At 66.0% G+C, this 55,813-nt stretch carries 59 protein-coding genes and 2 pseudogenes (2 of these 61 cut by a window edge); 18 read left to right on the plus strand and 43 right to left on the minus strand.

Features of this window, described 5'->3' with window-relative positions; genetic code table 11:
- The 3 genes from MJO58_RS06870 to MJO58_RS06880 all read left to right on the plus strand — a co-directional run.
- A protein-coding gene (locus MJO58_RS06870; RefSeq protein ID WP_239722382.1) for a diguanylate cyclase domain-containing protein crosses the window boundary here: on the plus strand, positions 1–1,694 show its 3' portion. The gene continues 67 nt to the left of window position 1, outside the view; the window shows 1,694 of its 1,761 coding nt (coding positions 68–1,761); its start codon lies off the left edge, out of view; it ends in the stop codon at positions 1,692–1,694.
- Positions 1,695–1,839: 145 nt separating this feature from the next.
- Entirely contained in the window at positions 1,840–3,639 is a 1,800-nt protein-coding gene (locus MJO58_RS06875) for a sensor domain-containing diguanylate cyclase (protein WP_239722383.1), read from the plus strand.
- A 137-nt stretch (positions 3,640–3,776) separates the two neighbouring features.
- Positions 3,777–4,544: an SDR family oxidoreductase gene (locus MJO58_RS06880; RefSeq protein WP_239723180.1), complete on the plus strand. Its 768-nt coding sequence runs from the start codon at positions 3,777–3,779 to the stop codon at positions 4,542–4,544.
- Position 4,545: 1 nt separating this feature from the next.
- On the opposite strand, the gene MJO58_RS06885 is transcribed toward MJO58_RS06880, so the two are convergent.
- From MJO58_RS06885 to MJO58_RS06895, 3 genes are all read right to left on the minus strand, one after another.
- Entirely contained in the window at positions 4,546–5,517 is a 972-nt protein-coding gene (locus tag MJO58_RS06885) for an aldo/keto reductase (RefSeq protein ID WP_239722384.1), read from the minus strand.
- A gap of 38 nt (positions 5,518–5,555) precedes the next feature.
- Positions 5,556–6,425: a sensor domain-containing protein gene (locus tag MJO58_RS06890; protein ID WP_420845323.1), complete on the minus strand. Its 870-nt coding sequence runs from the start codon at positions 6,423–6,425 to the stop codon at positions 5,556–5,558.
- 232 nt (positions 6,426–6,657) lie between these two features.
- On the minus strand, positions 6,658–6,819 hold the full coding sequence (locus tag MJO58_RS06895) for a lipocalin-like domain-containing protein (RefSeq protein WP_239722385.1): 162 nt from the start codon (positions 6,817–6,819) through the stop codon (positions 6,658–6,660).
- Positions 6,820–6,948: 129 nt separating this feature from the next.
- Here MJO58_RS06895 and MJO58_RS06900 point away from each other — a divergent pair, with 129 nt between their 5' ends.
- Positions 6,949–7,509: a hemerythrin domain-containing protein gene (locus tag MJO58_RS06900; protein ID WP_090608548.1), complete on the plus strand. Its 561-nt coding sequence runs from the start codon at positions 6,949–6,951 to the stop codon at positions 7,507–7,509.
- A 127-nt stretch (positions 7,510–7,636) separates the two neighbouring features.
- Entirely contained in the window at positions 7,637–7,888 is a 252-nt protein-coding gene (locus MJO58_RS06905; protein WP_239722386.1) for a hypothetical protein, read from the plus strand.
- 3 nt (positions 7,889–7,891) lie between these two features.
- Here the strand turns inward: MJO58_RS06905 and MJO58_RS06910 are convergent, their stop codons facing one another.
- Positions 7,892–9,685, minus strand: a complete 1,794-nt coding sequence (locus MJO58_RS06910) for a thiamine pyrophosphate-requiring protein (protein WP_239722387.1) — start codon at positions 9,683–9,685, stop codon at positions 7,892–7,894.
- A 501-nt stretch (positions 9,686–10,186) separates the two neighbouring features.
- Here MJO58_RS06910 and mbp1 point away from each other — a divergent pair.
- Positions 10,187–10,423 carry a microaggregate-binding protein 1 gene (gene mbp1, locus MJO58_RS06915; protein ID WP_090600839.1) on the plus strand — a complete coding sequence of 79 codons (237 nt, stop codon included), beginning with the start codon at positions 10,187–10,189 and terminating at the stop codon, positions 10,421–10,423.
- A gap of 308 nt (positions 10,424–10,731) precedes the next feature.
- On the opposite strand, the gene MJO58_RS06920 is transcribed toward mbp1, so the two are convergent.
- From MJO58_RS06920 to MJO58_RS06935, 4 genes are read right to left on the minus strand one after another with little or no spacing between them, the layout of a single operon-like run.
- A complete protein-coding gene (locus MJO58_RS06920) occupies positions 10,732–11,322 on the minus strand; it encodes an SAM-dependent methyltransferase (protein WP_239722388.1) in 591 nt (196 codons plus the stop codon).
- Positions 11,323–11,354: 32 nt separating this feature from the next.
- Positions 11,355–12,125, minus strand: coding sequence for a PIG-L deacetylase family protein (locus tag MJO58_RS06925; protein ID WP_239722389.1), 771 nt, complete (start codon positions 12,123–12,125; stop codon positions 11,355–11,357).
- Between the two features lie 7 nt (positions 12,126–12,132).
- A complete protein-coding gene (locus tag MJO58_RS06930; protein ID WP_090600842.1) occupies positions 12,133–13,074 on the minus strand; it encodes an acyl-CoA dehydrogenase family protein in 942 nt (313 codons plus the stop codon).
- Positions 13,071–13,787 carry a glycosyltransferase family 2 protein gene (locus MJO58_RS06935; protein WP_239722390.1) on the minus strand — a complete coding sequence of 239 codons (717 nt, stop codon included), beginning with the start codon at positions 13,785–13,787 and terminating at the stop codon, positions 13,071–13,073. Before MJO58_RS06935 ends, MJO58_RS06930 begins: the two co-directional genes overlap by 4 nt.
- Positions 13,788–13,859: 72 nt before the next feature.
- Between MJO58_RS06935 and MJO58_RS06940 the strand changes: the two are divergent.
- A pseudogene (locus MJO58_RS06940) lies at positions 13,860–14,052 on the plus strand (hypothetical protein); the annotation flags it as partial.
- 44 nt (positions 14,053–14,096) lie between these two features.
- On the opposite strand, the gene MJO58_RS06945 reads toward MJO58_RS06940, so the two are convergent.
- Positions 14,097–14,354: a DUF7218 family protein gene (locus MJO58_RS06945; RefSeq protein WP_239723182.1), complete on the minus strand. Its 258-nt coding sequence runs from the start codon at positions 14,352–14,354 to the stop codon at positions 14,097–14,099.
- A gap of 164 nt (positions 14,355–14,518) precedes the next feature.
- Here MJO58_RS06945 and MJO58_RS06950 point away from each other — a divergent pair, with 164 nt between their 5' ends.
- Positions 14,519–15,274: an STAS domain-containing protein gene (locus tag MJO58_RS06950; RefSeq protein WP_239722391.1), complete on the plus strand. Its 756-nt coding sequence runs from the start codon at positions 14,519–14,521 to the stop codon at positions 15,272–15,274.
- Between the two features lie 231 nt (positions 15,275–15,505).
- Here the strand turns inward: MJO58_RS06950 and MJO58_RS06955 are convergent, their stop codons facing one another.
- Positions 15,506–15,904 (minus strand): heme-binding protein, encoded by a 399-nt coding sequence (locus MJO58_RS06955; RefSeq protein WP_090600845.1) that lies wholly within the window; start codon positions 15,902–15,904, stop codon positions 15,506–15,508.
- A 365-nt stretch (positions 15,905–16,269) separates the two neighbouring features.
- Here MJO58_RS06955 and MJO58_RS06960 point away from each other — a divergent pair, with 365 nt between their 5' ends.
- Positions 16,270–16,704, plus strand: coding sequence for an SRPBCC family protein (locus tag MJO58_RS06960; protein ID WP_090608552.1), 435 nt, complete (start codon positions 16,270–16,272; stop codon positions 16,702–16,704).
- A 39-nt stretch (positions 16,705–16,743) separates the two neighbouring features.
- On the opposite strand, the gene MJO58_RS06965 is transcribed toward MJO58_RS06960, so the two are convergent.
- The 3 genes from MJO58_RS06965 to MJO58_RS06975 are packed head-to-tail and all read right to left on the minus strand — an operon-like array spanning position 16,744 to position 18,281.
- Positions 16,744–17,103: a hypothetical protein gene (locus MJO58_RS06965; RefSeq protein WP_090600846.1), complete on the minus strand. Its 360-nt coding sequence runs from the start codon at positions 17,101–17,103 to the stop codon at positions 16,744–16,746.
- Positions 17,104–17,128: 25 nt separating this feature from the next.
- Positions 17,129–17,833: a TetR/AcrR family transcriptional regulator gene (locus tag MJO58_RS06970; protein ID WP_239722392.1), complete on the minus strand. Its 705-nt coding sequence runs from the start codon at positions 17,831–17,833 to the stop codon at positions 17,129–17,131.
- Positions 17,817–18,281, minus strand: coding sequence for a hypothetical protein (locus MJO58_RS06975; RefSeq protein ID WP_420845324.1), 465 nt, complete (start codon positions 18,279–18,281; stop codon positions 17,817–17,819). Before MJO58_RS06975 ends, MJO58_RS06970 begins: the two co-directional genes overlap by 17 nt.
- A gap of 102 nt (positions 18,282–18,383) precedes the next feature.
- Between MJO58_RS06975 and MJO58_RS06980 the strand changes: the two genes are divergently transcribed.
- Positions 18,384–19,256 carry a helix-turn-helix transcriptional regulator gene (locus MJO58_RS06980; RefSeq protein WP_239722393.1) on the plus strand — a complete coding sequence of 291 codons (873 nt, stop codon included), beginning with the start codon at positions 18,384–18,386 and terminating at the stop codon, positions 19,254–19,256.
- A gap of 78 nt (positions 19,257–19,334) precedes the next feature.
- Here the strand turns inward: MJO58_RS06980 and MJO58_RS06985 are convergent, their stop codons facing one another.
- Entirely contained in the window at positions 19,335–20,711 is a 1,377-nt protein-coding gene (locus tag MJO58_RS06985) for a flavin monoamine oxidase family protein (protein ID WP_420845325.1), read from the minus strand.
- Between the two features lie 192 nt (positions 20,712–20,903).
- On the opposite strand from MJO58_RS06985, the gene MJO58_RS06990 reads away from it, so the two are divergent.
- Complete coding sequence (locus tag MJO58_RS06990; protein WP_090600850.1) at positions 20,904–21,863, plus strand: alpha/beta fold hydrolase; 960 nt, start codon at positions 20,904–20,906, stop codon at positions 21,861–21,863.
- Here MJO58_RS06990 and MJO58_RS06995 read toward each other — a convergent pair.
- The 3 genes from MJO58_RS06995 to MJO58_RS07005 all read right to left on the minus strand — a co-directional run bounded on the left by MJO58_RS06995 (position 21,858) and on the right by MJO58_RS07005 (position 25,551).
- Complete coding sequence (locus MJO58_RS06995; protein ID WP_090600851.1) at positions 21,858–23,204, minus strand: flavin monoamine oxidase family protein; 1,347 nt, start codon at positions 23,202–23,204, stop codon at positions 21,858–21,860. The two genes, MJO58_RS06990 and MJO58_RS06995, sit on opposite strands and share 6 nt — an antisense overlap.
- A gap of 98 nt (positions 23,205–23,302) precedes the next feature.
- Complete coding sequence (locus MJO58_RS07000) at positions 23,303–24,418, minus strand: Rv3169 family protein (protein ID WP_239722394.1); 1,116 nt, start codon at positions 24,416–24,418, stop codon at positions 23,303–23,305.
- Positions 24,418–25,551 (minus strand): phosphotransferase family protein, encoded by a 1,134-nt coding sequence (locus tag MJO58_RS07005; protein ID WP_239722395.1) that lies wholly within the window; start codon positions 25,549–25,551, stop codon positions 24,418–24,420. Before MJO58_RS07005 ends, MJO58_RS07000 begins: the two co-directional genes overlap by 1 nt.
- Before the next feature lie 57 nt (positions 25,552–25,608).
- On the opposite strand from MJO58_RS07005, the gene MJO58_RS07010 reads away from it, so the two are divergent.
- The 7 genes from MJO58_RS07010 (at position 25,609) to MJO58_RS07040 (ending at position 31,380) form a co-directional block, all read left to right on the plus strand.
- Positions 25,609–26,211 carry a TetR/AcrR family transcriptional regulator gene (locus tag MJO58_RS07010; protein WP_090600854.1) on the plus strand — a complete coding sequence of 201 codons (603 nt, stop codon included), beginning with the start codon at positions 25,609–25,611 and terminating at the stop codon, positions 26,209–26,211.
- Positions 26,208–27,113 (plus strand): SDR family NAD(P)-dependent oxidoreductase, encoded by a 906-nt coding sequence (locus MJO58_RS07015; protein WP_239722396.1) that lies wholly within the window; start codon positions 26,208–26,210, stop codon positions 27,111–27,113. Before MJO58_RS07010 ends, MJO58_RS07015 begins: the two co-directional genes overlap by 4 nt.
- A gap of 147 nt (positions 27,114–27,260) precedes the next feature.
- Positions 27,261–28,193 (plus strand): DUF4129 domain-containing protein, encoded by a 933-nt coding sequence (locus tag MJO58_RS07020; RefSeq protein ID WP_090600856.1) that lies wholly within the window; start codon positions 27,261–27,263, stop codon positions 28,191–28,193.
- Positions 28,190–28,672, plus strand: coding sequence for a hypothetical protein (locus MJO58_RS07025; protein WP_090600857.1), 483 nt, complete (start codon positions 28,190–28,192; stop codon positions 28,670–28,672). Before MJO58_RS07020 ends, MJO58_RS07025 begins: the two co-directional genes overlap by 4 nt.
- A gap of 14 nt (positions 28,673–28,686) precedes the next feature.
- Entirely contained in the window at positions 28,687–29,661 is a 975-nt protein-coding gene (locus MJO58_RS07030) for an AAA family ATPase (RefSeq protein ID WP_090608557.1), read from the plus strand.
- 7 nt (positions 29,662–29,668) lie between these two features.
- A complete protein-coding gene (locus MJO58_RS07035) occupies positions 29,669–30,928 on the plus strand; it encodes a DUF58 domain-containing protein (RefSeq protein ID WP_090600858.1) in 1,260 nt (419 codons plus the stop codon).
- A 2-nt stretch (positions 30,929–30,930) separates the two neighbouring features.
- Positions 30,931–31,380 (plus strand): hypothetical protein, encoded by a 450-nt coding sequence (locus MJO58_RS07040; protein WP_239722397.1) that lies wholly within the window; start codon positions 30,931–30,933, stop codon positions 31,378–31,380.
- Between the two features lie 95 nt (positions 31,381–31,475).
- On the opposite strand, the gene nuoN is transcribed toward MJO58_RS07040, so the two are convergent.
- The 26 genes and pseudogenes from nuoN to MJO58_RS07165 all read right to left on the minus strand — a co-directional run.
- On the minus strand, positions 31,476–33,068 hold the full coding sequence (gene nuoN / locus MJO58_RS07045) for an NADH-quinone oxidoreductase subunit NuoN (RefSeq protein ID WP_090600860.1): 1,593 nt from the start codon (positions 33,066–33,068) through the stop codon (positions 31,476–31,478).
- Positions 33,065–34,648: an NADH-quinone oxidoreductase subunit M gene (locus MJO58_RS07050; RefSeq protein WP_090608559.1), complete on the minus strand. Its 1,584-nt coding sequence runs from the start codon at positions 34,646–34,648 to the stop codon at positions 33,065–33,067. The genes nuoN and MJO58_RS07050 overlap by 4 nt, the downstream gene beginning before the upstream one ends.
- Positions 34,645–36,540 carry an NADH-quinone oxidoreductase subunit L gene (gene nuoL, locus MJO58_RS07055; protein ID WP_239722398.1) on the minus strand — a complete coding sequence of 632 codons (1,896 nt, stop codon included), beginning with the start codon at positions 36,538–36,540 and terminating at the stop codon, positions 34,645–34,647. The genes MJO58_RS07050 and nuoL overlap by 4 nt, the downstream gene beginning before the upstream one ends.
- Positions 36,541–36,552: 12 nt before the next feature.
- Positions 36,553–36,852, minus strand: coding sequence for an NADH-quinone oxidoreductase subunit NuoK (gene nuoK, locus MJO58_RS07060; protein WP_025735676.1), 300 nt, complete (start codon positions 36,850–36,852; stop codon positions 36,553–36,555).
- Entirely contained in the window at positions 36,849–37,628 is a 780-nt protein-coding gene (locus MJO58_RS07065; RefSeq protein WP_434086359.1) for an NADH-quinone oxidoreductase subunit J, read from the minus strand. Before MJO58_RS07065 ends, nuoK begins: the two co-directional genes overlap by 4 nt.
- A 5-nt stretch (positions 37,629–37,633) precedes the next feature.
- Complete coding sequence (gene nuoI, locus MJO58_RS07070) at positions 37,634–38,191, minus strand: NADH-quinone oxidoreductase subunit NuoI (protein WP_090600863.1); 558 nt, start codon at positions 38,189–38,191, stop codon at positions 37,634–37,636.
- Entirely contained in the window at positions 38,184–39,443 is a 1,260-nt protein-coding gene (gene nuoH / locus MJO58_RS07075; protein ID WP_175364605.1) for an NADH-quinone oxidoreductase subunit NuoH, read from the minus strand. Before nuoH ends, nuoI begins: the two co-directional genes overlap by 8 nt.
- 8 nt (positions 39,444–39,451) lie before the next feature.
- On the minus strand, positions 39,452–41,869 hold the full coding sequence (locus tag MJO58_RS07080) for an NADH-quinone oxidoreductase subunit G (RefSeq protein ID WP_239722400.1): 2,418 nt from the start codon (positions 41,867–41,869) through the stop codon (positions 39,452–39,454).
- Complete coding sequence (nuoF, locus tag MJO58_RS07085) at positions 41,869–43,203, minus strand: NADH-quinone oxidoreductase subunit NuoF (RefSeq protein WP_239722401.1); 1,335 nt, start codon at positions 43,201–43,203, stop codon at positions 41,869–41,871. Before nuoF ends, MJO58_RS07080 begins: the two co-directional genes overlap by 1 nt.
- A complete protein-coding gene (gene nuoE, locus MJO58_RS07090) occupies positions 43,200–43,964 on the minus strand; it encodes an NADH-quinone oxidoreductase subunit NuoE (protein WP_239722402.1) in 765 nt (254 codons plus the stop codon). Before nuoE ends, nuoF begins: the two co-directional genes overlap by 4 nt.
- Complete coding sequence (nuoD, locus tag MJO58_RS07095) at positions 43,961–45,286, minus strand: NADH dehydrogenase (quinone) subunit D (protein WP_090600868.1); 1,326 nt, start codon at positions 45,284–45,286, stop codon at positions 43,961–43,963. The genes nuoE and nuoD overlap by 4 nt, the downstream gene beginning before the upstream one ends.
- Positions 45,286–46,014, minus strand: coding sequence for an NADH-quinone oxidoreductase subunit C (locus tag MJO58_RS07100; RefSeq protein ID WP_090600869.1), 729 nt, complete (start codon positions 46,012–46,014; stop codon positions 45,286–45,288). Before MJO58_RS07100 ends, nuoD begins: the two co-directional genes overlap by 1 nt.
- On the minus strand, positions 46,011–46,565 hold the full coding sequence (locus MJO58_RS07105) for a NuoB/complex I 20 kDa subunit family protein (protein ID WP_090600870.1): 555 nt from the start codon (positions 46,563–46,565) through the stop codon (positions 46,011–46,013). Before MJO58_RS07105 ends, MJO58_RS07100 begins: the two co-directional genes overlap by 4 nt.
- 8 nt (positions 46,566–46,573) lie before the next feature.
- Positions 46,574–46,951 carry an NADH-quinone oxidoreductase subunit A gene (locus tag MJO58_RS07110; protein ID WP_090600871.1) on the minus strand — a complete coding sequence of 126 codons (378 nt, stop codon included), beginning with the start codon at positions 46,949–46,951 and terminating at the stop codon, positions 46,574–46,576.
- A 233-nt stretch (positions 46,952–47,184) separates the two neighbouring features.
- Positions 47,185–47,586 (minus strand): Rv3143 family two-component system response regulator, encoded by a 402-nt coding sequence (locus MJO58_RS07115; protein ID WP_090600872.1) that lies wholly within the window; start codon positions 47,584–47,586, stop codon positions 47,185–47,187.
- A gap of 30 nt (positions 47,587–47,616) precedes the next feature.
- Positions 47,617–48,153 carry a YceI family protein gene (locus tag MJO58_RS07120; protein WP_239722403.1) on the minus strand — a complete coding sequence of 179 codons (537 nt, stop codon included), beginning with the start codon at positions 48,151–48,153 and terminating at the stop codon, positions 47,617–47,619.
- A gap of 8 nt (positions 48,154–48,161) precedes the next feature.
- Positions 48,162–48,575 carry a nuclear transport factor 2 family protein gene (locus tag MJO58_RS07125; RefSeq protein WP_239722404.1) on the minus strand — a complete coding sequence of 138 codons (414 nt, stop codon included), beginning with the start codon at positions 48,573–48,575 and terminating at the stop codon, positions 48,162–48,164.
- A gap of 8 nt (positions 48,576–48,583) precedes the next feature.
- Entirely contained in the window at positions 48,584–48,922 is a 339-nt protein-coding gene (locus MJO58_RS07130) for a DUF6285 domain-containing protein (protein ID WP_239722405.1), read from the minus strand.
- On the minus strand, positions 48,919–49,902 hold the full coding sequence (locus tag MJO58_RS07135) for a phosphotransferase family protein (protein WP_090600876.1): 984 nt from the start codon (positions 49,900–49,902) through the stop codon (positions 48,919–48,921). The genes MJO58_RS07130 and MJO58_RS07135 overlap by 4 nt, the downstream gene beginning before the upstream one ends.
- Positions 49,899–51,137, minus strand: a complete 1,239-nt coding sequence (locus tag MJO58_RS07140; RefSeq protein WP_090600877.1) for an acyl-CoA dehydrogenase family protein — start codon at positions 51,135–51,137, stop codon at positions 49,899–49,901. Before MJO58_RS07140 ends, MJO58_RS07135 begins: the two co-directional genes overlap by 4 nt.
- A 20-nt stretch (positions 51,138–51,157) precedes the next feature.
- Entirely contained in the window at positions 51,158–51,787 is a 630-nt protein-coding gene (locus MJO58_RS07145; RefSeq protein WP_239722406.1) for a TetR/AcrR family transcriptional regulator, read from the minus strand.
- Positions 51,787–52,695: a hydroxymethylglutaryl-CoA lyase gene (locus tag MJO58_RS07150; protein ID WP_239722407.1), complete on the minus strand. Its 909-nt coding sequence runs from the start codon at positions 52,693–52,695 to the stop codon at positions 51,787–51,789. Before MJO58_RS07150 ends, MJO58_RS07145 begins: the two co-directional genes overlap by 1 nt.
- Entirely contained in the window at positions 52,692–53,891 is a 1,200-nt protein-coding gene (locus tag MJO58_RS07155) for a CaiB/BaiF CoA transferase family protein (protein WP_090608561.1), read from the minus strand. The genes MJO58_RS07150 and MJO58_RS07155 overlap by 4 nt, the downstream gene beginning before the upstream one ends.
- A pseudogene (locus tag MJO58_RS28905) lies at positions 53,889–53,957 on the minus strand (16S rRNA (guanine(966)-N(2))-methyltransferase RsmD); the annotation flags it as partial. The pseudogene MJO58_RS28905 and the gene MJO58_RS07155, both read right to left, overlap by 3 nt.
- A 5-nt stretch (positions 53,958–53,962) precedes the next feature.
- On the minus strand, positions 53,963–55,171 hold the full coding sequence (locus tag MJO58_RS07160) for an alpha/beta fold hydrolase (protein WP_239722408.1): 1,209 nt from the start codon (positions 55,169–55,171) through the stop codon (positions 53,963–53,965).
- A protein-coding gene (locus MJO58_RS07165) for a homogentisate 1,2-dioxygenase (RefSeq protein WP_090600881.1) crosses the window boundary here: on the minus strand, positions 55,171–55,813 show its 3' portion. Its footprint extends 473 nt past the window's final position; 643 of the gene's 1,116 nt are visible here — the last part of the coding sequence; the start codon falls outside the window, past its right edge; its stop codon occupies positions 55,171–55,173. The genes MJO58_RS07160 and MJO58_RS07165 overlap by 1 nt, the downstream gene beginning before the upstream one ends.

Below are 55,813 nucleotides of genomic sequence, written 5' to 3' on the forward strand. Positions count from 1 at the left end.
CGTTGGTGGTGGTGTTTGCCATCGCCGCGTTGGTCTGGGTGGGCTGGACGACTGGCAGCGACCGGTTGACCCGGATCTATCCGACCTGGCCGCAGATGATGCCGTGGACGGCGGTGTGGCTGGTGTCGCTGGGTGCGGCGATCTTGGCGCAGTCGGGTGCCCCATCGCGGAAGCGGGTGTGGGCCGGGCGTGGCTTGGCCCTGCTGGTGGCTGCCCTTGCCGGCATCACCCTCGTGCAGTACGCGACCGGTGTGCTGCCCGGCCTGGACCGGGTGTGGTTCGCCGACGCGCTACGAACCTCGCAATGGACCAAGCCAGGGCGGCCCAGCCCGCAGACGGCGGTGTCCGCCCTGCTGCTGTCCGGCGCCGTCGTCCTGATCCGTTTCGATCGGCGAACCCGCGTGGCCTGGCCCGCGTGCACCGCGGCCGGTGCGGCGATCCCGTTCGTCACGGTCGGGGCCTACCTGTTCGACGCTTTGGCGCTGGTGGGCTCCTCGCCTTCGACCGGCCAGGCGTTTATGACGGCGCTGGCACTCTTGCTGCTCGCCGCCGCGGCGTTGCTGGCGCGTCCCGACCGGGTTCCGGTCGCCTGGTTGCTTGGCCGGTCCGACCGGTCGTCGCTACTCCGGCTGGCCGCGATCCTCGCCGGTTTTCCGGTTGTCGTGGCGTTGTCGCGGCCGGCGCTCCTGGGGTTGGGGATCGGCGAGCACACGGAGTGGACCTTCTCGATCTTGTTGGGCACCGTCATTGTCGGGGCGGTGACGTTCTTCTTCACCCAGCGTGAGCACGAACTGCTGATAGCAAAGGAGATCCTCAGCAAGCAACGCGCCGACGCTGAGATGCGTTATCAGATCCTCGCGGCCAACGCCGTCGACGTCATCGTCCACTTCCGCGGCGGCGAGGTCGCGTGGATCTCGCCATCCGTGGAAGCCGTGCTGGGCGGACCGCTGCAGCACTGGACCGGTTCAAACTTCAGGCGTTTGATCCACGTGGACGACCGCGCCGCGCTGGCAGCCGCCCTACAAAGGATCGGTAACGGCGAATCGGTCATCCAACGGTTTCGGGTCCGCTCCGCCGACGGCACCTATCACTGGGTGGACGGCCACGCAAAGCCGTATGTCGACGCCGACGGGAACGCCGATGGGCTGATCGCGGCGCTGCGCACCGTCGACGATCAGGTCGAGACGGAGCAACGTCTTGAACGCCTGGCCAGGTTCGACACCCTCACGGGCTTGGTCAACCGGGCCGAAGCCCTCGGTCGACTCAAGTCCGCGGTGGATCAGCCGCGACCACCCGGAACGTACGTCGGGGTCCTGTTCTGCGACGTCGACCGCTTCAAGGAAATCAATGACACGTGGGGTCACGGCATCGGCGACCAGGTCCTGGCAACGCTGGCATCCCGAATCAGCGGAAGCGTCCGCAGCGGGGACACAGTTGGGCGGACGGGGGGTGACGAGATGCTTGTCATCCTGCCCGACATCCACGGCAGTGACGAGCTTGCCGGAATCGCCGAAAAGATCCGTTTCCGCGTCGCCCAACCGATTCGCGTATCTGCCACCACCATTCACGCGACCATGAGCATCGGAGCCACCATCGCCGTCCCGGGTGAGCCCGTTGCCTCCATCACTGCCCGCGCGGACGCGGCCATGTATCGGGCGAAGTCCGGCCGCGCCAACGCCGTGATTTGCAATTAGGCGATCTCGGTCAACATGCGCCGCGCGCGAGCGCTTGTGTCGATCCGACGACATCGGCCGCCTTTGTGTGCACAATGACTATGCTGCACAAGCCTGGGCGTCATTGTGGACAAGCGGCCAGACGCCGGCTGGGTGGAGGGTGCCGATGCACGTATCCGGTACCGACACGCGTCTGGAAACCGCGCTGCCGCGGTTTGCCCGGGGGATCCTGGTATTCGTCATCGCCGTAGCCACCGTTGCGTGGGTGGGCTGGACTACTGGTGTCGAACTGTTGACTCGGCTCTATCCGACGTGGCCGGTGATGACGCCCTGGACCGCGTTGTGCCTCGCCGCGTTGGGGGTCTCGGCATTGCTGCAATCTGGGCAACCGTCGCGCGCGCGGGTGTGGACGGGACGCTGCCTGGCTGTCGCGGTGGTCATTTTCGGCCTCGTCGTGCTTGCGGAGTTCGCGACCGGCAGGTCGTTCGGCTTGGACCAGGCGTTGTTCGGCGATGCTGTGCGGCTGCGGCAATCGTCCTGGCCAGGGCGTCCGAGCCCGCAAACGGCCGTGTCCCTGCTGTTCGTCGCCGCCACGGTTGCGCTGGTCCGCCTGGATCGGGGCGTCCGCCTGCTCTGGCCTGTGTGCATGGCCGCGGGTGCCGCCATACCGCTGGTCACTGTCGCGGCCTATCTGTTCGACGCGCTGGCTCTCGTGGGTGTGTCGACGTCAACCGGTCAAGCGATGGCGACCGCCTCGACCCTGCTTCTCGTGGTCGTTGCGGCATCACTGGCGCGGCCCGACCGGCCGCCGCTCGCCTTGCTGGTCGGCCGGCCCGACTGGCGCTCATTGGTCCGATTGGTGGGCGTCCTGGCCGCTTTCCCGCTCGTCGTCGCGCTATCCAGGGCGGCCTTCGTGGCGGTCGGCCTGCGCGGGGAGCACACGGAGTGGACCCTGTCGATCGTGACGGGGACGGTCGTCGTAGGTGCGGTCACGTTTTACCTGAGCCAGCGTGAGCAGAAAGAACTTATTCAAAAAGAGTTGGTCGGCAAGCTGCGCACGGACGCCGAAAACCGCTACCGGATCCTGGCCGACAACGCCGTGGACATCATCGTTCACCTGCGGGGCCGCGAGGTCGCGTGGGTCTCGCCGTCCGTGGTGGCCGCGCTGGGTGGCCCGCCGCAGCGATGGCTGGGCGCCGGTTTCAGCGGCCGCATCCACGACGACGACGTCGATACCGTCCTGACCGCGCTGCGGCGGATCGCCGACGGCGAATCCGTCGTCCAGCGATTCCGGATCCTTTCCGTCGACTCCGGCTACCGCTGGGTCGACGGCCATGCCAAACCGTACGTCGACGCCGACGGCAACACCGATGGGGCGATCGCGGCGCTGCGCCTCGCCGATGACCAGGTGGAAGCGGAGCGGCGACTTGAGCGGCTGGCCCACTTCGACACCCTCACCGGGCTGGCGAACCGGGCCGAGATCATGGCACGCCTCGAGGCGGCGCTCGCGCAACCGCTGCCGACCGGAACGTTCGTCGGCGTCCTGTTCTGCGACGTCGACCACTTCAAGGACATCAACGACACCTGGGGACACGGCGTCGGCGATATTTTCCTTGCCACCCTGGCGGCGCGGATCGGCGAAAGCGTCCGCCGGCAGGACTCGGTCGGGCGAACCGGCGGCGACGAGATACTCATCGTGGCTCCCGACATCCACGGCATCGACGAGCTCGCCGAGATCGCCGAGAAGATTCGCCGCAATACCGCCGAACCGATCGACGTTGCCGGAAACGCGATTCGAGCGACGCTGAGCATTGGTTCGACGATCGCCCTTCCCGGCGAGCCGGTTTCCTCGGTCATGGGCCGCGCGGACGCGGCGATGTACCAGGAGAAGCCGGGCGACACGCATGCCGTCGCCCGATTTTCCGTGGAACGGTCCTTGCGCCGGGCGCGCCGGGCGTCATCGTAAGTCAATTCTCAAGGCGCGCATGGCTTTTTGCGGCTGGCGTGCGCCGATGGTCCGCCCATCGTCGCCTGCCCCATTCCTGATGGATACGCTGTGCTGCAGCGTGCTCGTTACAGGAGAGGGCAAATATGTCACGGACAGTGGTGGTTGGTGCATCGAGTGGCCTCGGGCGCTGTATCGGAATCGGGCTGGCCCAGCGCGGTGATCGGGTCGCGCTGTTGGCCCGCCGAAAAGAGCGCATCGAGTCGGCGGCCAAGGAAGCCGGACCGGCCGCGGTCGCCGTCGAGTGCGACAGCACCGATGAGGCGTCGTGCCGGTCGGCCATCGGCGAGGTCGCCGAGGCGTTCGGCGGCATTGACAACATCGTCTACACCCCCGCCATTAGTCCGCTGGTCCGCATGGTCGACACCGACGCCGAGACGTGGCGCCGGATCTTCGACACCAACGTGGTCGGGGCGTCGCTGGTGACCGCGGCGGCGATGACCCACCTGACCGCATCGGCGGGCAAGGTGGTCTACCTCTCCTCGGACGCGGGCCCGTACGGTCCGCCGTGGCCTGGGCTCGGCGCCTACGGCGTCAGCAAGGCCGCCCTGGAACGACTCGTCGAGGCGTGGCGATCCGAACACCCCGACGTCGGCTTCACCAACCTGATCGTGGGGGAGTGCGCCGGCGGCGAGGGTGAAGCGGCGACCGGGATGAACGCCGGCTGGGACATGGACCTGACCATGCAGGCCTATCCGCTCTGGGTTTCGCGCGGCTGCATGCCGGGCAAGTTGATGCCCGTCGAGGACCTGATCGACGTGGTCCACACGATCCTTCGCACCAATTCCTCGACGTCGATGCCGCTGGTCGTGGCCCGTGGCGCACCGTCGAGCCCCGCCGCGTTCGCCGAGGCCAATCCGTCCTAGCTCAGCGACCGGTGAGTTTTTCGCGCACCAGATCGGTGATGAAACGAACCGGCGACACCGGCCGGAACGCGAGGGCCGCCTCGGTCAGCGCGTCGCGAGACGCGATGGGCAGCTCGATATCGGCCGCCGCCACGTTGAACTCGAGTTGCTCGACGCTTGATGCGCCGGGAATGGCGACCACGCCGGGATAGCTGATCAGCCAGGCCAGCGCGACCTGGGCCGGCTTGGCGTCGACTTCCTTCGCGACATCGCGCAACAACTGCAGCAATGGCTCGAGGCGCCGCAGGTTTTCGGTACCGAACAATGCGTTGATCGCACGGACGCCGCCGGGACGATTGTCGACGTTGTACTTGCCGCCCAGCAGCCCCTGCTCCAGCGGGCTGTAGGCGATCACGACGCGGTTCTCTCGTTCGGCGAACGGCACCAGCTTCTTAAGCGCCTTGGGGAAGGCGAGCGAGAAGTGGACTTGATTGCTGACGACCGGACGGCCCAGCGCGGCATCGGCTTTAAGCCAGCGCTCCAGCGAATAGTTCGAGACGCCGGCCGCGCCGATGTCACCGCTGTCGATGAGGTCACGCATGCCCGGCATGATCACCGAGTCGGGGACCACCGGGTTGGACTGATGGATCTGGTAAAGCGGGATACGGTCCAGTTGCAGCCGCCGCGCGCTGGCGCGCTCGCGCTGCTTGATCACCGCGGGGAAGGGTGCGACCGGCATGATCTTGCTGGCCACCGCAACCTCGGCACGCTCGTCGCCGAGTGCCTCGCCGAGGATCCGCTCGCTCTTGCCCAGCCCGTAGACCTCGGCGGTATCGAACAGCGTCACGCCCATCGCGCGGGCACGCTGCACGATGTCGTGGGCGGCGCCGGCGGCGTACTCATCCCCGTAACCCCATTCGCGTGAGCCGAACTGCCAGGTGCCCAACCCGATCCGGCTGACCTGCCCCACTCCGTCGACATCGAGATATTTCATGTGCTCACCGTACTGGGCGGGGTGGTCACACGTCGTGGTCAGTCGGGGATCTTGTTGAGGATGTAGTTGACGATGCTCACGGCCGTTTGGCGAGGCCCGCTGGCATCGGTCGTGCCGAGGCTGACGACGTACAGGTCGACCACGACGTTGGCTTTGGCCGCCGCGGCCCGAACAAATCGCACCTTCAGGCCCTTGGGTGCCAGATCCATCGTGGTGATGCCGTTGCCGGCATCGGCGGGCGGGCTGAGCGACAACGTGTACGTTGGCCCGCCGCGGGCGGTCAGTGTCACGGGTGCCCCGCCGCAGTCGCGCCAGCCGTCGACCAGCTTCGTGACTTGCGTTTGCGCGGTCGGCGAATCGCGAAACGCCATGACCGCCTGGATCACCTGGATCGACTTCAACAGGGTTTGCGTATCGGAGAATGCCTCCGCGCGATACCGCAGCATGGTCTTGAGGTCGTAGGCCTCCGGGGCGCCAGGCATGACGCTTCCCCAGCACTGCGGCCGATCGATCGTCGCGTCCGTATCGCTCTTGCTTGGCCGATCCCAAGTTTGGCCGGCCTCCAGGTTCTGGTCGTTGGTAAGGCTTTTCAGGGCATCCAGCTTCGGCAGCATCCTGATGACGTCATCCGGCGCCACCTTGGGTGACGGCGGTGGCTCGGTGGTAGTGCTGGGGGTGGCCGTGATAGCCGGCGCCGCGGTCGGTTGGGGGCGCGAGACGGACAGCGTGGACAACGTGGCCCACCCGAGCAGCGCGACGACGGTCAGCGTGATGAACGCGTACGACAGGGACAACCCAACAAGTGCCCGGTCGCGTCCGAGCTCGCCGGTGCGCCGGATCTGCGCGAGGCCGAGATGTCCGAGAAGTGCTCCGACGGGGGCAAACACGAACGCGAACACCAGCGACAACGTCGCGAAGGTGTTGACGGGCGGGGGCGGGGCCGGCGGCAAGAAGACCGGCGGCCCGACCGGCGGCGGCGCGTACGGGACACGGCCCAGCGGGTCGTAGGTAAGGGACTCCGGGCTAACGGGGCTAAAGGGATTGTGTCCGAACGGATCCTGAGGGTTCGTCGCGGCCTCCTTAGTCTGGGATCCTGCCCAGACTGTAGTACCGGGACCTAGGCCATCGGTAGTTCTGCCGTCAGCTGCGGCGCCACACCAGCTCGGCCTTAACGATCAGGCCGTCGTCGACAACGGAGAATGGGCCGGCATAGCTCATATATCCAGCCGCCGCCGCGGCGAACTCGTCGTCGAGGGCGTTGTGCGGATCGTCGCGATCGAAGGGCGTTCGATCGGCGCGCATCAGTCTCACCATGTGTCGACAACCTGGCCCGACCGGGCAGCACGTTTGGTGGCTGTGTCGCTGGGTAGCCGACTGGGAGCGCGCAACAGCCCGCGCGTGACAACCGGACTAATTCGGGAGGACATCACCATGGCTGACAGTGCCATCGTGTCGCCCACTGACGTGGTCGACTTTCTTTCCAGTCAGCACGAGCAGATCAAGTCGCTCTTCGCCAAAACGCTTGCAGCGAAGGGTGAAACACGTGAGCAGAATTTCGTCGATCTGCGGCGCTTGCTCGCCGTGCACGAAACCGTCGAGGAAGAAATCGTTCATCCTCGCGCCAAGCGAAAGATCGCCAACGGCGCCGCGGTGGTGGGGCAGCGGCTGGAGGAAGAGCACGATGCCAAGATCGTCCTGCAGCAGCTGGAGAAGCTCGACGTCGACAGCGAGGAATTCACCCGGCTGCTGACGGAGCTTCGTGACGCGGTCCTCGACCACGCCGAACACGAAGAGAGGGACGAGTTCGCCCGGCTGGGGGAGGAATTGAGCACCCACGAGCTTGAAACCATGGGCCGCGCCGCCAAGCTTGCGGAAGCGATAGCGCCGACTCGGCCGCACGCCGGAGTCGAGTCACAAATTGCCAATCTGGTCGCCGGCCCGTTCGCGGCGATGCTGGATCGGGCTCGCGACGCCATTATGGGCAAGGGCTGACCGTTCGGCCTGTTTTTCTCGTCGCTGGACACGATCATGACCACAGCAACGGCGAGTGCCCGGTGATACCTGCCCAAGCAGCGTTCACTTCGCTTGTTGGCAGCCGCGGCCGAAAGATGCGAGGGGTATGCACTTTTCGCACGACGGATCCATTCAGGAGCCCATCCGCACCGAGGTCGTCGCATCCCGGCCGTGGCTGCTCGCGTTCGGCCCGGCCGTCGTGGCGACCGTGCATCCGTCGGCTGTTCTCCGGGACTGCAGTGATCACCATGACGTCGCCTACCGGGCGCGTTCGTTGACGACTGCGTTGCGCGCGGGAAGCCGGTATGACCGCCGCAAGCTGACGCGGCGCTCGTCGTTGGGTGGATCGGGGTGGTGAAAGTCAATTGTTCTTGTGCGGTAAGAACTCCTGGAACTTGGTTTTCAGGCCCTCCTTGACGAACCCGATGCGGTCCTCGTCGCCGGCCAGCACTGCGGCGGCGGTCGCCTTGAACTGTTCCCACGTGGCGTGTGGCGGGATCGGCGGCATGTCCGGGTCGGTGTACACGTCGAGCACGGTGGGGCGGTCGGCCGACAGGGCCTGACGCCAGGCGTTCGCGAGTTCTTCGGGATCCTTGATCGCCAACGCGTTGAGTCCGAGCCCGGACGCGAAGGCCGCAAAGTCGACATCGGGAAGTACTTGGGATTCCGCGAATTTCGGAGCTCCGCCCATCGCACGCATTTCCCAGGTGACCTGGTTGAGGTCGTTGTTGTGCAGGACCGCCACGATCAGACGCGGGTCCTCCCACTCCTGCCAGTACCGCTTGATCGTGATCAGCTCGGCCATGCCGTTCATCTGCATTGCGCCGTCGCCGGCGAATGCGATCACAGGCCGTTGCGGGTGCGCGAATTTCGCGCCGATCGCATAGGGGACGCCGGGACCCATCGTCGCCAGGTTCCCGGAAAGTGACCCGCGAATATTTCCGCGGAACTTCAGATTTCGTGCGTACCAGTTGGCGGCCGAACCGGAATCCGCGGTCACGATCGCGTCGTCGGGCAGCTGCGGGGAAAGCTCGGCGAATAGCCTTAGCGGGTTGATCGGGTGGGCGCTGACGTGCGCCTCCTTGTCCATGGTTTCCCACCATCGCGACACGTTCTTTTCGATGCCTTCGCGCCAGGACCGGTCTTCCTTGCGCTTCAGCCGGGGAATCAGGGCCTGCAGTGCGGACTTTGCGTCGGCGACCACATTGACCTCATAGGGATAGCGCATTCCGATTAACCGGCCGTCGACGTCGATCTGGACCGCCCGGCATTGCCCGAACTCCGGCATGAACTGGGTGTAGGGAAAGCTGGACCCCACGGTCAGCAGGGTGTCGCAGTCGCGCATCAACTCGTAGCTGGGCCGTGTCCCGAGCAGGCCGATAGATCCTGTAACCCAGGGCAATTCGTCGGATAGTACGTCCTTGCCCAGGAGTGCCTTGGCCGCGCCGGCGCCGAGCAGCTCGGCGACCTCGGTGAGCTCAGCGCGGGCACCCCGCGCGCCGGTACCCACCAACATGGCAACTTTCGTGCCCGCGTTGAGTATCTCGGCCGCACGCGCGACCGCGGCGTCGTCGGCACAGATGGTCGGCCACTCGACACCAAGGCTGGACGGCACCATTTTGAAGGCGTGGGTAGGCGCCGAATACGGCAGCTCTTGGACATCGGCCGGGATGATCAGTGCGGTCGGGGTGCGCTGAGCTATCGCCACCCGGATGGCGCGGTCCAGCACATTAGGCAATTGTTCTGGGACGGTGACCATTTGGACGTAGTCACTGGCGACGTCTTTGAACAGGCTCAGCAGATCGACCTCTTGCTGGTATGACCCGCCCATGGCGCTTCGGTTGGTTTGTCCGACGATCGCCACCACCGGAACGTGGTCGAGCTTGGCGTCGTAGAGACCATTGAGCAAGTGGATCGCGCCGGGCCCCGAGGTGCCTATGCAGACCCCGACCCGTCCGGTGAACTTGGCGTAGCCGACCGCCTCGAAGGCACTCATCTCCTCGTGACGCGACTGAACGAACTTGGGTTCGTTGTCGGCGCGCCCCCACGCGGCAAGGATTCCGTTGATGCCGTCGCCGGGATAGCCGAAAACATGTTGGACACCCCAGGCGCGCAGTCGCTCCAGCAGGTAGTCACTCACCTCTTGCTTGGACATTCGTTTCCTTCCTAGAGGCAACAGTTCGATACCATCACTGCACCCGCCGCAGCCAACTCCGGCCGTCACCGTGAGCGCGGCGGCGTGGCACGCCGCCGAGAAACGCCCTGGTGTGACAAGCCCGCAGCCGACGGCTTCGACGCCTCACCCGGTCGCAAATGCCGTGGGCGCCGAAGTCGTGAGCGTCGTGGTACCCGCAATGGTTCCGGTTATGCGTAGTTGCAACCTGTGACTGTCGCAAAATCGGTCAGGCGAGGACTCTGGATTCCAGTGACCGGGCGGGAGTCTGACCGAGAGCCGCGCCGTAGCAGCCGTTGACCAGGCGAGACTGCGTGGGATTGCGGGTACCCGTTTTAGGCGGCCGCATCGAGGGAAGCCCTTATATGCGAACGAATTGATCGACGTGGCAGGCGATTTGTCTACGCCGGTCGCAGCTCAGAGTCGACCAATCCGGTTCGCGGTCAGACGATCGCAAGGTCAACAACCAGAGGGAGATCGAGCATGGGTGAGCAGAACAGCGGCGCGGAAGAGGGCATCAAGGGAGCCGTCGAGGGCATAAAGGGGAAGGCCAAAGAGGTCGGCGGATCGCTGATCGGCCGTGACGACGTCGTGGAAGAGGGCAAGGCCCAGCAGGACAAGGCCGATGCACAGCGCGACGCCGCGAAGAAGGAAGCCGAAGCCGAGGCTGCGCGTGGTGGTGCGAAAGCAGCCGAAGAGCGCCAGAAATCGCATCAGTAACTTTCGAGGTGTGCATGGGGCCGGCCCGCTGTTGTGCCGGCCCCTTCTGCTGCCGCAAGGTTTCAAACCCAGACGACAGTTATTCCTGCAGGGACCGCGGACATCCCACCCGCGGTGGGACAGTGAGGTTGCAGATCGTGGACCCCGTTGGCCGCGTATCGCGCATTGTCGCGTTTTTGCGAGTCGGCTACCCCCGCCGCGCGGAGGTATGTGGCTACCGCTGCGGGTCCACCCCGTCGCCCACGGTGCGGCCGTGCTGGATGATGAACGTCGCCACGCGCATAGGGCTTTTGGCTTTCGATTTCCCGCTAGTAGGCTCCGGGGACCTTTTCGCGCGCAGCCACCGAGCGGCCGTCGCCGGTGTCGAAGACCTCGATGATGACGTCGCGGTCCTGGTAACGGCCCAGCGATGTCAGGCCTGGGGTGCGCGCAATGATGTCGTGGGCCGCGTCACCGGTGAGCGGATAGTCGGCCACGGGGTGGCGCCAGTGTGCGGCAACAACATTCGCGCCGGCTTGTAGCCGAGTGCATCCCCGGGCCAACACCGCGGCGAGGGTCTGCGCCTCGAGGTAGTACGCGATTTCGCTGAGCACGAGCAGATCGAAGGGGCCGGACGGCCACGAAACATCGATCGAAGACTGGCTCAGCGTCACCCGATCCCGGCAGCCGGCTTGCCGCAGCCGCATGTCGGCGCTACGCACCGCCGCGTCGACCACATCCACTGCGGTCACGCGATCACAACGCTGCGCCAGCTGCGCGGTCAGGGTGCCGATCGAACAGCCGGGCTCGAACGCATGCCGATAGTGGCGATTGGGCAGCATGGCCAACGTGATTTGGTATTTGCGCTGCTCGTACCATCGCGTCGACAACTGCCATGGGTCGTCGCCGTCGGCATACATCTGGTCGAAATAGGCGTCGGGTAATCGTGCGCTCAGCGGAACGTCACCTCTCCCACTGCCATCAGCCGCGGCAGTACGTAGGTCGGCAGCACCGGCGGTGAGTCGGCGCTCGACTCGAATTGGCTGCGAAAGCATTGCGCGGCAAGGCGTTTGCGCAGAACTGCCCAATCTGCCGCGGGTAATGAATGGGCGCGATCCCAGGGCACCGCAGGATCGCGGGGAGTGGCCCAATGCCACATCCAAATGGGGTACTCCAACAGCACGGCGTCGGTGCGTGCGCAGGCCGTGGCGGCGGCGCGTCCGGCCGCCTCGTGATCGGGATGTCCGTCACCTCTCCAGGTGGCGGCGCACCAGGGTCGCACGTCGGAACGGTCGAGGATCTCGGCGAGCACATCGGTGAGCTTGTCCTCGTAGTCGGTCAGCTGCCCGTCCGGCAAGCCCAACGACACCGGGCTGGGAGCTCTCAAAATGCCTGTTGCTCTGCGCAATTCGTGCTGGCGCGTGGCCGCCATACGGGTCCGGTCCAGTGGCGTCGCCCCGGGCTGGGCCGCACCGCCGTCACTGACGCACACGACCAGGACGTCGACACCCGATGCGGCCAGCTGGGCGATCGTGGCCCCCAGGCCGAGTGTCTCGTCGTCGGGGTGGGGTGCGACGACGACGAGGCCCGGGCAGTCGGTGAGATCCAGCGGCGGCAGGGGATCGTCGTTGAGGGCGGCCAGCCATACCGGCGCCGGTGTCCCGCTGTGGGTTAGCGGCTTGGCCGCAAACCTGGCACAGTTGCTAGTCGATAGCGTTTCCACGTCGCCCTCAGCGCCGCTGGCCCGCAAGCCCCCCGAGCGCGGCCAGATCCCGCTCGGCATGGCTCTGCCGGATGTAGATACTCAAGTCGGCCACCCGCTGGGCATGGCGGCCGTCCTGGCACAGGGGACCGGGTCCCAACGCGCGGCCGGTGCGGGTGATCGCCTCGTCGGCGGCGTGTTCGACGACCGCCCGTACCCGGCGCGCAAGCAGCTCGGCGGTGCCCGACCGGTCAAACGGGTCGGCATCAACCTGAGCTGCCGCGGTGCTCAGCATCGCCTCGCCGGCTGCGACCGCGGCGTCGACCGCGCCCAGGTGCGCCAGTGAATATGCGTCCGCGGATTCGCTTGCAGCGCAGCGATATAACGGCTCGGCAACCCTGCGCGCACCGCCGAGCCAGCACGCGGCCACGCCGATGGCGCCGTGCCAAAATCCGGGCCGGCTGAGATAGTCACCGGGATCGCCGATTGCGACGGCTTGAGCATTGGTGAACTGCACTGGCCGGGTGTCGCTTCCGGCCATCCCGGCGTTCCACCACGTGGACGGCAACGCCTTGACTGCGGGGTCGACGACCGCGACCGCAAAGAGACCACGCTGGCCATCGTCCAGCCGGGCGGTCACCAAGGCATGGGTGCAGAATCCGGCCCCCGAGCACCACACCTTGGTGCCGTTGAGGGTGAACGCCCCCTTGATGTCGGTGGCCGTCACCACCGCATCGGGCGATTCGGCCGCCCATACCCCCCACAACTGACCGAGTTCTGGTGGCTTGCCGCCTAATTCGTCGAGGATGGCGACGGCATCGACGTGGGCCTCGACAATTCTGGCCGCCACGACGTCTTCTTCGGCCAGTAGGGCCAGACGTTGCCAGCGTTCCAACGTACGTCCCGACGCGGGCAGCGGTAGTTCGAGCCGTCCGGTCTCCAGCCAGTGCTTGATCAAACCCGCCGTCACCCGTGATCACCCGCCGCCGTTTTCCCCAATTGTCTTAAGTCGTAGGCGAATCCGCGCGGCGCTCGAGCCCGGGTTCGCGCCGAGGTGACGACCGACAAATCGGCATCGCGATGAATGCGATAGCCGGCAGCCTCGAATCGCTCGACCAGGTCGACGTCCTCCCCAAAGGACAGCGCGCGAAAGCCGCCGACCCGCCAGTACGCGCGGGCACTGAAACCCATGTTGGCGCCGTGAACATGGTCGTGCTGGCCGTTCTGATCAGTCTCGTAGGCTTGCGCATGCCGCCGCGCGACGTCGGGCGAATGCTGGCGCCAGTCGGTGACACGCACGACGCCCAGAACCATGTCCGCGCCGAGTTCGAGCTGATGGATCAGCCACCCCGGGTCGACTCGGCTATCCGCGTCGGTGGTGGCGTACCAGCACTCGTCGTCGTCGCCAGACAGCGAGCGGCCATAGCCGAAACCAGCCGCCCGCGCGGCGCCCACGTTGTGGGCGTCGACGCTCACAAAGTGCACATCGGGCCCGTACTCGCCGGCCAGCTTCGCACTGTCGTCGTTGCTGGCGTCCAGAACCACGACTGTCGAGACCGGAACCGGTACGCACAACGCACTGGTCAGCACCGCACGCAGACACGCCGGGAGGCGCGCCCTTTCGTTGTGAGCGGGGACCACCACGACGACCCGGTCGTAGACGCGCAGCGATGGCACGGACATACCCAAACGATTGCCCAATTCACCAGTGTTTAAACAGATGACAAACGGGTGGGCCGGGTATCACCCAGTCACATGGCATCCCCCGAAGCACCAACATCATCGCACGACGGCTCGGCGCAACTGCGCGAGGCATTGCGTGGTGCCGCATCCGCATTCAAGGAGAACGGGTCCGCGCTTCGCGTTGGCAGGAAGCTATGCCTTATGGGCTTACGGCGCACCCGGACCCAGTCATGACGTTGATCTGGTGGTCGCCGAATGCGATGTGGCGCCGACCGGCCCGGGCTTATCGGCTGAACGCCGTTGGCTACGTCAGTGGTTGCGCAACTTAGCGACCAATTTGTCCTTGGTCAGACCCGAATAACCAGACATACCAAGCTCTTTGGCGCGTTTCTTCAGCTCTGGCACCGTCCAGTCGGTGTATGAGCCGGATTTGCCGCCCTTGCGACCGATCGCTGATTTACCCCGGGCCGCGGCGGCGTTGGAGATCCGCGCCGCCTTTTCCTCTGAGTTGCCCTGCTTTCGCAGGTCGCGGTACATCTTCTCGTTCTTGATCGACGGGTTCGGCACGATGGTCACCCTCCTGTCTCGATGGGACGCCGTTTGCGAGAATTCCCAGCCAGACCGGGGTGAAAACCGGGCCCGCGAAATTCGATCGATTGACCGGTGCGAGAAGCGTCAATCGGAGCATCGCCTGCGCGGTTACCCACCCCGGGGAGGGGTAGTCCAAAGTGATGACTCAGGCCAGCCCGTCCGTGGGCGTGGACGTGGAACGTCGGCAGGATGCCGCGGTCCTGACGGTGACCGGCCTGCTAAACAGCGCGACCTACCGCACGCTTCGTAACGCCGTCATCGATGCTGCGCTGGATCAACCCCGCGCGGTGCTCGTTGATGTCAACGGTCTGTCGGTGCCCTCGGCATCCGCCTGGTCGGTATTTACCAGCGCTCGCTGGCATGTCATGACATGGCCGGACGTGCCGATCCTGCTGGTGTGTCAGCAGACTGCGTATCGGCGATCCATCGCCGCCAACGGTATTGCCCGATACGTCCCGATGTATTGGGACCGCGAGTCGGCGCTGGGTGCCGCCACCGAGCGGGCGTCAGATGATCGACGCCGCGTGCGAACCCGGCTTCCGGCAAGGACGGTCAGTCTCGCCCTCTCCCGCGCCCTGATCGGGCAATGGCTTGCCGATTCGGCTCAGAGCCGTCTGATTGCCGTCGCGGGCACGATCGCCACGATCCTGGTCGGAAACGTGCTCAAACACACCGGCAGTGCGCCGGTACTAATCGTCGAAACCCAGGACGACACGGTGGTCGTGGCGGTCGAGGATGACAGCCACGTGCCCGCGTGTCGACTCGAGAATGAAAGTGGCGGCGAAACCCTGTCGGGCCTGTCCATCGTTTCCGCACTTTGCCGGGCGTGGGGCAGCACACCGCAGTCGTCCGGGAAGACAGTCTGGGCACTGATCGGTCGCGAAAACCAGCTCTAGCATCGGCTCGTCGGCGATGTAACGTCGGTCAGGCCGTCTGGCGAGGGAGGGTGCATGTGATGTGTTGCTGCCCTTGGCTACTCGCCGAATAAGCAGGCGGTGCGCTGCACGCCGCTCTTGGCCGGATAGTCGAATTCGACCGCACCCAGCGCCAACACGCGACCCGTGAGGCGGTTCGACCGCGATGCAAACGACCCGCCACGGCATTGTGGCGGGTCGTTGTGCGCGGAATCAGCCGGCCATGAACTCGTGGTAGGCCGATTCCAAGTTCCCTGGCAGGGCCGACACGTTGCACTGCCGCTCGGTGTCTCCGATCGGCGCCAGGATGCCGCGCAGGTCGTAATACTCCTGCGGGTGAGCGGTGAAGTAGCCGCGCAGGCTGGAGGCGGCCTCCGCCCGTGGCTGTCCGTAGGCGGCGCTCACAACTTGGTTTGCACCCGGGTGCGCGGCGAGATACTGCTCGGCCGCGCCCTGTACCGAGGAAACGGTGGCGTTGATGCCCGCGGGGCTGCAGTCGGGTGCGGCGGTAGCTGACGGCGCGGCGACCAGGCTCAGCGCCATTCCCCCGAGCAGGCAGCCGGCGCTGATGCCGGCGACTCGTCGGCGCGCGGCGATACTGCTGAAATTCATGATCAGTGTTGTCCTTCGAATCGGTCCGAATTGATTCGCGGGGACTCCCGACTCCCCAAAATCCAAGGTAGCTGAGGCTGGCGCGGGCAACGTGTGGATCCTGGGCGTAGCTAACGGCGGGATTGACGACAGTTCTCGACCTGGTCACGCCCTGGCAGTTGGTATCAGCACGTCGTGACCAAATCGTGATCAACTCAAGCGGGTACCAGCAAAATCACCTTATGATTTCTCTAAGGCGTCGATCGGGGTGTCGTGCATCACCGCAAAGATATCGGCCGTTGCCAGCTTTGCGCGATGCCGCACCGGCACGGCCGGCGGTTAGCATGGCGTACGGTCCGTGCCGTAACTGCCAGGCGGGAGTTCTGATGGTCGAGATTCACGTGGAGCGAACGATCGCCGCCCCCCTCGAGCAGGTCTTCGACTGGCTGGCCGATCCCGCCAATTTGGCCGCCGCACCGTTGGCTCTCAAGGGATATTGGGCCAAAGGCACGTCGGGCCCGGGGCCCGGCGCGCTGCGCGAGGTGATCGGCGTCGGTACCTATTTCCGCGAGGAGCTCACGGCCTATGACCGGCCGCGTAGCTACACCTACTTGATCGTCAAGTCGATCCCACCGTTCCAGCACGACGGCGGCACCCTGACGTTCACGGCCGCGGGCGACGAGACACACGTCGACTGGCTGACCAACTACACCCATCCGGCCGCGGCCGGAGGAAAAGTGCTGGAGGCCCTCAGCCGTCGGCTGCTGCGCGGGAGTTTTGTCGCAATCCTGAACGCCTGCGCGAAGGCGCTCGAGAAGTAACGTCGAATTGCTTCGTAGCGCAAGGCTATTGGGCGTATGTCACTGATGCGGCGCGACCGAGTTGGCCAGCAGTGAGCCGATCACGCCCGCGACGATGATCAGGATGAGCGCGGTGGTTGGCCACACCCACATGGCCCGCTTTCGCGCCGCCGCGACAATGACGCCGCCGACGGCGATGACGGCCGCGACGCCGACGCCGCCCCACGTCACCGCGTAGGCCCAATCGAGTGCTGACGTGTCGCATCGGTTGCCTGCGCACGAATCGGTCGCCATCACGAAAAAGAAGGAAAACGTGATGGCCAGTGCTCCTGCGATCGCCGCGACCACGAACATGCTGATCGTGGCGATGGTGTCGGCCGTCGAACGCTGTTTCTGCTGCGGGGGATGGTTAGCCGTCATGTATGAGCTATGCCCAATCCCCGCCTCAGTAATCGCGCGGCAAAGCCGCCACCATCGTCGCGACCTGTGTGCGGTTGAGCACGGTGATGCTGCCGTCGGGTAGGCCGAGAACCCGGTCGACCGCTACCCCGTGCAGCTTGAATCTAGTGGTCAAAACATCGATGGCGTGCTGCCTGCTGGGCTCATCGGTGGCGTCGACGATCTGGATAACGTTGGAGCTCAGGCGCGCGGCCAGGCCTTGAATCATGTCGGCGACACCCTCGGCGTCGAAGGTGTGAAAAATGCCCTCGGCCACTCCGTCGGCGATCAACCGCGTCAGCAGCGGTTGCGTCAGCTCCTCGCTTACCGCGACGATGCGCCCGTACAAATGCGCGTTTTCGGGCCTTAGCAGCGAGACCATCGCCGCCAACTGCTCGGGTGTGCCGGTCTGCATCTTCACGTCAAAACCGGCCCGCAGCAGCGTGTTGAGCCGCTCCAGCGCATTGCCATCGCATCGCGCGGTCGCCTCTTCGATGACCGCGAGCTGCGCGCGGGCGCTGCGCTCGGCCAGCGTCGTGATGAGCGCGTCCTTCGACGGAAACCAGTGGTAGAAAGCACCTTTGGAGACACCGGCGTAGGCGATCAGATCGTTGAGGCTGACATTCTCGTAGCCGCGTGCAACGAACAGCGCCGCCGCGCGATCCAAGATTTCGGCACGGCGTACATCGGGGTGCTTAACTACCCGCGGCATCCGCACGGTCCTGCCCGGTGGGCTTCGCGATCCAACCCACGTAGGTCAGGTACAGGCCGACCAATGCGATCGCGGCGAAGATTGCGCGTACCACCGGAACGGAGTTTTCCTCCAGCGACTTGCCGGCCGAGTCGTACACGTCGGGAATCGCCAGGATGAGTATCCCGCGGATCGCGAGAAACCACCCCAGTAGCGATACCAAAACCGCTGCGGCACTTCGCCAATATTGATGAAAGGCGATGATGACGCTGCCCCACATCAGCAGCAACGCCCCAAGCTCCCACTGCCACATAGGATCTCGGCTGAATTCGTCCAGCAGCACCGGCATCTGCGACGTGGCGCGAAACGCGACGATCGAGGGCACGATCAGAAAGAACGGTCCGAACGCGCGCGCGAACATCCGGGTACGGAACTGTGCTGCATCTGGCTGGCTCATTGCAACCTCCATTGACAGATGGTGAGACAATAACCGACCAGCGGTCGGTATACCAGACTGTTGGTCGGTGATTATCGTATGGATGCTTGCGCGCCGGCGGGGTATCCGGGGTAGATGGACGTTGCCAAGGACATCAGGGACTTCTTGATGTCCCGACGGGCGAGGATCACCCCCGAGGTGGTCGGCCTGCCGCCGGGGCGGCGCCGCCGCGTGCCCGGGCTGCGGCGTGCGGAAGTCGCTCAGCTGGCCGGCGTGAGCATCGACTACTACACGCAGGTAGAGCGCGGGAATGTGGCCGGCGTCTCCGACGATGTGTTGCATGCCGTTGCCCGCGCCCTGCGGCTCGGCGAGGCAGAGGAAACGCACCTGTTCGATCTGGTTCGCGCCGCCACGGGCAGGGGCGGTCGGACCCGACCGGTACGCCCCGCGGGCCGGACCATCCCGGAGGGCGTGCAGGCACTGCTGGACAGCATGGTCACCGCGCCGGCGATCGTGATCAACGGCCACCTCGATCTCGTCGCCGCCAATGCGCTCGGGCGCGCGCTGTACGCACCCGTCTTCGCCCGCACCAAGGCGACACCGAACCTGGCCCGATTCATGTTTCTCGACTCCGCGGCCGACCAGTTCTTTGCCGAGTGGGACCGCGAAGCCGATGACGTTGTTTGGCTGCTACGGGCCGAAGCGGCGCGCGCTCCCGATTCACCGGCCGTCACCGACCTGGTCGGTGAGCTCGGATTGCGCAGCGAGCCGTTCCGCACCAGTTGGGCGGCGCACAACGTCAAGGCACATCGCCACGGCCTCAAGCGATTCCGGCATTCCGAAGTCGGCGAACTTGCGCTGAACTACAACGTGTTCGACATCGACAGCGTCGGTGCGTTGTCGTTGATCGGCTATACCGCCGAACCGGGTTCACATTCTGACGAGGCGTTGCGGCTGCTCGCCAGCTGGACGGCGACCGAGCGCGATTCCAATGCGGCGTCCACCTAGCTACGATCGCCGGCGGCGACGTCGCCGAGTCGGCACCATATCGCTGCCCAAAACGACTGTACGCCTGCGTGTTTCGCCCTAGTTCTTAAGCCGGCGCATCAGTTCGTCGGCGGCGTAGCGCCCGCTGGTCACGGCCCCGATGACGGTGGACGGGTTTTTCGTGTCGACAGCCTCACCCGCCAGGTACAACCGGTCGCTGATCGGCTCCCGCAGGCGGCGGCGGTCGTCGAGCCCGGAGCCGGGCGCGTGGAATGAGTAGCTGCCCCGCGCATACGGATCGGTGCTCCAATTCGAGGTCCGGACTTCCACCGGCGCGACGTCGTCGCCGAACAGCTGGCGAGCGATCGGCAGCGCCCGGGCCGTGACATCGGCCGCCGAGGACGCCTCGACCGCCCGGCCGCGTTCGCCGGCATTGAAGGCCACCACGATCGGTCCGGCGTTGTTGGACAACGTGAACCACTGCGCCCACGCGCCCGGGTCGGTGCCCATGAAGAGGTAAAAGGCGTTGTCCGTCTTCCATGTTCGCCGGTTGAACCGGAAGAAGCTCTTCGACAGCACGCCGAATCCCAGGGCGTTCACGGCGCGGGCATGTCCGTCGGGGAGCGGGGGGTCGAAGCCGATCGCACCGGCTTTGAGCACGCCGAGGGGAACGGTGACGATCGCGGCGGGGCCTTCGAAGGATTGCTGTCCGGCGTGCACGGTGACGGAGTTGTCGCGTCGAGTGATCGCCGTGACCGGCGTGCGCAGGACGATCTGAAGTCCGTCGGCCAGCAGCTTGGGCAGGGCGTCATAGCCGTTCGTGATGACAGCCTGGTCGCCGTCGGCGTAGTCGCCGGTGTCAAATGTGGTGGCGGAGAGCTGGTCTGCGCCGGCCGCGTATTCGTCCTCGATCTCGGTGGCGACAAAGAATGCCAGCTGGGTGCGATCCGAACCCGATAGCTCCGCGCGCTTGGCCGCGGCGTCGACGGCGGCGCCGAGGCTCCCGCCGGTGACCCGGTCGCAGGCCCGTTCGACGAATTGGCGCCAGGAGTCGGCGTCGTAGTCCGCTGCCGGCAGCCGGCGATCGACCGCGAGCTTCGCCCAGCCGTAGTAGTCGGTCGGGATGACCTCGGCGTGCGCCTTGTTGGCCAGTTCCATCATCGGATCGCTGGCGGTGCCGTGGATCCAGGACGCGCCCATCTCGATCGGCACACCCCAGTCGCGGTTGGTATAGACGCGGCCGCCGATGCGGTCGCGTGCTTCGATCAGGCGCACCGGCCATCCGGCGTCGGCGAGGCGGCGCGCGGCGGCCAAGCCGGCCATGCCGGCACCCACGATCAGCACCGACCCGGTGTCCGGTTTGGTCTCGGGCGGCGGGGGTGGTGGTGACACCGAATGTTCACCCGATGCACAGGCAGCCAGCAGCCCGCCAGTGACCGCGCTCATCGTTGCTGTGAGCGCCGCCCGACGGGACATCGGGGACATGACAGTTAGCCTCTCACACCGCAACCGGCTCCGTGCCGGGGTTTGCTCGTTAGCGGCGAATTGTGTGCTGTGAATCGGGCGCGCGGGATTGGGCGAAATTGCATAGTTGGACGCCCGTGCCGTTATAAGATCGTGGCATCCAGAGTGCGGCGACGGGGCCGTGTTCGACGGGGGGAGCTGGCGATGAGTGCTCGGCGAACGACACGTGTAATTGACCCACTGCCCGACGTATTGCCGCCGAGCCGCACGCTCACCGTTCGCGCGGTCGACGGCACCCCGCTGCACGCGCAGGTCTTCGGACCACCGGACGGCTACCCGATCATGCTGACTCACGGCATCACCTGCGCGATCCGGGCGTGGGCCTACCAGATCGCCGAGTTGGCCACCGAATACCGGGTGATCGCGTTCGACCACCGTGGCCACGGCCGAAGCGGGGTTCCGCGCCGCGGCGGATACAGCCTCAAACACCTTGCGTCCGACCTGGATTGCGTGTTGGATGCGACGTTGGCGCCGCATGAGCGTGCCGTCATCGCCGGGCATTCGATGGGTGGGATCACGATCGCCGCATGGTCGGCCCGATACCGTCACAAGGTCCGGCGGCGCGCCGATGCCGTGGCGTTGATCAACACGACTACCGGTGACCTGGTGCGCCAGGTCAAACTGTTCTCGGTGCCGGGGCAGCTGTCGCCGGCGCGCTCGCTCGCCGCGCGCGGCTTGATCAACGTGTTCGGCGGGATCCCGATTCCGAGTCCGGCGCTGCTGGCCACTCGCGGCCTGATCGCGATGCTCGCGGTCGGCAAGGACGCCGATCCGAGCCACGCCACCCTCATCCACGACTTGTTCGCGCAGACACCACCCGCCGGGCGCGGCGGTTGCACGAGGATGCTCGTCGAATCCCTGGGGTCGCGGTACCTCGACCTGACCGGATTGACGGTGCCGACCTTGGTCATCGGCAGCGAAGACGACCGGCTGACGCCGATCGCCGCGTCCCGCGAAATCGCACGCACCGCGCCCAACGTGGTCGGCCTGGTCGAGCTGCCCGGCGGTCACTGCTCGATGTTGGAGCACCCCCGTCTGGTCACCGGCCAGCTGCGGTCACTGGCCGAATCCATCACCCTGCCGGTCGCGCAGATCAGCTCATAGCAGGGCGGTGATCTCGGCGGCCGCTCGCAGACCGGACCGGACCGCGCCGTCGAAAAACCCGGTCCACTCGTCGGCGGTCTCGGTGCCCGCCCAGTGAATCGGTCCGACCGGTTCGCGTAGCCAGGGCCCGAACCGCGTCCAGGAGCCCGGCGGCACCGCCGCGGTCGGGCCGCCCGGAGCGAAATCCTCGGTGCCCCAACGATGATCCACGTAGTCGAGTGGCTTGAGTGCCTCCTCGCCGAACAGCGATGCAAAGCAACGCAAGGTGTCGCGGCGACGTTGGTCGGTGGGCAGTGAATCGAACGCCCGGGCGTCGACAAAGCCAAGCAGGATGCCCGGCCCGTCCGCCTGCGGGCTGACGTCGAAGGTGATGAACACCGGTCCCTTGTCCGAAAGCGCCTGTCCCGAGAATCCGTTGGCTCGCCAGAACGGTGTCGAATAGGCCGCGAAGGCCTTGCTGAGCCGGCCCTGCGGCCATTGCTCGACCAGCTGGTGGTACTCGGCGGGGAGCGGGGGAGCGAACTCGATGCCGGCGCGATGAGCGGGCGGGATCGCGACGACCACGAACCCGGCGTCGGCCGTACCAGCGTCAGAGGTGACCGTCACGCCGGAACCGTGCCGTTCGATGCGGTGCACCGGGGCATTCAGCACGACCCGCGCGCCCAGTTCATCGGCCGCCGCCCGGGCGATTTGCTGGGTGCCCCCCGGGAAATGGTCCTGCTGGGCGCCGTCCTCGGTGTCGAGCATCCGGTCCAGACCGCCCGCGGCCCGGACGTAGCGCGCGGCGTGCAGCATTGACACGTCTTCGAGTTCGCATCCCCAGGTCACCCGGGCCATGATGGCCATCAGGTCGCGCGACGAGGCGGTGGCGCGTGCCGAACGCAGCCACTGTCCGAACGACACCTCATCGAGTTGGCGGGCGCGCCGTGCCTGCCAGGGCGCGTCGACCGGAACGCTGCGCGCGATTCTTTCGAATTGCCAACGCAGCCGGGCGATGTCGAGCAACCCGGTCAGCGAAAGCTTGGGGATGGTGCCGTGGTAGGAGCGTGTCCAGCCGCGCCAGTGGATGACGTTCTTGCCATCGTGATAGGTAGGCGTGGTCGGGATCTGCAGCTCGGCCGCCAGCGCCAGCACGGCGTCCTGGGTGGGTCCGACGAACGCGCCGCCCATATCCGCCGGCAGTCCCGCGACGCTACCGGTGAACGCACGCCCGCCGACGCGGTCGCGCCCCTCGAACACCACCACGTCGTGGCCCTGTCGCGTCAGCTCGCGCGCCGCGGCGAGGCCGGCAAAACCCGCGCCGACCACCACAACATCGACAGTCCACGACGGCATCGTCACACCCCCTAGTCAACCGCATGGTGACACGGAGACGGTAGAGGCCGTCCGCAGCACAGCGACGGCAACCGTACGCCCTAGCGCGCACGACGCGAAAAGGGTTACGGCGCAACCGTTAACCAGTCGGCGAACCCGGACGGGTCGTGGCGGCCCAAGGCGCCGTGCTCGTAGAGGCCCCAGCCCTCGACCGGCGGCCTATCGCCCTCGATGCAGACCGCGCGACCGACGTGGTCGATCACTCCGAAGCCGGCACGCCCGATGATCGCCGGGTCGGTCATGTCGTAGGTCAGGCGTTCGGCGTACTTCTCGCCCTTCCAGGTGCCGTGTATCCAGTCCGAATCGCCGCCGTAGCCGCCGCCGACGTGAATGGGCACCGGCAACTTGGACTCGACGTCGAAGTGGATCGGGGAGCCGTCCGGCGTCGTCGCGTCGATGGTGGCGCCGGTCGGAATGCGGGTGCCCGACGTGTAGTGGATCTTGACGCGTGGCCAGCCCAGCTGTTCGACTCGGCCGTCGCGCCAGATCCGGGTGCAGTCGTTGAGCGAGCGGAACCCGTTGGGCTCCTCCTGGATGATCAGCACGATCGCGAAGTCGTCGAAAGCCATTGGTACGTATAACCACCACATACCCTCGAACGGCGGATCGGCCGGCCGGCCGGCCGGCTCGGCCTCCCCGATCGGGCGGATGCCCCACGACCGGTCGCGGCTACCCAGCCAGGTGTTGGGGTCGACGACGATCTCCTCGCCGTCGATCACGATGTGGCCACTCCAGCTGCCCAGCTGGGCGAACCGCTGCGCGTCCAACGTGACACGGGTGCCGGACCGCAGGACGTGCGGTTGCTCCTGGACCACGTCGAACAGGCCCTTCCAGGTGAGATCGGCTGCGATGCCTTCGGTTTCGTCGAGCACGATCCGCAACTTGTGCAGCGGTTCGATCACCTCGACCCGGTAGCCGTTGACGTGCTGGTTGAGCCGGTCGGAATCGATGGCGTCCGAAACATGCACCGCGGTCTGGGTGTCCCCACGCCGGACGAGCACGAAGGCGTCCTTAACGCCGAGGTTGGGGTAGTAACCGATGCCGCTGATCAAGAAGATGTCGCCGGTGCGGTCATGGGCGTTGAAGTAGGACCGGTCGTAGAAATTGCGGTCCGAGGAGCCGGGCCAAGCGATCGGCTGGGGAATCTGGTGTACCGGGTACTCGTCGAGCGGTCCGAGCATTACTGGTCCTCTCCGATAAGACGTTTCATCAATCCGGCGTGGTAGAACAACGACTCGACGTCGTCGGGCTTTTCGGTCTCGCCGAAGTGCACTCGCCGCGCACCGGTGCGCATGAACACACAGGCCCACATCACGCCGGAATACACGTAGAACCAGCGCAGCTCACCCACTTCGACACCGGCTAGGCGCGCATACGTGGTGCGGACGTCTTCCTCGCGCATCACATCGGGCAGTCCCGGCAACCCGGCAAGTCCGGTAAGTTCCTGAAACACCATGTGCGCGTAGATCATCCACGCGACATCGAGTTCACGCGGACCCAGCGTCACCATCTCCCAGTCCAGCACCGCAACCGGTCGGAAGTCGCGGTACAACACGTTGCCCACCCGGGCGTCACCCCACAGCAGCACGGGTTCGCGCGCGTCCACCTCCGCCGGCCAGTTGTCTTCCAGCCAGGTGAAGGTACGCTCCAGCAGCGGCGATCGGCCGATGTCGGGCACTGCGAAGTCGTACCAGTCCCGTACCCAGTTGTAGTGCCGGCGCAGCGCGGTATCGCCCTTGCCCTCGGACAGGAATCCAAACGTGCTCTCGGCATTGGGGATTGAGTGCAGCTTCGCCAGTACGTCGACGGTGGAGTCCTGAAGTTCGCGTTGCCGCTCGACGGGTGCGTCGGCGAACCAGTTGTTGCCGAACGTGTAGGGCATCACGTCGGGCGGCACTTCACCGGCGACGTAGTCCATCACGAAGAACGGTGTGCCCAGGACCTCGCCGGTGGGCTCGAGCCAGCGCACCGGCGGCACCGGGACCTCGGTGAGTTCGCCGACCTTGCGGATCACGTCGAATTGGTGATCAAGCCGGTAGGAAGGGAATACTTGCACGTCCTCGGCGCTGGGCGCGACCCGCGTCACCAGCTTCTGCTCGGTCGGTTGCCCGCCATCGCGCCAGCGAGCGGTCAAGATGATGGTTTCCGACGACATGCCCGTCGAATCGATCCCACTTTCGACCGTGACCTCGGGGTTCGCGCCGTCGGGCAGCACCGTAGACAGCCATTTCGACATCACTGCCGGTAGCTTCGTGACGTCGCGGCTGGAGCGCTGAAGCCGGTCGACGTTGTCGAGCACAGGTTCATTGGCCACGGGGTGCCTCCATTCTTTGAGACCTTTCGCGGCAATTACGATACGGTAGGTAGCGTTATGAAAGCAGACCCGTCCGACCTTGACAAGGCCCCAGGTGCCGGGCGCCCCAGGGACCCGCGTATCGACTCTGCCATCCTTACGGCGACGGCGGAACTGCTTGTGGAAATCGGCTATTCGAACTTGACGCTGGCCGCGGTCGCCGAGCGGGCCGGCACCACGAAGTCGGCGTTGTATCGCCGGTGGTCGAGCAAGGCGGAGTTGGTGCACGAAGCGGCGTTTCCGACCGCGCCGAGCGCGCTGGAAACGCCGGCCGGTGATTTCACCGCCGACCTGCGGATGATGATCGCGGCGGCGCGGGATGTGTTCACCAGCCCGGTGGTGCGCTCCGCGCTGCCCGGGCTGGTCGCGGACATGTCGGCCGATCCCGAACTCAACGCGCGGGTGATGTCACGCTTCAACGACCTGTTCGCCGCGGTGCAGGTGCGCCTGCGCGAGGCCGTCGATCGAGGTCAAGCGCATCCCGATGTCGATCCGGACCGGTTGATCGAGCTGATTGGGGGAGCGACGATGCTGCGGATGCTGTTGCGCCCGGACGAGAAGCTGGACGAGGCGTGGGTGGATCAGACCACCGCGATCGTGGTGCACGGGGTGACGCGATGACGCAGCGACTTGCCGGGCGAACGGCGATCGTCACCGGTGCCAGCCGTGGTTTGGGCCGGGCGATCGCGCTGGCCCTTGCCGCCGAGGGCGCGGCGGTCGCGGTGGCCGGGCGCACCGAGCAGGTGTGGGATGACCGGCTGCCGGGAACCATCGGCGAGACCGTCGCCGCCATCGAGGCGGCGGGTGGGCGCGCGGAGGCGGTCCGTGCCGATCTAACCGACCGGGACGACGTCGCCCGGCTGGTAGGCGAGGCGCGAGATGTGTTGGGCCCCATCACTGTTCTGATCAACAATGCGGCCTTCACCGCCCCGGGGCGACCGCCGGTGCCCGGTGGACAACCGCGGGCGAAGGCCGCCAAACCGGCCGGCGTCGCCAAGCCCGGCTGGCCGGGGTTCGTCAGCACCCCGTTATCCGCATTTCGCCGCCACTTCGACATCGCGGTGTTTGCGACCTATGAGTTAATGCAGCTGGTGTCCCCGGACATGATCGAGGCGGGGGGTGGTTCGATCATCAACATCACCTCGGTGGCCTCGCGGCTGCCCGGCGACGGACCCTATCCGGACCGCAGCGGCGGTGTGCTGCCGGGTTACGGCGGTTCCAAGGCCGCGCTCGAGCATCTCACCCAGTGCGCGGCGTTTGACCTGGCCGACCACAACATCGCCGTCAACGCGCTGGCACCGTCGAAGCCGATCATGACGCCCGGCCTGTCCTACTACGCCACCAACTTCAACGACACGGCCACTGAAGACGAATTCGCCCGGGCAGCAGCACAATTAGCGCTCGTGGACCCCGCCGCCGTCACCGGTCGCACCATTGGCCACCACGAGGTGCTCGACGGCAGCTTCCGGCCGTTCACTGTGCCCCACTCGCGAGCTGGGGGCACCTCCCGCGAGCGAGCGTAACGCCACGCCGAAAAATCGGGCCTGATTTCAGCCTGAGGTTACGCTCGCGGGCTGCCGGTTATCCCTGGCCACACCGCCGCGTGACATGCAAGTATGAATCAAGTCTGTGCCGCAACGGCATAGCAAAACCGGCGAGTGGTGTGCCAAATGCCCGATAAGCCGACAGGGCGCGTCGTTGCGCTCATCGTGCTGTTGATCGTGGTTGCCGCCGCCCTGCGCGGATATCTGCCGGCTCGCGAACATGCGGCGCGCGCGGAAGGCAGCGCCCGGGCGGCGCTCGTATTCGTCGTTGTCCTGCTCAGTGCGGCACTCGCGCTGCTGGCGGTCGCCGTCATCGCGCGACTGCGGGATCCACGTGCGGTCGCACCGAAGACGGGCGACCTCTCCGGGATGCTCGGTACCGGCGCGGGGCGACCGAGCTGGCGGGTGTTGCTGATCGGACTCGCGGTGATCGTCGCGTGGTTGCTGGTTGCGATGCTGTTGTCCCGGTTATCGTTGCCGCACGGTGCGCCGCCCGCGCAGCACGCACCGGACACCAGCGCGGCGCCGCACACCGCCGCACCTACACCGCAGCCCCGGCCCCCGCAGAGCGACAACGATAACGTGCTGCGAATTCTGCTGGCCGCCACGGTTCCGATGATGCTGCTCCTCGTCGTCGCAACGTTCATCATGTCGCGACGGCGATACCGCGCCACGACGCGGCCTACCGTCGCCGATGACAGCGCCGAATATGTATCGCCGGTGCGGCCTTCGGAATCCCTGGTGCGCGCCGCCGAACTGGGTTTGGCCGAGATAGCCGACCGTGGGCGCGAACCGCGGGAGGCGATCATCGCCTGCTATGTCGTGATGGAACGTGAGCTCGCGAATGTTCCCGGGGCCGCTCCTCAGGATTTCGACACACCGACCGAGGTGTTGGCCCGCGCCGTCGAACTCCGTGCGCTGCATATCGATAACGCCGTTCAGCTGGTCAACCTGTTCGCGGAAGCGCGGTTCAGTCCGCATGTGATGAACGAGGGACATCGCGACGTCGCGGTTGAGGTGCTGGGGCTGGTTCTTGCGGAACTCCGGAGCGCGGTATGAAAAGGCTGATAGCTCTGGGTGTTTGCTTCATCGTCGCGGCGGAGCTGCTGGTGCTGGTCGTGCACGATCGTCCCCTGGTTTTGGTCGCGTCGGGTATCGCACTGGGCTTGGTGTTGCTCAATGTTCGTCGGCTACTGGGACAAGGGATAGAACCCGCGGCCGACCTGGACCACGACGACCTCGGGGATTCGTTGCGCCGCTGGCTCGCCACCACCGAGACGACGATTCGCTGGTCCGAGTCCACCCGTACGGACTGGGACCGGCATCTGCGTCCGATGCTCGCCCGCCGATACGAAATCGCGACCGGGCAACGACTGGCCAAGGACCCGGCGGCTTTTCAGTCGACCGGCCGGATGCTGTTCGGCGCCGAACTGTGGGAATGGGTCAATCCCAACAACATCGCGCGCTCCGCTGACCACGAGCCCGGTCCCGGCCGGGCCGCGTTCGAAGAAATCCTCCGCAGGTTGGAGCAGGTATGACAGGGGGTGCCCCGATGCCGACCGCTTTGCCGGCCAGTATGACCACCGCGCATTGCGAGGCGGTGCTCGACGAAATCGAGCGCGTGGTGGTGGGCAAGCGTTCCGCGCTGACCCTCATCCTCACCGCCGTCCTGGCGCGCGGCCACGTTCTCATCGAAGATCTGCCGGGGCTCGGCAAGACACTGATCGCGAGATCCTTCGCCGCCGCCTTGGGTCTGCGATTCACCCGGGTGCAGTTCACGCCGGACCTGCTGCCCGCAGACCTGCTCGGGTCGACGATTTACGACATGCAGTCGGGCCACTTCGCGTTCCGGGCCGGACCCATTTTCACCAATCTGTTGCTCGCCGACGAGATCAACCGCACCCCACCCAAGACCCAGGCGGCGCTGCTAGAGGCGATGGCCGAAGGTCAGGTCAGTATCGACGGCGAAACCCACAAGCTGCCAATGCCTTTCATCGTCCTGGCCACCGATAACCCGATCGAATACGAGGGCACCTATCCGCTGCCGGAGGCACAGCTGGATCGATTCGCGATGCGGTTGGAACTGCGCTACCTCTCCGAGCGCGACGAGGCCTCGATGCTGCGCCGCCGTCTGGAACGTGGCTCGGCCGAGCCGACGGTCAATCAGGTAGTCGACGCCCAGGACCTCCTAGCGATGCGCGAGTCGGTCGAGCAGGTGACGGTGCACGAGGACGTCCTGCATTACGTGGTGTCGCTGGCCACGGCCACGCGCCGCCATCCGCAGGTCGCCGTCGGCGCGAGCCCGCGTGCCGAACTCGACTTGGTTCAGCTCGCCCGGGCCCGGGCGCTGTTGCTTGGCCGTGACTACGTGATCCCCGAGGACGTCAAGGCGCTCGCGATAGCGGCGGTCGCGCACCGGATCACCCTGCGCCCGGAGATGTGGGTGCGCAAGATTCAGGGCGCCGACGTCGTCGGAGAACTGTTGCGGCGCTTGCCGGTACCTCGCACCAACGAGGGCACCGCGTGAGCTTACCGTGACCGAGGTTGAGTTCCGCTGGCGCGCATCACCATTGACGCGGGTGATCGCGACCTGCGCCGGTGTCGCCCTCGTTGCCGCCGTGATCGGCGCGCATTGGCAGCTCATCGCGTTCGCGGCGCCGCTGCTCGGCGTGCTGTGCTCGATCAGCTGGCAACAGCGAGTCCCGAAGATTCATGTGCACGGGGAACCGGAGTCACAGCGATGCTTCGAAGGGGAGCAGGCGCGGGTGACGCTGACGGCGACCGAGGAAGACGGGGCGCCCAATGCCTGGGCGATCGAGCTCACGGTTCCCGCAGTCCAGGGCCTGCAGCTCGAGGTGCTCGATTCGGATTCTTCGCACGCGAAAACGGTTGCGGCCGTGGCGCAGCGCTGGGGCCGATATACGATCTGCGCCCGGATCGACGGGGTCGCCCGCGGTGGGTTGCTCACCGGGACGGCAACTGTCGATGCCGCCGATGTCATTGTGTTTCCTCTGACGCCGCCGCAGGCGACGCCCATCCCGCGAACTGAGTTGCTCGACCGCCTCGGCGCTCACCTGACCGGGCATATCGGTCCGGGCGTCGAGTACGCCGATATCCGTCCCTACGTTCCGGGTGACCAACTGCGGGCGGTGAATTGGCCGGTGAGCGCGCGTCGCGGTCAGCTGCACGTGACGGAGCGATTGACCGATCGCGCCGCCGACGTGGTAGTGCTGATCGACGGGTATCGGCAGCCCGCGGGCCCGGCTACGGATGCCACCGAACGAGTGGTGCGCGGTGCGGCTCAGGTAGTGCAGGCCGCGCTGCGCTACGGCGATCGCGCCGGAATCGTCGCGCTGGGCGGCAACCGTCCGCGGTGGCTCGGCGCCGACATCGGTCAGCGCCAGTTCTACCGGATCCTCGATACCGTGCTGGGTGCGGGCGATCGGTTCGAAGACACCACCGGCACGCTGGCACCGCGCGCGGCCGTTCCGGCCGGGGCCATCGTCATCGCGTTCTCCACCCTGCTCGACACGGAATTCGCACTGGCGCTGATCGATCTACGCAAGCGCGGTCATGTCGTGATTGCCGTCGACACGCTCGATGTTTCACCCTTCGAAGACGAACAGGACCCGCTGGTGGATCGGCTGTGGGCGTTGCAGCGCTCCGCCATGTATCGCGACATGGCGACCATCGGTGTCGACATCGTCTCCTGGCAGAAAGATCACACCCTGGAGCAGTCGATGGGCGTGATGCCGGATCGCCGCTACCGAGTGCGCGGACGGCTGCGGGGATAGCCATGTCACTAACCGCTCGCTTGGGGATCAATGCTCTTGCGATGGCATTCGGCCTGCTGATGGTCGGCCTGGCCGCGGTTGGCGCCCATGGTCCGGCACTGGGGGCCGGGATGGGCGCGCTGGTAGCGGTGACACTCGGGATCGTCTTTCGACCCGCAGCGGCGGTTGCCGTGCTGCTCTGCGTGACCGCGATCGCGATCTCCGATCCCTCCTATGTGTTCGTGGGACTTTCGGGGCTGTGCGCGGCCGCCTACCTGGTATCCCGATACGCGGCCGCAATGCCGGACGCGGTCGTGATGGCCAGTTGGCCGACATTCGTTGGCGCCGTGGGATTTACCTTTGTCGGCGTGGCGGCGGCGGCGTTCCCGATGCACCTGCCGTGGGTACCGTTGGCGGCGCCGCTGGCGGTGCTGGCGATTTATGTAGTGGCGACACGCCCGTTCTTGGGCTGATCACGCGTTGGGCGTGACAGCATCAACGCGCCCGCAATCATGATCGGGGGAGAAGGCATCCGACCTGTTGGTGGGAGTGCCCGTGAGTCGAGGAGTTACTGCAGCAACTGTGCGGCGTGATCCGCGAGATCGAGCAGCGGTTGCGGGAAGATCCCGAGAACCACGGTGACCGCGGCGCACAGGGCGATCGCGATCTTGCTTAAAATCCCCGGCGCGACGACCTGAGGGGTGTCGTCGGTCGGTTCGGTGAAGAACATCAGCACGATCACCCGGACATAGAAGTAGGCGGCGACCCCGCTGGCGATCACACCGATGATGACCAGTGGCACGGCACCGCCCTGGGCGGCGGCCTGGAACACCGTCAGCTTGCTAATGAATCCACTGGTCAACGGGATACCGGCGAAGGCCAGCAAAAACATCGAAAGCATCACGCCCACAATGGGGGAACGCTGCCCAAGCCCGGCCCAGTGCGACAGCGTGGCATCCTCGACACCGTCGGAGTTGCGAATCAGGCCGACGATCGCGAACGCGCCTACCGTGCTGAAGCTGTAGGCCACCAGGTAGAACAAGGTGGCCGCCAGGCCGGCGTGGTTGTCGGCGATCACACCGGTAAGGATGAAACCGACGTGGGCGACCGACGAATAGGCAAGCATGCGTTTGACATCGGCCTGATTGACGGCGGTCACGGTGCCGACGGCCATGGTCAGGATCGCGATCGCCCACAGCACCGGACGCCACTGCTCGTGCAGCGGCGGCAGCGCCACGTAGACGACTCGCAGCAGCGCACCGAATGCCGCGACCTTGGTGGCCGCCGCCATGAATCCAGTGATCGGCGTGGGCGCGCCCTGGTACACGTCGGGAATCCACGAGTGGAACGGCACCGCGCCCACTTTGAACAACAGACCGACCGACAACAGCGCGACGCCGACCAACGCCATCGAGCTATCACCATGGGCCGCAAGCGCATCCCGGATTCCCGGCAGTAACAGCGTTCCGGTCGCGCCGTAGATCAGTGCCACGCCATAGAGGAAGAATGCCGACGAGAAGGCGCCGAGCAGGAAGTACTTCATCGCTGCTTCCTGCGACAGCAGCCGGCGGTGACGCGCCAGACCGCACATCAGGTACAGCGGCAGCGACAGCACTTCCAGCGCGACGAACATCGTCAGCAGGTCGTTTGCCGCCGGGAACACCATCATGCCGCCGACGGACAGCATCAGCAGTGGGAAAAGCTCGGTCTGCGCGGCTCCGGCCCGTTCGGCCTCACGCTCAGCGTCACTTCCGGGGACCGCGGATGCCTGCGGGGTAAAGGCATCCAATCCGGAAGCAGTGGAAACTCCCGCGGCCACCTTCACTTTGTTGGCGGCTGCGGCGACGTTGGTGCGCTCGGCGATGAAAATGACGGCCAGCAGTGCCACCAACACCACGGTGCCTTGCAGATACAACGTCGGCCGGTCGATGGCCACCGCGCCCAACACCCCGCTGCGACCGGATGCCGGGAGCGAGCGGCTGACCGCGATATCGGCGACGAAGGCCGCGATCAAACCACCAAGGGCCAGCGTCACCTGCGAGACATAACGAATGTTTCTGGGCAGGAACGCTTCAGCGAGTACTCCGACCACCGCGATACCGAAGACGATGAGCATCGGGCACAGCAGGAAGTACTCGATGCTTGGGGTGGGAAGGGTCATTGGTGCGGTCCTTCGGCTCTACCGGGGGTCGCCCCCAAAACCGGACGGGTCACGGTCGGCGCGGGATCATGCTGGCCGATGGTGACCATGGTGTGGTCCACAGCGGGATTGATGATGTCGAGCACCGGCTTGGGATAGACGCCGAGGACGAACAGCAGCGCCATCAATGGTGCGACGACAACCAGCTCGCGCAGCCGCAGGTCGGTGATTCGTTCGTTACCTTCGGCCACCGGCCCGGTCATCACCCGCTGGTAGAGCCACAGCATGTAAATCGCCGCCAGCACCAGTGCCGTCACCCCAAATGTGCCCGCCAGCCAGTACCGGTTGAAAGTGCCCAACAGGACCAGGAATTCGCTGATGAACGGTGCAAGGCCGGGCAGCGACAGGGTGGCCATGGCCGAGACCATAAAGGTACCCGCCAGAATCGGCGCCACCTTCTGTACACCGCCGTAGTCCGCGATCAGCCTGCTGCCGCGCCGGCTGACCAGGAATCCGGCGATCAGGAACACCGCCGCCGTGGACAGGCCGTGATTGAGCATGTACAGCGTCGAACCGCTTTGCCCCTGGGTCGTCATCACGAAGATGCCGGCGATGATGAAGCCGAAGTGCGAGATCGAGGTGTAGGCGATCAGCCGCATCATGTCTTTTTGGCCGATCGCGACGATCGCACCGTAGATTACTCCGACGATGGCAAGCGTCACGATCAGCGGGCGGAAATACGTTGACGCATCAGGGAACAGCTGCAGGCAGTAGCGCAGCATCCCGAAGGTGCCGACCTTGTCCATCACCGCGGTGATCAGGACCGCGGTCGCCGGAGTGGCCTCGACGCACGCGTCGGGCAGCCAGCGGTGGAACGGCCACAGCGGGGCCTTGACGGCGAACGCGAACATGAAGCCCAGGAACAGCGCCTTGAACACAGCGGGGTCCACGCCGGCGAAGCGGCCCGAGGAGATGCCGGCCACGATTTCGCGGAAGTCGAACGTGCCCGAACCGTGCTGGGCGGTGACCACGTACAGACCGATCACCGCGGCGAGCATGATCAGACCGCCGAAAAGGTTGTATAGCAAGAACTTTACCGCGGCCCGCGACCGCCCGGCGCCCTTGCCGAACCCGCCGATCAGGAAGTACATCGGGATCAGCATGGCCTCGAAGAACACGTAGAACAGCAGCACGTCCAGTGCGACCACCGAGATCAGCACCATCGACTCGATGGCCAGCGTCAAGGCGACGTAGGCGTGTACGCCTCGGGTGCCCTCGCCGCCGTCGTTCCAGCCCGCGACCAGCAGCAGCGGAATCAGGATTGCGGTCAGCAGCACGAGGATCACCGCGATGCCGTCCACACCGAGGTTGTAGCCGGCGCCGAAGGCCGGAATCCAGGGATGCTTTTCCAGGAATTGGTAAGGGGCGCCGCCGGTTTTGAAACCGAGTGCGACAACGAGCGCGACTGCCAGTGTCAGGATGCTGACGATTACACCGGTCCACTTGGCGAGCTGCCGCAGGCCGGGAGGCGTCAGGATGATCAGGATGGAACCGGCCAGCGGTACCAGCCACAGCACGCTCAGCCAGGGCACGTTAGTCACCACAGCTGCACCGCCAGGATCGCCGCGACCAGCAGGGTGGCACCGGCCAGCATCTCTAACGCGTAGGAGCGGGCGAAGCCGGTTTGCAGTCCCCGCAAGCGATTCGACGTCCGGCTGACCAGCGCGGCCAGCGCGTTGACCGATCCGTCCACCCCCGCGTTGTCGAACTCGGTGAGCTCTTCGGTCAACTGCGCGCCAGGGCGCATGAATACCTCCTCGTTGAAGGCATCGCCGTACAGATCTCTGCGTGCGGCCGTGGTGAGTGCCGACACCTGAACGGGAGCGACTCGGGGGATTTCTCGCCTGCCGTATTTCTGATAGGCCACCGCGATTCCGACTACGACGACCGACAGCGCCAGTGTGGTGCTGATCCACGCCGGCAGGGTGTGCGTGGCTTCCTCATGCGCACCGACGACCGGTTCCAGCCAGTGCGGCAGGGTGCCTCCGATGGCGAACAGTCCACCGGAGAACACCGAGCCGAACGCGAGCAGGATCATCGGTCCGGTCATCAGGGCAGGCGCCTCGTGCGGGTGACTGCCTGGCGCCCAACGCTTTTCGCCGAAGAAGGTCATCAGCATCACCCGGGTCATGTAGAAAGCGGTGATGCCCGCGCCCAGCAGCGCCGCGGCGCCCAGCGTGTAGCCACGGATGTCGCCGGCGCCCAGCGCCGCCTCGACGATGGCGTCCTTGGAGTAGAAGCCCGCGAACGGCGGCACGCCGATGATGGCCAGGTACCCCAGGCCGAAGGTGATGAAGGTGACGGGCAGGGCGGCGCGCAGCCCGCCGTAGCGGCGCATGTCCTGTTCTTCGTGCATCGCGTGAATGATCGAGCCCGATCCGAGGAACAAGCCGGCCTTGAAGAAGCCGTGCGTGAGTAGGTGCATGATCGCGAACGCGTATCCGGCGGGACCGAGTCCCGCGGCCAGCACCATGTAGCCGATCTGGCTCATCGTCGACGCGGCGAGCGCGCGTTTGATGTCGTCCTTGGCGCAGCCGATGAACGCCCCGAACAGCAGGGTGACGGCGCCGACGAGGACGACACCCAGTTGCGCTCCGGGAGCGAGGTTGTAGAGCGGGTTGGACCGCACGATCAGATACACACCGGCGGTCACCATGGTCGCGGCGTGAATCAACGCGGACACCGGCGTCGGGCCCTCCATCGCGTCACCCAACCAGGCCTGCAGCGGGACCTGTGCCGACTTCGCGCAGGCACCCAGCAGCAACAGCAATCCCATCGCGGTGAGCACGCCCTTGCTGGCGGCCGGGGCGCCGGCGAAAACCCCGGCGTACGAAAGGGTGCCGAACGTGCTGAACATCAAGAACATGCCGACGGCCAGCCCGGCGTCGCCGACCCGGTTCATCACGAAGGCCTTCTTGGCGGCCGTGGCCGCCGATGGCTTGTGGTACCAGAAACCAATCAGCAGGTAGGACGCCAGACCGACGCCTTCCCAGCCGACGTAGAGCACCAGGTAGTTGTCGGCGACGACCAGCAACAGCATCGAGGCCAGGAACAGGTTGAGGTACCCGAAAAACCTTCGGCGGTCCGGGTCTTCGGCCATATAGGCCACCGAGTAGATGTGGATCAGAGATCCCACGCCGGAGATCAGCAGTACGAAACAGATTGACAGCTGGTCGATCTGCAGCCCGAAGTCGACTTGGAATTGGTCGACCGGGATCCAGGTGAACACCGTCTGGTGGATGGCGCGGTGCTCACTGTCGCGGCTGAGCAAGTCCGACAGCAGCGTGGCGCCCACCCCGAACGCCCCCAGCGCGGCGAGCACGCCCAGCCAATGTCCCCACGCGTCGGTGCGTCGGCCGCCGAACAGCAAGATTGCGGCACCCGCCAGCGGTAGTACCACAAGCAACCAGGTGAAGTCTGCGATGTTTGTCACGGCGGCGTTCTTCTACCCCTTGAGTAGGTTCGCGTCGTCGACCGACGCCGATTTGCGGGCACGGAAAATCGTCATGATGATGGCCAGGCCGATGACGACCTCGCACGCGGCCACCACCATCGTGAAGAACGCGATCATCTGCCCGTCCAGATGGCCGTGCATGCGCGCGAAGGTGACGAACGCCAGGTTCACGGCGTTGAGCATCAACTCGACGCACATGAACATCACGATGGCGTTGCGCCGCAATAGCACGCCCGAGGCGCCGATGGTGAAGAGCAGTGCCGAAAGGTAAAGGTAGTTAGCCGGATTCACGATGTACCGCCTTTGATGGCTTGCCGGCGGGGAGTCTCCTTGCCGTCCGCCCCCCGGGTTCGCAGCATCTTCGACACCGAATCGTCCGAGTAGGAGCCATCGGGCAGCAACGCGGCAACGTCCACCGCGTTGTGGCGTGCGTAGACGCCGGGGTTGGGCAGCGGGGTCGGGCGGCCGCCGGACCGGAACCGATCTTCGGAGAGTTCGCGCTGGGTCTTGCGGCGTTCGAAACGCTCGCGGTGCGCGAGCACCATCGCGCCGACCGCGGCGGTGATCAGCAGCGCGCTGGTCAGCTCGAACGCCCACAGGTACCGCGAAAAGATCAGTGCCGCCAGGCCTTCGACGTTGCCGTTGGCATTCGCGGTGGTCAGTCCGACGAAACCCCCAGTGGCCACCTTGCCGATGGCGGCGACCAGCAGGATGCCGAATCCGACTCCGGTGATGACCGCGGCGACGCGCTGTCCGCGCAGCGTTTCCTTCAGTGATTCCGCGGAGTCCACGCCGATCAGCATCAGCACGAACAGGAACAGCATCATCACCGCGCCCGTGTAGACCACGACTTGAACCACACCCAAGAACAGCGCGTCCTGAATCATGTAGAAGATCGCCAGGATGATCATCGTCATCGCGAGGAACATCGCCGAGTACACGGCGTTGACGGCCGTGACCACCCCGATCGCGCCGATCACGGCCAGCGCGCCCAGCAGCCAGAAGGTCACCGCCTCGCCGGTGGAGGTGCGAACGATGACGTCGCTCGCCAGGCTGGTGGCAAGTATCGTGCTCACCTTGCGTCTCCGGCCGCATCTTTGGCGTGGTTCCCCGTCCTTAAGCCATCCGCGGTGACGTTGCCCTGGTAGTAGTCCTTGTCGGTGGCGCCCTCGGTCCGAGGGTGCGGCGGCGCGAGCATGTTCTGCAGCAGCGGCGCCAGCAGCCGGTCCTTTTCGTAGATCAGGTCGGCGCGGTTGTCGTCGGCCATCTCGTAGTCGTTGGTCATCGTCAGCGCGCGCGTCGGGCAGGCCTCGATGCACAGGCCGCAGCCGATGCAGCGCAGATAGTTGATCTGGTAGACCCGGCCGTAACGCTCGCCCGGCGAAAACCTTGCCTCGTCGGTGTTGTCGGCGCCCTCGACGTAGATCGCGTCGGCCGGGCAGGCCCACGCGCACAGCTCGCAGCCGATGCACTTCTCCAGCCCGTCGGGGTACCGGTTGAGTTGGTGACGGCCGTGATAGCGCGGGGCGACGGGGCCGGGCTTCTCCGGATACTCCTCGGTGACAGTCTTTTTGAACATCGCTGCGAATGTCACGCCGAATCCGGCCACGGCGTCGAGGAATTTAGCCATCTGCGTTCTCCTTGCTGGCACCGACTGCCGAGGTCAGAACTTTGCCCGGCAGCGGTGGTGTCGGGAATGCCGGTGGCAGCGCTAACGCGTCGCTGCGCTTGCGCAGCTCTCGCGCCAGCGCACGATTGCCCGGTGTGCTGAATGGCTTGCGCAGCAACAGCACTAGCGCCACCGCGAAGACGAGGCTGCTGACCACCAGAAGGGGAGTCCAATGCGCGTATCCCTCGTTGCGCAGAGTGCGGATGATGCCGGCGATCAGCACCCAGACCAGCGACGCGGGAATGAGCAGTTTCCAGCCCAGCGCCATGAACTGGTCGTAGCGCAGCCGCGGCAGGCTGGCTCGCAACCACATGTAGATGAACAGGAAGACCCACATCTTGGCGGTGAACCAGAGCACCGGCCACCAGCCAGTGTTGGCGCCGTCCCACATGTTCAGCGGCCACGGTGCATGCCAGCCGCCGAAGAACATCAGCGTGGCGAGCGACGAAACCGTCATCATGTTCACGTATTCCGCCAGCATGAACATCGCGAACTTCAGCGACGAATACTCGGTGTGGAAGCCGGCGACGAGTTCACCCTCGGCCTCGGGCAGGTCGAAGGGGGCGCGGTTGGTTTCGCCGACCATCGAGATCAGATAGATGATGAACGACGGCAGCAACAGGAATACGTACCAGACGCCGTCCTGCGCCTTGATGATTCCGGACGTCGACATGGTGCCGGCGAACAGGAAGACTGCCGCGAACGACAGCCCCATCGACACCTCGTAGGAGATGACCTGCGCGGTGGACCGCACCCCGCCCAGCAGCGGGTAAGTCGAGCCGGATGCCCAGCCGCCCAATACGATCCCGTAGACGCCGATCGCCGAAAGACCGAGGATGAACAGCACCGCGGCCGGCATATCGGTCAGCTGCAATGGGGTGCGGTGACCGAAGATCGACACCTCGGGACCGAACGGGATGAACGCGAACGCGGTGAATGCGGGAATCGTCGAGATGACCGGCGCCGCCATGTAGACAAACCAATCGACCCCGCGGGGGGTGATGCTTTCCTTGAGCGCCAGCTTGATTCCGTCGGCCAGGCTCTGCAGGGCGCCCCACGGGCCCGCCCGGTTGGGGCCGGGCCGCAGCTGCATCCAGCCGAGGATCTTGCGCTCGAGCAGGATTGCCACCAGCACGTTCAGCATCAAGAAGACGAAAATGGCTAGCGCCTTGCCGAGCACCAGCCACCAGGTGTCGTGTCCGAAGGCACTCAAGGTGGTCGTCATGAGCCGGCTCCGATGCGCACGATGTTGCCGACGGTCACGCCCAGGTCCCGGTGCACCGCCGAGCCCGGCGAATTCAGTGGCAGCCACACCACCCGGTCGGGCATGTCAGTGATGTTCAGCGGCAAGCTGATTGATCCGCGCGACGTGCTGACCGTGACCACGTCGCCCTCGGCCGCGCCGATCTCGGCCGCGGTGCCGGCCGACAGCCGTACCACGGGTTTGCGTGCGGTGCCCGCCAGATAGGGTTCACCGTCTTGGCCGCGGCCGTTGTCGAGCAGCATCCGCCAGCCGGTGAGCACGGCTTCGCCTTGGCCGGGCTGCGGCGGCTGCGGCGCTTGAACCGTTGCGCCACTTGCGCGATCGCCCTCCCAGTTGCCCAGCGCCGCGACCTGCTCGCGGGCCGCCTGGACGCCGGTCATGCCAAGGTAAACACCCATTTCGTCGGCCAGCGTGTCGAGGATCTGGTGATCGGACTGAGTGGCTCGTTGGGTGCTGCCGTGCAGCGCGGGCTCGAAGGGCCGGAATCGGCCTTCCCAGTTGACGAATGCGCCCGCCTTCTGTGTGGTGGGCGCGACGGGGAACACCACGTCGGCGCGTTCGGTGACCTCACTGTGCCGCAGTTCCAGGCTGACGACGAAGTCGGCGGCGTCCAGCGCGGCCAGTACGGCATCCGGATCGGCGAAGTCGGCGGGCTCGATACCGCCGACCAGCAGCGCGCCCAGGGTTCCGTCCGTTGCGGCGGCCAGTATGCCGTCGGCGTCACGCCCTGCGGCAGAAGGCAATTCGTCGACATTCCACGCCGCGGCCACCTCTGCCCGGGCGGCGTCGTCGGCGACCAGACGACCGCCGGGCAGCAGGCCGGGCAGCGCTCCGGCTTCCAGCGCGCCGCGTTCACCCGCGCGCCGCGGCACCCAGGCCAGTCGGGCTCCGGTGGCATCGGCGAGGCGGGCCGCCGCGGACAACCCGCCCGGCACCGTGGCCAGCCGTTCGCCGACCATGATGACCGCTCCGGGCTTCGACAGCAGCTCGCCGACCTCGCCGGTGGCCAGGTCGTCCAGCGCGGCTGGTTCGGCTCCGGGCACGGTTTGCAGCAGCCGGCCCGACATCTTCGTCAGTGCGCGCGTGGCGAACGGGGCGACCGCATAAATCGGCACGCCGCGCTTGCGGGCGGCCTTGCGCAGCCGCAGGAATACGATCGGCGCCTCGTCCTCGGGCTCGAACCCGACCAGCACGACCACCGGCGCGGATTCCAGATCGGAGAAGCTGACCGTGAGCGGGCGGCCCGCGATGCGTGCCGAGAGGAACTCCGCCTCTTCGGCCGAGGATGGGCGGGCGCGAAAGTCAATGTCGTTGGTGTCCAACACGATTCGCGCGAACTTGGCATAGGCGTAGGAATCTTCCCAGGTACCGCGGCCACCGACCAGCACACCGGTGCGCCCGCGGGCCTTTTCGAACCCCTGCGTTGCGGCCACGATCGCGTGCGCCCACGACGCCGGCTGCAGCGTGCCGTCGGCGTCCCGGACCAGCGGAGTGGTGAGGACGTCGGGCTGGGTGTCGTAGCGGAAAGCCCACCGGCCCTTGTCGCAGTTCCACTCCTCGTTGACCTCGGGGTCGTCACCGGCAAGCCGGCGCAGCACTTTGCCGCGGCGGTGGTCGGTACGCTCGGCGCAGCCGCCGGCGCAGTGCTCGCACACGCTGGGGCTGGAGACGAGATCGAATGGGCGGGCCCGGAAGCGGTAGGCGGTGCCGGTGAGCGCGCCCACCGGGCAGATCTGCACGGTGTTGCCCGAGAAGTAGGAGTCGAAAGGCTCGTTCGCGTAGATGCCGACCTGCTGCAGGGCGCCGCGCTCCTGCATGTCGATGAACGGATCGCCGGCGATCTGCTCGGAGAACCGCGTACAGCGCGCACACAGAATGCACCGCTCGCGGTCAAGCAGCACCTGCGAGGAGATGTTGATCGGCTTGGCGAACGTGCGCTTGACATCTTCGAAACGAGAATCGCTGCGGCCGTTGGACATTGCCTGGTTCTGCAGTGGGCATTCGCCGCCCTTGTCGCACATCGGGCAGTCCAGCGGGTGGTTGATCAGCAGCAGCTCCATCACGCCGTGCTGGGCCTTGTCCGCGGCCTCGGAGGTGAGCTGGGTGCGCACCACCATGTCGTCGGTGCACACGATGGTGCACGACGCCATCGGCTTGCGCTGCCCCTCCACCTCGACCATGCACTGCCGGCACGCGCCGACCGGGTCGAGCAGCGGGTGGTCGCAGAATCTGGGAATCTGGATCCCCATCAACTCGGCCGCTCGGATCACCAGAGTCCCCTTGGGAACTGTGATTTCGGTGCCGTCGATGGTCAGCTTGACCATGTCGGGCGGCGTCGTCTCGCCACCGGTTTCGGTTTTGGCCGCGCTAGTCATCAGGGCTGTGTCCCTTCCCGGCCATTCGGCCCTGCCGTCAGCATGGAGTCTCGTGGGTCGAACGGGCAGCCGGCTCCTTCGACGTGGGCGATGTACTCGTCGCGGAAATGCTTGATCGACGACATCACCGGGCTGGCCGCGCCGTCACCCAACGCGCAGAACGACTTTCCGAGGATCGCGTCGGAGATGTCCAGCAATTTGTCGAGATCCTCGTGGGTGCCCTTGCCTGTTTCCAGCCGTGTGTAGATCTGGTCCAGCCAGAACGTGCCCTCGCGGCACGGCGTGCACTTGCCGCACGACTCGTGCTTGTAGAAGTACGTCCAGCGTTGCACCGCGCGCACCACGCACGTGGTCTCGTCGAAGATCTCCAGCGCCTTGGTACCCAGCATCGAGCCGGCAGCGCCCACGCCCTCGTAATCCAGTGGCACGTCGAGGTGTTCGTCGGTCAACAGCGGTGTCGACGATCCGCCCGGCGTCCAGAACTTCAGGCGGTGCCCGGCGCGGACCCCGCCGGCGTAGTCGAGCAACTCGCGCAGCGTGATGCCCAGCGGCGCCTCGTATTGACCGGGGCGGGTGACGTGCCCGGACAGCGAGTACAGCGTGAAGCCAGGCGATTTCTCGCTGCCCATCGACCGGAACCATTCGACTCCGTTGAGAATGATCGGCGGCACGCTGGCGATGGTCTCGACGTTGTTGATCACCGTGGGGCAGCCGTAAAGCCCGGCCACCGCGGGGAACGGCGGGCGCAGCCGGGGCTGCCCGCGCCGGCCCTCCAGACCCTCCAGCAGCGCGGTTTCCTCGCCGCAGATGTAGGCGCCCGCACCGGCGTGTACCACCAGCTCCAGGTCATAGCCTGAGCCCGCGATGTCGCGGCCTAAAAAGCCCGCAGCGTAAGCCTCGGCGACCGCGTTCTGCAGCCGGCGCAGCACCGGCACCACCTCGCCGCGCACGTAGATGAAGGCGTGGCTGGCCCGGATGGCGTAGGAGGCGATGATGGCGCCTTCCACCAGTAGGTGGGGCGTCGCCAGCATCAGCGGAATGTCTTTGCACGTACCGGGTTCGGACTCGTCGGCGTTGACGACCAGGTAGTGCGGCTTGGCGGCCGGGCCGGAGTCGCCCTGCGGGATGAACGACCATTTGGTGCCGGTCGAGAAGCCCGCGCCGCCGCGGCCGCGCAAGCCCGAGTCCTTGACGGCCCCAATCACCGCGTCGGGCTCCATCTTCAGGGCCTTCTTCAGCGCCTGGTAGCCGTCGTGACGCTGGTAGGTCTCGAGCGTGAACGACTTCGGGTCGTCCCAGTACCGGCTGATCACCGGGGTTAGCGGGGTGGTCATGACTTGCCTCCGGGAGCCGGCGGGGGTTCCATGCCCTTCTCCTTGGCCACCTGCAGCCCGGCCAACGTGGCCGCACCGACACCGCCCTGGCCTTCGTCGGGGCGCTCGTCGGGCAGGCCGGCCAAAATCCGTGAGGTCTCGCGGAACTTGCACAGCGCACCCCGGGTGGGCGCCTTGGGCTTTCCGGCCCGCAGCGAGTCGACGAGCTCGCGCGCCGACTCCGGCGTCTGGTTGTCGTAGAACTCCCAGTTGACCATCACCACCGGGGCGAAGTCGCATGCCGCGTTGCATTCGATGTGCTGCAACGTGACCGAGCCGTCGTCGGTGGTCTCATCGTTGCCGATGCCGAGATGCTCTTTGAGGGAGTCGAATACCGCATCGCCGCCCATCACCGCACACAGCGTGTTGGTGCAGACGCCGACCAGGTAATCGCCGGTGGGGCCGCGTCGGTACATCGTGTAGAAGCTGCCCACCGCCGATACCTCGGCGCCGGTCAATCCGACTTGCTCGCCGCAGAATTCCAGGCCGGCCGGTGTCAGGTAGGAATCCTCCGCCTGGACCAGGTGCAGCAACGGCAACAGCGCGGAGCGCTTGTTGGGGTAGCGGCTGATGATCTCCTTGGCGTCGACCTCCAGCCGAGCCCGCACCTCCGCCGAATACGACTGCGGCGCACCCTCAATCACGAATTGGTTGGGTTCTTCGGGCGGCGGCCCGAGCCGGATGAACACCCGCTCGCCCGAGCCTCCCACGGGTGCGCTCATCGGTCGACTCCGCCCATGACCGGGTCGATGCTGGCGACCGCGGTGATCAGGTCGGCGACCATACCGCCCTCGCACATCGCGGCGACGGACTGCAGATTGGTGAAGGACGGATCCCGGTAATGCACTCGGTACGGCCGGGTTCCGCCGTCGCTGACCATGTGCACGCCGAGTTCTCCGCGTGGCGACTCCACCGCGCTGTAGACCTGGCCGGCCGGCACCCGGATGCCCTCGGTGACCAACTTGAAGTGATGGATCAACGCTTCCATCGAGCCACCCATGATCTTGGCGATGTGCTCGGGCGAGTTACCCATGCCGTCGGGTCCTACCTTCAGATCGGCGGGCCAGGCGATTTTGCGGTCCTCGACCATATGCGGCCCCGGCCTCAGCTTGTCCAGGCACTGCTCGACAATCTTGATCGACTCCCACATCTCCTTGACGCGAATGATGTAGCGCCCGTAAGCGTCACACGTGTCCGCGGTGATCACGTCGAACTCGTAGTCCTGGTACCCGCAGTAGGGTTCACTCTTGCGCAGGTCGTGCGGCAAACCGGTGGCACGCAGGATCGGGCCGGTGATACCCAGCGCCATGCAGCCGGTCAGGTCGAGATAGCCGACGCCCTCGGTGCGCGCTTTCCAGATGGCGTTCTCGTTGAGCAGATCGCCCATCTCGCGCAGCACCTGCTTGAGCCCCTTGAGGCCCTCGACGATGTCGGCTTCGGCGCCCGGCGGCAAGTCCTGCGCCACCCCGCCCGGGCGGATGTAGGCACTGTTCATCCGCAGCCCACTGATCTTTTCGAACAGGGTCAAGACGATTTCGCGTCCGCGGAAGCCAACGAACATCGGCGTCATCGCGCCCAGTTCCATACCGCCGGTGGCCAGTGCGACCAGATGCGAGGAGATCCGGTTCAGCTCCATCATCATTACCCGGATGACGTTGACCCGCTCCGGGATCTCATCGGTGATGCCGAGCAGCTTCTCGACGCCGAGGCAGTAGGCGGTCTCGTTGAAAAACGGTGACAGGTAATCCATCCGGGTGACGAAGGTGACACCCTGCGTCCAGTACCGGTATTCGAGGTTCTTCTCGATTCCGGTGTGCAGGTAACCGATTCCGCAGCGGACCTCGGTGACGGTCTCGCCTTCGATCTCGAGGATCAGCCGCAACACCCCGTGCGTGGACGGGTGTTGGGGTCCCATGTTGACGACGATGCGTTCACCGGGATCCGCGGCACGGGCGGCCTCGACGACCTGCCCCCAGTCCTGTCCACCGGCGACAACGACGGTTTCGGCGCCACCTTCGTGCGTCGAGTCAGTGATTGTGCTCATTAGTTGTACGCTCTCCGCTCGTCGGGCGGGGGTATCTGTGCTCCCTTGTACTCGACGGGAATACCGCCGAGCGGGTAGTCCTTGCGTTGCGGATGGCCGTGCCAGTCGTCGGGCATCTCGATGCGGGTCAGCGACGGATGCCCGTCGAAGATGATGCCGAAGAAGTCATAGGTCTCGCGCTCGTGCCAGTCGTTGGTCGGGTAGATGCCGTACAGCGACGGGATGTGTGGATCACCGTCGGGCGCAGACACTTCCAGCCGGACGCGGCGGTTGTGCGTGATCGATTGCAACGGATAAACGGCGTGCAATTCGCGGCCGGTCTCGTGCGGGTAATGCACGCCGTTGACGCCCAGGCACATCTCGAAGCGCAATTCGGGTTCGTCGCGCAGGCGTTGGGCGACATGGGGCAGTGCCTCCCGGCGCACGTGCAAGGTCAGTTCGTTGCGGTCGACGACGACTTTCTCTATCGCGTCTTCGAATTCGATGTCGCCGGCCTTCAGTGCGTCGGCCAGCCGGTCGACCACGTCGTCGAAATAACCGCCATACGGCCGGGAACTGCTGCCCGGGAGTGTGATCTCCCGCACCAGACGTCCGTAACCGGACGTGTCACCCGACCCCGAAATACCGAACATGCCGCGGCGCACGTTGATCACTTCTTCGTCCGACGAGGGCACCGTGCCGCCCACTTCGCTGGCGGCTACCTTCGGGTCCTGTTCTGGTGAGCTCATCGCAGCAGTCCATGCATCTCGATGGTGGGCCGGGCGCCCAGTGCCGCCTGCTCGGCTTCAGCGATGGCCTGCTCGCGGTTCACGCCCAGCGGCATCTCCTGAATCTTCTCGTGCAGCTTGAGAATTGCGTGCAAGAGCATCTCCGGACGGGGCGGGCAGCCCGGGAGGTAGATGTCCACCGGAACCACATGGTCCACGCCCTGAACAATCGCGTAGTTGTTGAACATCCCGCCGGACGACGCGCAGACGCCCATGGCCAGTACCCATTTGGGTTCTGCCATCTGGTCGTAGATCTGGCGCAGCACCGGGGCCATCTTCTGGCTCACCCGCCCGGCGACGATCATCAGGTCGGCCTGGCGCGGTGTTGCCGAAAACCGCTCCATCCCAAACCGTGCGATATCGAACCGTGGTCCGGCCGTTGCCATCATCTCGATCGCGCAGCACGCCAATCCGAACGTCGCCGGCCACAGCGAGTTCTTGCGGACGTAGCCGGCGATCTTCTCGACAGTCCCGAGCAGGATGCCGGCGGGTAGCTGTTCTTCCAGTCCCATGAGTTACCTCAATCCCATGTCAGGCCGCCGCGGCGCCACACGTAGGCGTAGGCCACGAAGACGGTGAGCATGAACACCACCATCTCGACCAGAGCAAACATTCCCAGTGCGTCGTAGCTGACCGCCCACGGGTACAGGAACACGATTTCGATGTCGAAGACGATGAACAGCATCGCGGTCAGGTAGTACTTCACCGGAAACCGCTGCCCGGGCGTCGCATGCGGCCCACTCACCGACGTTTCGGTCGGCTCGATTCCACATTCGTAGGCCGCCATCTTCGACTTGTTGTAGCGCGACGGGCCGGCCAGGCTCGCGATCACCACCGAGCCCACAGCAAAGGCGGCGGCGATTCCGCCTAGCACCAGGATGGGTATGTAGACGTTCAACTCGCTCCAAGATCCGTCGTGGGCCGCCTATAAAGCGACCAGGCGGCGACCGGGCTGCTGTGACGGACTGGGTCTGTAGCCCGGCACAGTGATCTTCAACATAGCGTTGAGGTGGCTAAGGCACGTGCTCGGGGTGGTGCTAATGCGTGGTTTGTGGTGTGAGATCCGGCACGTTTCGGGCCACGCCAACGACGGCGCCGAAACGGCCACCCGGAAGGAGCAGGTCGTTAGCTCTAGATCGCGGGAGCGCGCAGCAACCCGAGCACGGTGCGACCCAGCACGATCGGGTCGATCGGATGCGGCACCGCGGCCTCGGCGCGCGACCACGTCGCGAGCCACGCATCGTCACGGCGGCCGGTGAGCACCAGGATCGGCGGGCAGGTTTCGAGTTCGTCCTTGAGCTGTTTGGCGATGCCCATGCCGCCGGTCGGTGTCGCTTCGCCATCGAGGATGGCCAGGTCGATGCCGCCCTCGTCCATGGTGCGGATCACCATCGGGCCGGTGGCCACCTCGACGTAGTTCAACTCCGGCAGATCCGGGTGCAGTCGCTTGCCCAGTGCCCGCTTCACTTTGTCGCGGGTGTTGGGGTTGTCGCTGTAGACGAGTATCCGCAGAGCGATGGTGGCGTCGGGCACGGTGCAGATGCTACTGGTGCTGGACCGGCTTTATTGGCCAGACCGCACGAAAACGGCCTGTGCCGCCGCCTTGGCCATCGGCGCGATCATGCCGAACTTGTTCCACCCGATGTCGAACTGGGATCGATCGATCCTGGTTTCGCCGGAGATTTGGATCGAGCCGTCGCCGGCGTCGGTGATGGTGACCGGCAGCGGTACCGGCGCGCTGATCCCCTTGATCGTGAAGCTGGCCCGCAGGTTCGCGGCCTTGCCCTCGGTCGGGTGAACCGCCGTGACGACGACGCTGATCTCGGGAAACCGCTCGACATCGAAGAAATCGGCCGAGCGCAGATGCTCGTCGCGACGGCCGATGCCGGTATGCACCGACGCGGTATGGATGTCGAGGCGGCCGAAGACCGAGCCCTTGCCGGTGAGTTGTCCGGCGCCGGTGAACTCGGTGAAACGGCCCTTGACGTTCAGCAGGCCCCACATGTTTCTGATCTTGAAGGTGACGGCCGACCGGTCGGGAACGATGTTCCACACCCCGGCCAGGTCGGGATCGTTCAGCAGTGTTTCCAGCGTCGTCATCGTCCGTCTCACTTCATCAGCGGCGCAATCTCGGCGGGGTCGAAATACTCGTCGATCCGGTCGATCAGACCATTTGTGCCCACCCTGATCACGATGCAAACGCGCATGGAGATCGATTGGCCGGCATGGCCGGTGGCGTGCAGGACATGCTGCTGGACGAAGCCGCTGATCGATCCGTCGTCGAAGAGCCGGCGATCGAGGATCTCGTAGCGACGCTGCGTGGTCGTACCGATGAACCAGTCGATGACTTTGAGCGCGCGGGTCTTGTCGTCCGTTCTGGAGGGGTCCCGGCTGGCGCCCACCCGCCAGACCGCGATGTCGTCGCTCCACAGCCGGTCGACCGCGGCCTTGTCGCCGTTGACGATCGATGCGAACAGCTGGTCGGCCGTGTCGAGGACGACCTGCGCAGTTGCAGCGCGCATGGTGGCTCCTATTCGCTGTCGTATCCGGGATGGGCAACCGCTAACCGATTGCGCACCAGCGTTCTCAGGGCGGCGAGGACCTCGCCGGCACGGTCGTCGAGTTCGCCGGCCCGGATGGCGGCGGCAAGCTGCTCTTCGTCTCCGAAACCCAAGTCGGCCAGCGCGGCTCGCGATTCCGCTTCACTCTCGTCGAGCAGTTCGCGTTCGACGATGCGCAATGCGTTGGCGGCCACCCGGGAGTGGAAGTTGACCTGTCCGCTGGTCGCCTCCCGGACGTCGGTTTCCAGGAACTCGGCCACCGCGGCGACGAGTTCGGCAGCCAGGGGGCGTCCGTATGCGCCGATCACGACGGGACCTCCTCGAGCAGGTTGAGGATGTCCCATTCCGTCTCGCTGACCCGGCGACCGATCGTCGCCAGCTCGACCGAGCGCGATTGACCGCTCAAATGCCGCTCCGCCTGGAAGCGGCAGATCACGCCCCAGCGCAATGTGGCCAGCACCAGCCACCAGTGCAGTGCTGCCCGGTCGACGGTCGTCCCGCTGGCCTGTTCGTAGTCGCGGACGAAACTCTCGATACTGCCGAGGCCGCCGGCGCCGAGGCTGGCCGGAGCGCCGAACCGCCACGCGCGGATGCAGAACCAGGCCAGGTCTTCATAGGCCTCGCCGAGGTGCACCAGCTCCCAGTCGAGCACGGCGGCCAGGTTGAATCCGTCGACGATCAGGTTTCCCATCCGGTAGTCGCCGTGCACGAGCACCGTCGCCGATTGTTTCGGCCGGTGCGCGCCCAACCAGCGAAACGCCCATTCGAAGGTGGCGGTGGTGTCGTTCATTGCGTCGAGCCGCTCGCGGTATTCGACGAGTTGGTCCTCGTAGGCCAGGCCCGGAATCTGCGGGTCGGCCCGGTGAATGGCGGCCAGCGCCTGCGCGCATTGCCGCAGCAGCTCGGTTCGGCGCGCGTGCCCGTCGGCGGTGTCGAGCCGGCGCGCAATGCGCCGGACGATGGTTTCGCCCTTGATCTCGTCGCAGACGAGAAACGGATTCCCCAGTGCCGCAACCGAATCATCGGCGAGCAAGATGTGGGGAACCGGCGCGCCGGCAGCCGCGGCCGCGGCCTGCGCGCGGGCTTCGAGCTCCATGCCGGCATGCACGTCGTCGGGTGGGCCGGTGCGCAGGATCAGCGCGCGGCGTTGGCTGCCGGTGACCGCGTCGAAAGCCCAGGTGGTGCGGCTGGCACCGCCGGTCAGCGCACGCAGATTCTCGATCGTGGTGCCGGCGCCCAGTACCGGCGCCAGCACCGCTTCCAGTTTGGCGTCCAGGTCCACGGTCATTGCTTGCCAAATTTGAACAGCCGCTGCGCCACTCGGCGAATCTGGATTTCCTCGGCACCCTCGGTGATCCGGTAGCGGCGATGGTGTCGGTAGATGTGCTCGAACTGCTCATGACGGCTGTAGCCGAGCCCGCCGTAGACCTGCATGGCGCGGTCGGCGGCGTCGCAGACCAGGCGGTTGGCGCGATAGTTGGCCATCGACACCTTGTCCGAGACCTCCATGTGGTGGTCGCGGTCCAGGTGCCAGGCGGCGAATTGCACCAGTAGCCGCACCATTTGCGCTTCGGTCTGCAGCTCGGCCAGCGGCCATTGCACGGCTTGATTGACCGACAACGGCTTGCCGAACACGGTGCGCTTGGCGGCATATTCGGCGGCTCGGTCGATGCAATACTGCGCCGCTCCGAGGCTGCTCGCGGCTTGGCGAATCCTGTTCTCGTGCAAGAACGTTTGGGCGACCTCCAGGCCGCGGTCGACCTCGCCGAGCACCGCATCGGCGGGGATGCGGACATCGGTCAGTTCGACTTCGCCGTGGTCGGTGGGCATGTTGAAGGTCCACCAGTAGTAGGGGACGTTGAATCCGGGGGTGTCGGTGGGGACCAGGAACGCCGTGATGCCCCGGGCTTGTCCCGGCTCCCCGGAGGTGCGGGCGAAAACCAGGTCGTGGGTGGCGCGGTGCACACCGGTGTTGAAACGCTTGGAGCCGTTGATCACCCAGCTGTCACCATCGAGTTGGGCGCGGGTCTCCAGCCAGGTCGCGTCGGATCCGTGCTGTGGCTCGGTCAGCCCGAATGCCATGGACCGCTCACCGGTGATCAGCGCCTCGGACCACACCCGGCGCTGCTCGTCGCTGCCGAAGCGTTCCATCATGATCACCTGAGGGAAGTTCCCGACGATCGACGACTCGTTCTGCAGGTCGTTGTGCAGTCCGAGCCCCTTGTGCGCCAGGTGTTCCCGGATCACCGCCATGTCGACGTTGGTGCCGTCGCGGCCGCCAAGCGACGCCGGCAGTCCGTAGCGAAGCCAGCCCGCCTTGTCGGCGCGCCGGCGCATCTCGGCGAGCAACTCCTCCCATTCTTCGGTCGGGATTCCGTCGTTGTCCCAATCGGTGCGGGCATGCTCGCGGCGCTGATCGAAGTACTGGATGTTCTCGCGTTCCAGCGGCTTGATCTCCGCCTCGATGAACGCGTCCATCTCGGCGAGTACGCCCGGAAGATGTTCTGGCAGGGTGAAATCCACAGGTGTCTCCTTTGGAAGGGTCAAGCGCCGTACAGAGTTTTCTTCCACACCGTCGACAGGGTTGCAATGGCGTCCTCGTCGCTGATCTCGATCCCGAGACCGGACTGCCCGACGAAGACGGTGGTGAAGTTTTCGAACAGCAGCGCAATGGCCGCAGCCGTGTGCTGCGGGTTGAGTTCGCTGCCGTAGCCCTGTTCCTGGGCGCGTCGCACCGAAGCGGCCACGATGTCCATGCCGAACCTTCGAAACTCGTTCTGCACAGCCGCGAACCGCTGCTGCGTAGCGGCCAGTTGCGCGACGGCGATCATGATGCCGATGTTCTGCTTGAAGATGTTCCAGTAGCCGGTGACCACCGAGGTGAAGAACGCGTTGTCGTCTGGGGAATCCGGCAGGTGCACGCTCAACCCCGACGGGGCCACCACATCGTGCAGGAACGACTCCGCCAGCGCGGCCAGCAGGTCTTCCTTGTCGGCGAAGTACCGGTAGAACACTGCCGGGGATTTCCCGGCGGCCGACGTGATGTCGGCCAGTGTGGTGCCGTGAAAGCCGCGTTCGGCGAACAGTTTTCGTGCAGCCTGTTCGATGGCCTGTCTGGTCTGGCGGCCTTTGGTGGTCAGCGCCCGCGACGCGTCGGGGGCGGGGGTGGACATCAGTTCCTGATCCGGTCGCCGGCGCGCAGCAGCGCGCTCGGCAAGTCATGGCCCACTGCCGATTTCGCGACATCAGCGGCGGCGATCGCGGCCTGCAGGTCGACGTCGACATCGATACCGCTGTCGGTCAGCAGGTAGACCAGGTCTTCGGTGGCGATGTTGCCGGTGGCGCCAGGGGCGAACGGGCAACCGCCCAGCCCGCCGACCGAGGAGTCCAGCCGAGTGACCCCGGCGGTGACCGCCGCGTATGCGCTGGCCAGACCGGCGCCGCGGGTGTTGTGAAAGTGTGCGCCTAGCGGCAGGTCGCCGATCACCGGACGCAGTTGGGCGATCAGCGAACTCACCCGGCCCGGGGTGGCGGTGCCGATGGTGTCGGCGATCGACAGGCGGTCGGCCCCACGGTCGCGGGCGGCCGCGGCGATCTCCAGCACCCGCTGCGCCGGGGTGGGGCCCTCGAACGGCGAGTCCCATGCGGTGGCGATGACGACCTCGACGGTGACAGGAAAACTTAAGGGGCTGCCGTGCGCGATGGCGACGATCTCGTCGATCTGGTCGGTGGCCTCGACGCTGGTGCGCCCGACGTTGGCCATGCTGAACGTGTCGTCGGCGGCCACCACGTACTCGATCGACCTCAGCCCGGCGGCGACGGCGCGCTTGGCGCCGCCTGCGCTGGCCACCAGGGCGGAGAATTCGATGTCGGGATAGTTGTGCAGCTGCGCGGCAAGCTCGGCGGCATCGGCCATCGACGGCACCTTCGTCGGGGAGACAAACGCCGTCGCCTCCACCTCGCGCACACCGGTGGCGGCCACCGCGGCAAGCAGTTCCAGCTTGGCGGACAACGGGATTGGCCTTTCGATCTGCAGCCCGTCGCGCAGCGCCACCTCACGGATATCTACGTGCAGGTTCACAACACCCCCTCGCCGCGCAGTGCCTCGAGCTCGTCGGCGGTTTTGCCGAGCAGCCCCCCGTAGACGTCGTCGTTGTGTTGTCCCGGGCAGGCCGGCCCCGCATGGCGGACACCGCCCGGCGATTCCGACAGCACCGGAACAACCCCGGGGCCCAACACATTACGTTCGAGGCGTTCGTCGTAGTGCTCGACCAGCATGCCGCGCGCCCGCAGCTGAGGGTCTTCAACCACCTCGGCGACGGTGTTGATGGGGCCCGCGATCACGCCTGCGGCAGAGAGGGTTTCGACGATGTCCACGGGATGCCGTTCGGCGGCCCAGGCGCCGATGATCTTGTCGAGCTCGTCCTGGTTGCGGCCGCGCGCGGTGTGCGTGGCGAACCGGTCGTCGCCGGCCAGCTCCGGGCGACCCATCGCCGCGCACAGCCGGGCGAACACGGTGTCCTGGTTGGCGGCGATCACCACCCACGAATCGTCGGCGCTGCGATAGATGTTGGACGGTGCGATGCCTTCCAGCCGGGTGCCCGACGGTCCGCGCACCACGCCGCCGACGTCGTAGTCGGGGATCGTGGATTCCTGGATGGCCAAGCATGATTCGGTCAGCGCGACATCGACGACCTGTCCCCGCCCGGTCACGCCGCGGCGATACAGTGCGGCCAGCGCGCCCTGGGCGCCGAACATGCCGGCCAGGCTGTCGCCCAGGGAGAGCGCAATCCGGGGTGGCGGTCCGCCGGGAAAGCCGTTGAGGTGCCGCAATCCACTGGCGGCCTCGGCCACCGAGGCGTAGCCGGCCTTGTGCGCGTCGGGCCCGGTCTGCCCGTAGCCGGACACTCGGACCAGGATGATGCCGGCGTTGCGCGCGCTGAGCACGTCGTAGCCCAGGTCCCACTTCTCTAGGGTGCCCGGACGAAAGTTCTCCACCACGATGTCGGACTTCTCGACGAGCTCGAGGAACAGCTCGCGCCCGCGCGGTTTGCGCAGGTCGAGCGTGATCGCTTTCTTGTTGCGCGCGGCCACGGTCCAGAACACGTGGTGCCCCTCAAGTTCGGCCTGACCCCAGTTGCGCAGCGGGTCCGGAGCCCCCGGCGGCTCCACCTTGATGACCTCGGCGCCCATGTCCCCGAGCAAGCGGCCGGCGAACGGACCCGCTATCAAGGTGCCCAGTTCGAGCACCCGGATGCCGTCCAGCGCACCAACTATGCGCCGCTCCTCCTCATCGCTACGTCCCCCGCACGCGGGAGGTGCCCCCACTGCATCGTCGCCGGCGGAAGTCACGAGGCGCTCGCGAAATCGTGCCGAATCAGCCAGTCGGTGACGACGTTGACCGCCTCGCGCAACTTGTCGCGCTGGTCCGGACCGGCGTAATAGTGTGTGGCGCCGGGAATTTCGTGCATCTCCTTGTCGGGATGCCCGATCGCCTCGAACAGCCGCCGGGTGTGGCTGGGTGTGCAGGCGTCGTCGGCCAGGTTGCCGATCACCAGCGCGGGGATCGCGATATCGCGCCCGCAGTCCACTCCGTCGCCGCGGGCGTCGTCGTAGCTCCATTGCGACAGCCAGCCGCGCAGCGTCGAGAAGCGGGCCAGCCCGACCGGGCTCATGTTCACCACTTGAGGGTCACCCAGGTAGCAGGTGCCCGGCGTGCGCTCATTGGGATCCACGGTCGGATCCAGCCAGCGGGGATCGGCCATCGTGCCGTGCACGACGAAGCAGAACTCTGCAACGTCTCGGTCGGGGCGGCCCTGAGCGGTCAATTCAGCCAGCTTCTCTTTGACCCATGCGGTGATGCGGCGGTTGCGGTCGATCTGCGCTTGACGGTACCGGGCCAGGAACTCCTGGGTGTAGGGCGGCTGGTTGGGGTTGTCGGGGTTGTACAGATCCCGCTCGGGATCGCGCTTGGTGGGATCGGATTCGTCGAGGATGGACGCGTCCAGCCATTCGGTCAGCGTGCCGTGCCGGCTGACGTGCGCGGCCAGCAGCATGATGCCGTTGGCGGCGGGCAGCTCCAGCTTGGTCAGGTCCGGTCCGTCGCCGGTCGGGCTCGACGTGATCGTCGCGTGCTGGGCCTGCTGTTGGTAGAACACCGACAGCGAGCCGCCACCGCTCCACCCGGCCAGCACCACCTTGGAGTAGCCCAGCCGGTTCTTGGCGTCCTTGATGCACTCGCCGAGATCCTCGACGACCTTCTCCATCAGCAACGCCGAGTCGGTGCCGCGGAACCGGCTGTTGCAGTAGATGACGTGGTGGCCGGCCCGGGCCAGCGCGTTGATCATCGGCAGGTATGCGCCGCCGCCGATCGGGTGCATGAACACCAGCACGGTGTCGGACGGCTTGTCTTTCGGCTTGAGCAGATAGCTCTCCAGCACGGTGATCTCGGCCAGCCCGCCGTAGACGTCTCGGACATCGGAATTGTTCTGGAACGCAACCAGATACGGGATCCGGTCGTATTCGTGCTTGACGGCTTGCCGCACGGCTTGGCTCATCAGTGTTGTCCTAGGTCGTGGGCGAGTACTTCCGGTGACGGTGTCAGGCGCCGGCGGGTGTCGATGGCGATGACCTGCCAGTCGACGCGCGAGTGCTCGTCGAACTTGCGGCGTGCCCGCTCGCGCGCCTTCTCCGGCGCGCCGTGGTGAACCCCTTGCGGCGCATGGGTAATCAGGCCCGGCGGCATTGGGATGCCGTAAAGCGAGCCACCGTGGAAGAACGCGATTTCGTCGTAGTCGACGTTGCGGTGATACCAGGGAGTGCGTTCCGTGCCGGCCACGCCCTCCGCGGGTTTGGGCAGGAAGTTCATCACGTAGACACCGGTGGCCTGCATGAACAGGTGCACCGTCGGCGGCAGGTGAACGCTGTCGGAGGTGATCACGTTGTAGTCATCGATGTTGAAGGTGAACGCGAAGTTGTCGCCGCGCCATCCCTCCACGTCGAGTGGATGATGTTGGTAGATAAGCGTTGTCGGGCCGCCTTCTAGAACATCGCGGTGGACGAGCCGGACCTCGTACTCGTCTCGGGCCCCCAAACCAGGGGGGTCGTCGAACGGAGCCGGCTCGGGAATCGTGGCCTGCGATGGGTCGAAGGGGAAGTGCCGGCCCAACGGACCGGGCGGTGGCACCCGGAACTCGTCG

It is taken from the genome of Mycobacterium lentiflavum (genome assembly GCF_022374895.2).
Lineage (GTDB): Bacteria > Actinomycetota > Actinomycetes > Mycobacteriales > Mycobacteriaceae > Mycobacterium > Mycobacterium lentiflavum.

Excerpts from the sequence above, each read along its gene's own strand:
- MJO58_RS06875 (WP_239722383.1), top strand. The coding sequence starts at position 1,840 with ATGCACGTATCCGGTACCGACACGCGTCTGGAAACCGCGCTGCCGCGG.
- MJO58_RS06885 (WP_239722384.1), bottom strand. The coding sequence starts at position 5,517 with ATGAAATATCTCGATGTCGACGGAGTGGGGCAGGTCAGCCGGATCGGG.
- MJO58_RS06895 (WP_239722385.1), bottom strand. The coding sequence starts at position 6,819 with ATGCGCGCCGATCGAACGCCCTTCGATCGCGACGATCCGCACAACGCC.
- MJO58_RS06900 (WP_090608548.1), top strand. The coding sequence starts at position 6,949 with ATGGCTGACAGTGCCATCGTGTCGCCCACTGACGTGGTCGACTTTCTT.
- MJO58_RS06905 (WP_239722386.1), top strand. The coding sequence starts at position 7,637 with ATGCACTTTTCGCACGACGGATCCATTCAGGAGCCCATCCGCACCGAG.
- MJO58_RS06910 (WP_239722387.1), bottom strand. The coding sequence starts at position 9,685 with ATGTCCAAGCAAGAGGTGAGTGACTACCTGCTGGAGCGACTGCGCGCC.
- mbp1 (WP_090600839.1), top strand. The coding sequence starts at position 10,187 with ATGGGTGAGCAGAACAGCGGCGCGGAAGAGGGCATCAAGGGAGCCGTC.
- MJO58_RS06920 (WP_239722388.1), bottom strand. The coding sequence starts at position 11,322 with ATGTATGCCGACGGCGACGACCCATGGCAGTTGTCGACGCGATGGTAC.
- MJO58_RS06935 (WP_239722390.1), bottom strand. The coding sequence starts at position 13,787 with ATGTCCGTGCCATCGCTGCGCGTCTACGACCGGGTCGTCGTGGTGGTC.
- MJO58_RS06950 (WP_239722391.1), top strand. The coding sequence starts at position 14,519 with ATGACTCAGGCCAGCCCGTCCGTGGGCGTGGACGTGGAACGTCGGCAG.
- MJO58_RS06955 (WP_090600845.1), bottom strand. The coding sequence starts at position 15,904 with ATGAATTTCAGCAGTATCGCCGCGCGCCGACGAGTCGCCGGCATCAGC.
- MJO58_RS06960 (WP_090608552.1), top strand. The coding sequence starts at position 16,270 with ATGGTCGAGATTCACGTGGAGCGAACGATCGCCGCCCCCCTCGAGCAG.
- MJO58_RS06965 (WP_090600846.1), bottom strand. The coding sequence starts at position 17,103 with ATGACGGCTAACCATCCCCCGCAGCAGAAACAGCGTTCGACGGCCGAC.
- MJO58_RS06970 (WP_239722392.1), bottom strand. The coding sequence starts at position 17,833 with ATGCCGCGGGTAGTTAAGCACCCCGATGTACGCCGTGCCGAAATCTTG.
- MJO58_RS06975 (WP_420845324.1), bottom strand. The coding sequence starts at position 18,281 with ATGGAGGTTGCAATGAGCCAGCCAGATGCAGCACAGTTCCGTACCCGG.
- MJO58_RS06980 (WP_239722393.1), top strand. The coding sequence starts at position 18,384 with ATGGACGTTGCCAAGGACATCAGGGACTTCTTGATGTCCCGACGGGCG.
- MJO58_RS06985 (WP_420845325.1), bottom strand. The coding sequence starts at position 20,711 with ATGTCCCGTCGGGCGGCGCTCACAGCAACGATGAGCGCGGTCACTGGC.
- MJO58_RS06990 (WP_090600850.1), top strand. The coding sequence starts at position 20,904 with ATGAGTGCTCGGCGAACGACACGTGTAATTGACCCACTGCCCGACGTA.
- MJO58_RS07000 (WP_239722394.1), bottom strand. The coding sequence starts at position 24,418 with ATGCTCGGACCGCTCGACGAGTACCCGGTACACCAGATTCCCCAGCCG.
- MJO58_RS07010 (WP_090600854.1), top strand. The coding sequence starts at position 25,609 with ATGAAAGCAGACCCGTCCGACCTTGACAAGGCCCCAGGTGCCGGGCGC.
- MJO58_RS07015 (WP_239722396.1), top strand. The coding sequence starts at position 26,208 with ATGACGCAGCGACTTGCCGGGCGAACGGCGATCGTCACCGGTGCCAGC.
- MJO58_RS07020 (WP_090600856.1), top strand. The coding sequence starts at position 27,261 with ATGCCCGATAAGCCGACAGGGCGCGTCGTTGCGCTCATCGTGCTGTTG.
- MJO58_RS07025 (WP_090600857.1), top strand. The coding sequence starts at position 28,190 with ATGAAAAGGCTGATAGCTCTGGGTGTTTGCTTCATCGTCGCGGCGGAG.
- MJO58_RS07030 (WP_090608557.1), top strand. The coding sequence starts at position 28,687 with ATGCCGACCGCTTTGCCGGCCAGTATGACCACCGCGCATTGCGAGGCG.
- MJO58_RS07040 (WP_239722397.1), top strand. The coding sequence starts at position 30,931 with ATGTCACTAACCGCTCGCTTGGGGATCAATGCTCTTGCGATGGCATTC.
- nuoN (WP_090600860.1), bottom strand. The coding sequence starts at position 33,068 with ATGACCCTTCCCACCCCAAGCATCGAGTACTTCCTGCTGTGCCCGATG.
- nuoI (WP_090600863.1), bottom strand. The coding sequence starts at position 38,191 with ATGGCTAAATTCCTCGACGCCGTGGCCGGATTCGGCGTGACATTCGCA.
- MJO58_RS07080 (WP_239722400.1), bottom strand. The coding sequence starts at position 41,869 with ATGACTAGCGCGGCCAAAACCGAAACCGGTGGCGAGACGACGCCGCCC.
- nuoF (WP_239722401.1), bottom strand. The coding sequence starts at position 43,203 with ATGACCACCCCGCTAACCCCGGTGATCAGCCGGTACTGGGACGACCCG.
- nuoE (WP_239722402.1), bottom strand. The coding sequence starts at position 43,964 with ATGAGCGCACCCGTGGGAGGCTCGGGCGAGCGGGTGTTCATCCGGCTC.
- nuoD (WP_090600868.1), bottom strand. The coding sequence starts at position 45,286 with ATGAGCACAATCACTGACTCGACGCACGAAGGTGGCGCCGAAACCGTC.
- MJO58_RS07100 (WP_090600869.1), bottom strand. The coding sequence starts at position 46,014 with ATGAGCTCACCAGAACAGGACCCGAAGGTAGCCGCCAGCGAAGTGGGC.
- MJO58_RS07105 (WP_090600870.1), bottom strand. The coding sequence starts at position 46,565 with ATGGGACTGGAAGAACAGCTACCCGCCGGCATCCTGCTCGGGACTGTC.
- MJO58_RS07120 (WP_239722403.1), bottom strand. The coding sequence starts at position 48,153 with ATGACGACGCTGGAAACACTGCTGAACGATCCCGACCTGGCCGGGGTG.
- MJO58_RS07125 (WP_239722404.1), bottom strand. The coding sequence starts at position 48,575 with ATGCGCGCTGCAACTGCGCAGGTCGTCCTCGACACGGCCGACCAGCTG.
- MJO58_RS07135 (WP_090600876.1), bottom strand. The coding sequence starts at position 49,902 with ATGACCGTGGACCTGGACGCCAAACTGGAAGCGGTGCTGGCGCCGGTA.
- MJO58_RS07145 (WP_239722406.1), bottom strand. The coding sequence starts at position 51,787 with ATGTCCACCCCCGCCCCCGACGCGTCGCGGGCGCTGACCACCAAAGGC.
- MJO58_RS07160 (WP_239722408.1), bottom strand. The coding sequence starts at position 55,171 with ATGAGCCAAGCCGTGCGGCAAGCCGTCAAGCACGAATACGACCGGATC.